The organism is Kroppenstedtia sanguinis (genome assembly GCF_050433445.1).
In the GTDB taxonomy this organism is placed as follows: domain Bacteria; phylum Bacillota; class Bacilli; order Thermoactinomycetales; family DSM-45169; genus Kroppenstedtia; species Kroppenstedtia sanguinis.
On sequence record NZ_JBNPXF010000026.1, the window covers coordinates 1 to 51,150 of the forward strand.

At 51.9% G+C, this 51,150-nt stretch carries 46 protein-coding genes, 2 riboswitches and 1 other annotated feature; of the genes, 14 read left to right on the forward strand and 32 right to left on the reverse strand.

The features are described 5' to 3' along the window. Positions 1–264 precede the first annotated feature (264 nt). Positions 265–744, reverse strand: coding sequence for a hypothetical protein (locus JOD24_RS13710; protein ID WP_380163441.1), 480 nt, complete (start codon positions 742–744; stop codon positions 265–267). A 134-nt stretch (positions 745–878) separates the two neighbouring features. Here JOD24_RS13710 and JOD24_RS13715 point away from each other — a divergent pair, with 134 nt between their 5' ends. The 5 genes from JOD24_RS13715 to JOD24_RS13735 all read left to right on the forward strand — a co-directional run bounded on the left by JOD24_RS13715 (position 879) and on the right by JOD24_RS13735 (position 7,236). Beyond that, positions 879–1,751: a hypothetical protein gene (locus JOD24_RS13715; RefSeq protein WP_380163439.1), complete on the forward strand. Its 873-nt coding sequence runs from the start codon at positions 879–881 to the stop codon at positions 1,749–1,751. 106 nt (positions 1,752–1,857) lie between these two features. Further along, positions 1,858–2,112 carry a DNA alkylation repair protein gene (locus JOD24_RS13720; protein ID WP_380163437.1) on the forward strand — a complete coding sequence of 85 codons (255 nt, stop codon included), beginning with the start codon at positions 1,858–1,860 and terminating at the stop codon, positions 2,110–2,112. A 364-nt stretch (positions 2,113–2,476) separates the two neighbouring features. After that, positions 2,477–4,027 carry a fumarate hydratase gene (locus JOD24_RS13725; RefSeq protein ID WP_380163435.1) on the forward strand — a complete coding sequence of 517 codons (1,551 nt, stop codon included), beginning with the start codon at positions 2,477–2,479 and terminating at the stop codon, positions 4,025–4,027. Positions 4,028–4,198: 171 nt separating this feature from the next. Beyond that, positions 4,199–6,253, forward strand: coding sequence for a penicillin-binding transpeptidase domain-containing protein (locus JOD24_RS13730; RefSeq protein WP_380163433.1), 2,055 nt, complete (start codon positions 4,199–4,201; stop codon positions 6,251–6,253). Positions 6,254–6,345: 92 nt separating this feature from the next. Continuing rightward, complete coding sequence (locus JOD24_RS13735; protein WP_380163431.1) at positions 6,346–7,236, forward strand: DUF1002 domain-containing protein; 891 nt, start codon at positions 6,346–6,348, stop codon at positions 7,234–7,236. Between the two features lie 60 nt (positions 7,237–7,296). Here the strand turns inward: JOD24_RS13735 and sdhB are convergent, their stop codons facing one another. The 10 genes from sdhB to JOD24_RS13785 all read right to left on the reverse strand — a co-directional run bounded on the left by sdhB (position 7,297) and on the right by JOD24_RS13785 (position 19,199). Then, positions 7,297–8,070 carry a succinate dehydrogenase iron-sulfur subunit gene (gene sdhB / locus JOD24_RS13740; RefSeq protein ID WP_380163429.1) on the reverse strand — a complete coding sequence of 258 codons (774 nt, stop codon included), beginning with the start codon at positions 8,068–8,070 and terminating at the stop codon, positions 7,297–7,299. Further along, positions 8,067–9,839, reverse strand: a complete 1,773-nt coding sequence (gene sdhA / locus JOD24_RS13745) for a succinate dehydrogenase flavoprotein subunit (protein WP_429247098.1) — start codon at positions 9,837–9,839, stop codon at positions 8,067–8,069. The genes sdhB and sdhA overlap by 4 nt, the downstream gene beginning before the upstream one ends. Positions 9,840–9,856: 17 nt before the next feature. After that, positions 9,857–10,507: a succinate dehydrogenase cytochrome b558 subunit gene (locus tag JOD24_RS13750; RefSeq protein WP_380163425.1), complete on the reverse strand. Its 651-nt coding sequence runs from the start codon at positions 10,505–10,507 to the stop codon at positions 9,857–9,859. A gap of 318 nt (positions 10,508–10,825) precedes the next feature. Continuing rightward, entirely contained in the window at positions 10,826–11,956 is a 1,131-nt protein-coding gene (gene metX / locus JOD24_RS13755) for a homoserine O-acetyltransferase MetX (RefSeq protein ID WP_380163423.1), read from the reverse strand. Positions 11,957–12,064: 108 nt separating this feature from the next. Continuing rightward, positions 12,065–12,170: riboswitch (SAM riboswitch) on the reverse strand. A gap of 76 nt (positions 12,171–12,246) precedes the next feature. Further along, the gene (locus JOD24_RS13760) at positions 12,247–13,272 is read right to left on the reverse strand and encodes an ABC transporter ATP-binding protein (protein WP_380163421.1); all 1,026 of its coding nucleotides are present in this window, start codon (positions 13,270–13,272) and stop codon (positions 12,247–12,249) included. 11 nt (positions 13,273–13,283) lie between these two features. After that, positions 13,284–14,204, reverse strand: a complete 921-nt coding sequence (locus JOD24_RS13765) for an ABC transporter permease (RefSeq protein WP_380163419.1) — start codon at positions 14,202–14,204, stop codon at positions 13,284–13,286. A gap of 3 nt (positions 14,205–14,207) precedes the next feature. Continuing rightward, entirely contained in the window at positions 14,208–15,140 is a 933-nt protein-coding gene (locus JOD24_RS13770; RefSeq protein ID WP_429247099.1) for an ABC transporter permease, read from the reverse strand. An 81-nt stretch (positions 15,141–15,221) separates the two neighbouring features. Then, the gene (locus JOD24_RS13775; protein WP_429247100.1) at positions 15,222–16,868 is read right to left on the reverse strand and encodes a peptide ABC transporter substrate-binding protein; all 1,647 of its coding nucleotides are present in this window, start codon (positions 16,866–16,868) and stop codon (positions 15,222–15,224) included. A 255-nt stretch (positions 16,869–17,123) separates the two neighbouring features. Next, positions 17,124–18,368, reverse strand: coding sequence for an aspartate kinase (locus JOD24_RS13780; RefSeq protein WP_380163413.1), 1,245 nt, complete (start codon positions 18,366–18,368; stop codon positions 17,124–17,126). A gap of 105 nt (positions 18,369–18,473) precedes the next feature. Continuing rightward, a riboswitch (Lysine riboswitch) is annotated at positions 18,474–18,658 on the reverse strand. 217 nt (positions 18,659–18,875) lie between these two features. Then, positions 18,876–19,199, reverse strand: a complete 324-nt coding sequence (locus JOD24_RS13785; RefSeq protein ID WP_380163411.1) for an SCP2 sterol-binding domain-containing protein — start codon at positions 19,197–19,199, stop codon at positions 18,876–18,878. 299 nt (positions 19,200–19,498) lie between these two features. On the opposite strand from JOD24_RS13785, the gene tatA reads away from it, so the two are divergent. After that, complete coding sequence (gene tatA / locus JOD24_RS13790; RefSeq protein WP_380163409.1) at positions 19,499–19,702, forward strand: twin-arginine translocase TatA/TatE family subunit; 204 nt, start codon at positions 19,499–19,501, stop codon at positions 19,700–19,702. A gap of 52 nt (positions 19,703–19,754) precedes the next feature. On the opposite strand, the gene mobA is transcribed toward tatA, so the two are convergent. Together mobA and uvrC are read right to left on the reverse strand one after the other, a co-directional pair. After that, positions 19,755–20,357 carry a molybdenum cofactor guanylyltransferase gene (gene mobA / locus JOD24_RS13795; protein ID WP_429247101.1) on the reverse strand — a complete coding sequence of 201 codons (603 nt, stop codon included), beginning with the start codon at positions 20,355–20,357 and terminating at the stop codon, positions 19,755–19,757. Then, positions 20,350–22,152: an excinuclease ABC subunit UvrC gene (gene uvrC / locus JOD24_RS13800; RefSeq protein WP_429247102.1), complete on the reverse strand. Its 1,803-nt coding sequence runs from the start codon at positions 22,150–22,152 to the stop codon at positions 20,350–20,352. The genes mobA and uvrC overlap by 8 nt, the downstream gene beginning before the upstream one ends. Positions 22,153–22,391: 239 nt before the next feature. Between uvrC and JOD24_RS13805 the strand changes: the two genes are divergently transcribed. Together JOD24_RS13805 and JOD24_RS13810 are read left to right on the forward strand one after the other, a co-directional pair. After that, complete coding sequence (locus JOD24_RS13805; protein ID WP_429247103.1) at positions 22,392–23,342, forward strand: hypothetical protein; 951 nt, start codon at positions 22,392–22,394, stop codon at positions 23,340–23,342. A 418-nt stretch (positions 23,343–23,760) separates the two neighbouring features. Next, positions 23,761–24,858, forward strand: coding sequence for a hypothetical protein (locus JOD24_RS13810; RefSeq protein ID WP_380163401.1), 1,098 nt, complete (start codon positions 23,761–23,763; stop codon positions 24,856–24,858). A 69-nt stretch (positions 24,859–24,927) separates the two neighbouring features. Here JOD24_RS13810 and trxA read toward each other — a convergent pair whose 3' ends face one another. The 5 genes from trxA to JOD24_RS13835 form a co-directional block, all read right to left on the reverse strand. After that, positions 24,928–25,242, reverse strand: coding sequence for a thioredoxin (trxA, locus tag JOD24_RS13815; protein ID WP_380163399.1), 315 nt, complete (start codon positions 25,240–25,242; stop codon positions 24,928–24,930). Positions 25,243–25,393: 151 nt separating this feature from the next. Beyond that, positions 25,394–26,377 carry an electron transfer flavoprotein subunit alpha/FixB family protein gene (locus tag JOD24_RS13820; RefSeq protein ID WP_380163397.1) on the reverse strand — a complete coding sequence of 328 codons (984 nt, stop codon included), beginning with the start codon at positions 26,375–26,377 and terminating at the stop codon, positions 25,394–25,396. 23 nt (positions 26,378–26,400) lie between these two features. Further along, a complete protein-coding gene (locus JOD24_RS13825) occupies positions 26,401–27,171 on the reverse strand; it encodes an electron transfer flavoprotein subunit beta/FixA family protein (protein WP_380163395.1) in 771 nt (256 codons plus the stop codon). 73 nt (positions 27,172–27,244) lie between these two features. Further along, positions 27,245–27,829, reverse strand: coding sequence for a fatty acid metabolism transcriptional regulator FadR (gene fadR, locus JOD24_RS13830; RefSeq protein WP_380163393.1), 585 nt, complete (start codon positions 27,827–27,829; stop codon positions 27,245–27,247). 506 nt (positions 27,830–28,335) lie between these two features. Continuing rightward, on the reverse strand, positions 28,336–30,036 hold the full coding sequence (locus JOD24_RS13835) for a long-chain-fatty-acid--CoA ligase (protein ID WP_429247104.1): 1,701 nt from the start codon (positions 30,034–30,036) through the stop codon (positions 28,336–28,338). Positions 30,037–30,297: 261 nt separating this feature from the next. On the opposite strand from JOD24_RS13835, the gene JOD24_RS13840 reads away from it, so the two are divergent. Beyond that, a complete protein-coding gene (locus tag JOD24_RS13840; RefSeq protein ID WP_429247105.1) occupies positions 30,298–31,572 on the forward strand; it encodes a BaiN/RdsA family NAD(P)/FAD-dependent oxidoreductase in 1,275 nt (424 codons plus the stop codon). Positions 31,573–31,599: 27 nt separating this feature from the next. Here JOD24_RS13840 and JOD24_RS13845 read toward each other — a convergent pair whose 3' ends face one another. Beyond that, positions 31,600–31,854: a SelT/SelW/SelH family (seleno)protein gene (locus tag JOD24_RS13845; RefSeq protein ID WP_488168472.1), complete on the reverse strand. Its 255-nt coding sequence runs from the start codon at positions 31,852–31,854 to the stop codon at positions 31,600–31,602. A gap of 723 nt (positions 31,855–32,577) precedes the next feature. On the opposite strand from JOD24_RS13845, the gene JOD24_RS13850 reads away from it, so the two are divergent. Further along, a complete protein-coding gene (locus tag JOD24_RS13850; RefSeq protein WP_429247106.1) occupies positions 32,578–33,957 on the forward strand; it encodes an RsmF rRNA methyltransferase first C-terminal domain-containing protein in 1,380 nt (459 codons plus the stop codon). A 48-nt stretch (positions 33,958–34,005) separates the two neighbouring features. Here JOD24_RS13850 and ytaF read toward each other — a convergent pair whose 3' ends face one another. Then, positions 34,006–34,641 carry a sporulation membrane protein YtaF gene (ytaF, locus tag JOD24_RS13855; protein ID WP_429247114.1) on the reverse strand — a complete coding sequence of 212 codons (636 nt, stop codon included), beginning with the start codon at positions 34,639–34,641 and terminating at the stop codon, positions 34,006–34,008. A 432-nt stretch (positions 34,642–35,073) separates the two neighbouring features. Between ytaF and JOD24_RS13860 the strand changes: the two genes are divergently transcribed. Beyond that, positions 35,074–35,277, forward strand: a complete 204-nt coding sequence (locus JOD24_RS13860) for a hypothetical protein (protein ID WP_429247107.1) — start codon at positions 35,074–35,076, stop codon at positions 35,275–35,277. An 81-nt stretch (positions 35,278–35,358) separates the two neighbouring features. Here the strand turns inward: JOD24_RS13860 and JOD24_RS13865 are convergent, their stop codons facing one another. From JOD24_RS13865 to JOD24_RS13905, 9 genes are all read right to left on the reverse strand, one after another. After that, a complete protein-coding gene (locus JOD24_RS13865; protein ID WP_429247108.1) occupies positions 35,359–36,000 on the reverse strand; it encodes an NfeD family protein in 642 nt (213 codons plus the stop codon). Between the two features lie 211 nt (positions 36,001–36,211). Then, positions 36,212–38,569 (reverse strand): endonuclease MutS2, encoded by a 2,358-nt coding sequence (locus JOD24_RS13870; protein ID WP_429247109.1) that lies wholly within the window; start codon positions 38,567–38,569, stop codon positions 36,212–36,214. Between the two features lie 110 nt (positions 38,570–38,679). After that, a complete protein-coding gene (gene sleB, locus JOD24_RS13875) occupies positions 38,680–39,669 on the reverse strand; it encodes a spore cortex-lytic enzyme (protein ID WP_429247110.1) in 990 nt (329 codons plus the stop codon). 138 nt (positions 39,670–39,807) lie between these two features. Continuing rightward, entirely contained in the window at positions 39,808–40,332 is a 525-nt protein-coding gene (locus JOD24_RS13880; RefSeq protein ID WP_380163373.1) for a CvpA family protein, read from the reverse strand. 47 nt (positions 40,333–40,379) lie between these two features. Beyond that, a complete protein-coding gene (gene zapA, locus JOD24_RS13885; RefSeq protein WP_380163371.1) occupies positions 40,380–40,631 on the reverse strand; it encodes a cell division protein ZapA in 252 nt (83 codons plus the stop codon). A gap of 82 nt (positions 40,632–40,713) precedes the next feature. Then, the gene (gene pheT, locus JOD24_RS13890; RefSeq protein ID WP_429247111.1) at positions 40,714–43,140 is read right to left on the reverse strand and encodes a phenylalanine--tRNA ligase subunit beta; all 2,427 of its coding nucleotides are present in this window, start codon (positions 43,138–43,140) and stop codon (positions 40,714–40,716) included. A gap of 22 nt (positions 43,141–43,162) precedes the next feature. After that, positions 43,163–44,197 carry a phenylalanine--tRNA ligase subunit alpha gene (gene pheS / locus JOD24_RS13895; RefSeq protein ID WP_429247112.1) on the reverse strand — a complete coding sequence of 345 codons (1,035 nt, stop codon included), beginning with the start codon at positions 44,195–44,197 and terminating at the stop codon, positions 43,163–43,165. Positions 44,198–44,241: 44 nt separating this feature from the next. After that, positions 44,242–44,483, reverse strand: a binding site (T-box leader). Positions 44,484–44,577: 94 nt separating this feature from the next. Then, positions 44,578–45,372 carry a TrmH family RNA methyltransferase gene (locus JOD24_RS13900; protein WP_380163365.1) on the reverse strand — a complete coding sequence of 265 codons (795 nt, stop codon included), beginning with the start codon at positions 45,370–45,372 and terminating at the stop codon, positions 44,578–44,580. 3 nt (positions 45,373–45,375) lie between these two features. Further along, on the reverse strand, positions 45,376–46,056 hold the full coding sequence (locus JOD24_RS13905; RefSeq protein WP_380163363.1) for a potassium channel family protein: 681 nt from the start codon (positions 46,054–46,056) through the stop codon (positions 45,376–45,378). Positions 46,057–46,146: 90 nt separating this feature from the next. Between JOD24_RS13905 and sspI the strand changes: the two genes are divergently transcribed. Continuing rightward, the gene (sspI, locus tag JOD24_RS13910) at positions 46,147–46,383 is read left to right on the forward strand and encodes a small acid-soluble spore protein SspI (RefSeq protein WP_380163361.1); all 237 of its coding nucleotides are present in this window, start codon (positions 46,147–46,149) and stop codon (positions 46,381–46,383) included. Positions 46,384–46,486: 103 nt separating this feature from the next. Here the strand turns inward: sspI and JOD24_RS13915 are convergent, their stop codons facing one another. The 3 genes from JOD24_RS13915 to JOD24_RS13925 all read right to left on the reverse strand — a co-directional run bounded on the left by JOD24_RS13915 (position 46,487) and on the right by JOD24_RS13925 (position 48,348). Further along, positions 46,487–47,575, reverse strand: coding sequence for a M42 family metallopeptidase (locus JOD24_RS13915; protein WP_429247113.1), 1,089 nt, complete (start codon positions 47,573–47,575; stop codon positions 46,487–46,489). A 124-nt stretch (positions 47,576–47,699) separates the two neighbouring features. Continuing rightward, positions 47,700–48,083: an Hsp20/alpha crystallin family protein gene (locus JOD24_RS13920; protein ID WP_380163357.1), complete on the reverse strand. Its 384-nt coding sequence runs from the start codon at positions 48,081–48,083 to the stop codon at positions 47,700–47,702. A gap of 109 nt (positions 48,084–48,192) precedes the next feature. Further along, the gene (locus JOD24_RS13925; RefSeq protein ID WP_380163355.1) at positions 48,193–48,348 is read right to left on the reverse strand and encodes a hypothetical protein; all 156 of its coding nucleotides are present in this window, start codon (positions 48,346–48,348) and stop codon (positions 48,193–48,195) included. A gap of 690 nt (positions 48,349–49,038) precedes the next feature. Between JOD24_RS13925 and thiD the strand changes: the two genes are divergently transcribed. Beyond that, positions 49,039–49,878, forward strand: coding sequence for a bifunctional hydroxymethylpyrimidine kinase/phosphomethylpyrimidine kinase (thiD, locus tag JOD24_RS13930; RefSeq protein ID WP_380163077.1), 840 nt, complete (start codon positions 49,039–49,041; stop codon positions 49,876–49,878). A gap of 62 nt (positions 49,879–49,940) precedes the next feature. Continuing rightward, positions 49,941–50,609: a thiamine phosphate synthase gene (gene thiE / locus JOD24_RS13935; protein WP_380163076.1), complete on the forward strand. Its 669-nt coding sequence runs from the start codon at positions 49,941–49,943 to the stop codon at positions 50,607–50,609. Positions 50,610–51,150 lie beyond the last annotated feature (541 nt).

The following is a 51,150-nucleotide window of genomic DNA, read 5'->3' on the forward strand; positions in this document are numbered from 1 at the left end:
CTGGAGGGAGGGCGTTTAGGGGCAACCTCTTCCCTGTGTTGCTTCCGTAAGGCTTTGCCCCTGCCCGATGGTCAGATTTGGAGCGGCCAGTTTTTACTTCCTTGCCGGATGGCAACGGTCGCGTGGGTGAACACGATCTCCCCACCCAAAATATGGCTAATCAACACGCCTGTTTCAGCTGATATATCGTTCCTGCACAGTCAAATGGGAGTCCTAAATAAATCAGACACCGCCACAGTATGCGGTGTCTTCCCTGTGATCGGATCACGGGCCAATACGAACTTCAGGTTCTCCGGAATGAACTCCAGTCGGCTTTCCACGGAAGATCTTTCTCTGATCCAAAGCCCTTGGGACATCAGGTCGCCAAACCCATACGGGGACCTCCGGCAGCCGCTGCTGAATCCACTCCCGAGCATGCTCCCGGGTGGTTAGAATCCAGGCGACATGATGGGTAATATTCAGCTGAGGAACCCCCCATTCCCGGCGGCTGAGCTGAATCCGGGGATAAGGAATCCCCGGGAAGGCGAGGATGGTGTCCCCATACCCCAGACACTCCTCGATGCATCGGCTCAAGGGATATTCCCGGGATGAGCGAAGCAGATGCACCGGTTCATACCCCAGATGTCGAACCAGACGGCGGGCATCCGCTTTTTGTACTGGGGACTTACGTTGTTTCCCTCTTTCAGGGGATAAAACCGGAAATTGCATGACCAAATGAACAAAGGGTATACCATGAAGAAACACGGATCACCGCCCCTTTCTCTCATAATCTCTCCGGATTAGACAAGATCATACCCCCGCGCAAATGATAGCGCATCCTTCCTTGCCTGTCCTATGATACAGACAACTCCCGCTGGAAATCGAGACAGGATTTTTCAGTGATAGGTCAAGCCGCCGAGCTCATAGCAATCAAAAAACGGGAGAAGTGGAGATGGACATGGATCTCCGGCCTTCGACCGCATTCGCCACAGAGGGGGGATGGAAAAACGGTTCGAATCGAGTCCCGCGGACCGGGCCCATCCGAGAGGCACCGGCAGAGGGAAGACAGGTTACATCAAATTCCGCTGGAAAACAACTGGCCGACCCTGTCACCTACTGTTCTTGCCCTGACTGAGTTGGAACAGGATGAGACGTATCCCCTGCTCCCTGAAGACAGGGTGACTCACTATCTGGAGGAAGCGATCTCCTTTGGAAAAAATGCCGCCAGGGGAGAACAGTATGAGGGAGACTTGGCCCCTTTGATCAACCGGGTAATCCAATCCGGTGTCCGAATCCGCTTTATGGAGCAGAAAGGGCAGAACTCTTCCAGTTGGATCCGTGCTCAATATCGCCGGAAACCACCCACCATTGAAATTTACAAACCCTCTCTGAAGCAATTGAAACAGTTTTTCCGCCAATCAGGATACCTGATCCATCCAGATGACCTGATCGCCCTGCACCTGTATCATGAATGGTTTCATCACTTGGAGTCCTCCAGCCTCGGCCGCACCGATCACCGTCTGCCCAAAGTGGAAAAAAAGCGATGGGGTCCCTTGGTTTTTCGCAGTCGAATCCATCGATTGAGGGAGATCGCTGCCCACGCTTTCACCCAATCCGCACTCAATTTATCCTGGTCTCCCTTGTGGCTGGATCATTTGCTCCTGCTCACGGATCGAGGCTGGTCCAAATCCCAAATCCGAGACCATTTTCTTCAACTCCAAGAGAAATACCGCTCCCTGACGGAATCGACTTCAAAACCTCCGGAAGCATAGGTACTAGAAAGAAAGTGAGGGGGTCTCTTCTCCCCCGACCTTCACCCCTGCTCGTATATAGGAACCGGCCCGGGAAACAATAATCCCGGGAGGTGGACGGTCAAAAATGGAAAATCCCTATCTTTGCCCTGCATGCGGTACCAATCGCACCCGGTTTAATCTGATCCTGCAACAGGTACGCCCCGTGAAAAAAGATCCGCAAACCGGGGAAATCGTTGTAGAGGTGGACGCTTCCGACCCGTTACAAGCTCCGTACCGGGGAGAAGAGTTACGGGTTCAGTGCGGAGTTTGTGGAGTCGTAGAAGCAGAACAGCGATTTGTCAAAACCGCCCGGCGGGGAACGGGAGAGCCAAGTATTTAGGAGCGTTGTGATTTACTGCGTTTGAAGAGGGGCGGAATGGGGGGAGTGGCACCACCCAAGTCACTCCATGCGAAACCCCACACTCCCTCCCCCTTGATTTCACCCCACTTCCAGGTCAGAGCTGTGATGCAAATTGGGTGGTAGTCTTTCTTAGACAACTTAAATGCATGCGCCCTGAAGGGAAAATCACCCGAGGGGGCGCTTTTTCCTTTTTCGGGTGTGTTATGATGATTTAAGCAGGAGGCCTCAGGATTCCGACTTAAAAAAGAATTCGTCCCTCCTCCGTCCGACCTTGTTTTGGTAAAGGGATTATGAGATCAATCCTTCGGACAAAAAACCGATTTCTCACAAAGGAGTTTGTCTGATGCGTGAACTTAAAGAATCTCTTCTTCAACTGATCACGGAAACCTCTACCAACCTACCCCCGGATGCACGTCATGCCATCGCTCGAGCCAAGGAAAAAGAGAACGCCGGCACCCGGGCTGCACTGGCTCTGACCACTATCACCGACAACATCCAGATGGCAGAGGATAAGGTTTCTCCGATCTGTCAGGATACCGGGATGCCCACCTTCTATATCCATGTTCCTGTCGGCGTCAATCAGATGGAACTGACGCGAGCCATCCAGGAAGCGATCGTGGAAGCGACTCAAACCGGGAAGCTTCGCCCCAATTCCGTCGATTCCCTCAGTGGGGAAAACAGCGGTGATAATCTGGGGGAAGGGGTCCCTGTAATCCACTACGAACAATGGGAAAAAGATGAAATTGAAATCCGCCTGATTTTGAAGGGCGGCGGCTGCGAAAACAAAAACATCCAATACAGTCTCCCTTGTGAACTGGAGGGATTGGGTCGCGCCAGTCGGGACTTGGATGGGATTCGCAAGTGCATCCTGCACAGCGTCTACCAAGCCCAAGGGCAAGGATGTAGCGCCGGATTTATCGGAGTGGGCATCGGCGGGGACCGCACCACCGGCTACGAGCTGGCTAAAAAACAGTTGTTCCGAAAAATCGATGACACCAACCCTCATCCAGATCTGGCCCGCTTGGAAGACTATATCCTGGATAAGGCCAACCAACTGAGCATCGGAACCATGGGCTTCGGTGGCGATACCACCTTGCTCGGATGCAAAATCGGCAGTATGCACCGGATCCCGGCCAGCTTCTATGTTTCCGTCGCCTACAATTGTTGGGCTTTCCGACGGCAGGGAGTCACTTTGGATCCCACCAGCGGAAAAATCACCTCTTGGCTTTACAAGGATGAACCTAAAGCTGAAACCGTCACTGTCACCGAACCGACTGAAGCGCCGGCTTCCTTGGAAACGACCTCTTCCTCCCAGGAAGTGCATCTGACGCCTCCTATCACTGAAGAGGATATCCGTTCCCTGCGCGTGGGAGATGTGGTTATCCTGGACGGAATTATCCATACCGGTCGCGACGCACTCCACAAATATTTGATCGACCATGAGGCGCCTGTGGATCTCAGCGGTGGGGTGATCTACCATTGTGGTCCGGTCATGTTGAACCATCCGGAAAGAGGCTGGGAAGTCAAAGCAGCCGGCCCCACCACCAGTATCCGGGAAGAGCCCTATCAAGCTGACATTATCAAGAAATTCGGGATCCGAGCTGTGATCGGTAAAGGCGGAATGGGAGCCCGCACTCTGGAAGGGCTCAAAGAGCACGGCGCCGTCTATTTGAATGCGATCGGGGGAGCTGCCCAATATTATGCTGATTGCATCACCGGCGTGGAAGGGGTAGACTTTATGAACTTCGGCGTACCAGAGGCGATGTGGCATCTGCGGGTGAAAAACTTCGCTGCCATCGTCACCATGGACGCCCACGGTAACAGTCTGCACCAAGACATTGAAATGGATTCTTTGGATAAGTTGGCGCAATTTAAAGAGCCTGTCTTTTCTTGATCCCATTTCATCGACGAGAAGCGGGGACAAACCCCGTTTCTTTTTTTCTCTTTTCTCTCACAATCAACCCACAAACAACAAATTTATACAAAAGATAGATTCACAGCCGCCCTGAGAAAGGGTAGAATGTTGGGGTACTTATCCATCCTTCAAAGAGGTGATTCATTTAGTATGGACAATAGCAAATTTCCCATATCCAAAAAGATCACCCTGTTGATCGTCGTGGTCTTGATCGCCTCGATTGCAGGACTGGTCTATGTCTTTCAAGGAAATTCCGGACCTGGACCTCAGGCGGTTCTGGAAAAATACATGAACCATTGGGAACAAGGCGATTATGCCTCGATGTACGAATTGCTCAGTAAGGATGCACAACAAAAGGTGACGCAAAAGGAATTCGTCAAAAAGCACGAATCCATCGCCAAGGGCATCAAACAAAAAGAGATTCAGCTAAAGTTGGGGAAAACCTCGGAAGAAGAAGTGGAAACCATCCCCTTCTCTTCCAGGATAGAAACAGACACCGTGGGAGTGCTCTCCTTCAAAAACCAAGCTAAAATGGTGGAAGATGATGAAGGGTGGCGCGTGGCTTGGACTCCCTCTCTGATTTTCCCGCAAATGAAAGAGGGAGACCGGGTCGGTGTTCTCCGAACCCCACCGGGAACCCGGGGGAAAATCACTGCCCGAAATGGAGAACCTCTAGCTACAAACGCCCAGAAAACAGCCGTGGGTATGGTACCCAATGAAGTATTGGAACCCAAAAAAACTTCCCAGGAACTGGCCAAAGCATTGAACCGGGATCCAGAAACTATCCAGAAACAATTAAAACAAGGAGAAAAGAAGGATCCCAGCCGCTTCATTCCGATCCAAGTCTTTGATGGGAAAGGCGGCAAACAGGTGGACCGGCTGCAGAAAATTACCGGTGTTACCGTACAGGATGCATCGGACCGGGTCTATCCGCAAAAAGATCTGACTGCTCACGTCACCGGCTATATTCGCCCCATCACCAAGGAACAGTTAAAGAAATACAAAGAGAAGGGTGGCTATCAACCCGGGGATTGGATCGGACATCGCGGCCTGGAATCGGATTTGGAAGAGCAACTGCGGGGTACCCCCGGATGGAAAGTGGTGATCAGCCGGGGAGATGGAAAACAAAAAGCAGTCCTTGGTGAAACGCCTGCCAAAAAAGGGAAAGATGTACAAACCACCATCGACCTAAAAACACAGCGCCAACTCTACCAGGGCATCCAAAAGGACAAGGGAGCCAGTGTGGCACTCCAGCCCCGGACCGGGGAAATCTTAGCGATGGTAAGTGCCCCCTCCTATGATCCCAACCAATTTATTCAGGGTCTGTCTCAGGATGAGTGGTCCCGAGTCAGCGGATCGGATCAGCCCTTGGCCAACCGGGCCAAACTTGCCTATGCTCCCGGCTCCACCATGAAACCAATCACTGCTGCGATCGCCCTAAACACCAAGTCAATCACTCTTGATACCACCTATAACACGGATAAAGGGAAATGGCAGAAAGACTCCTCCTGGGGCGGTTACTATGTGACCCGAGTGGATAATCCAGGGGGCGGTGTCGATCTCGCTAAGGCCCTCGCCTGGTCAGACAATATTTACTTTGCCCGTGTCGGTCTAAAAATCGGAGAAGCGAAGACGATCGAGTACTACAAAAAATTCGGTTTCAATGCGAAGCTGGATGACCTGGGGATGACTCCATCCCAGTTTTCCAACTCCAACAAGTTGGATAATGAAATCCTGCTGGCAGATACCTCCTACGGACAGGGACAACTCCTGGTCAGTCCTCTCCATCTGGCGGCAATGTACACCACCTTCGCCAACAAAGGGGACATGATCCAGCCCTATCTGATCGTAGATCCCGATCAAAAGGGAAAGCGGGTGATCTGGAAGAAAAACGTGATCACTCCTGACAACGCCAACCAAGTGAGGAAATTACTCCGCGGAGTTGTGGAACTGCCCAAAGGCTCCGCCCGGGATCTGAAGACGGATGGAGTAGAACTAGGAGCCAAGACGGGAACTGCAGAACTGAAAGCGAGCAAAGATGATAAAGACGAGCGTCAACTGGGATGGCTGGCTTGGATGGCTGGTAAAAAGGGCGAAAAACCGGATATCGTGGTCGCCTCCATGGTGGATGAAGTTCAGGATCGCGGGGGTAGCCACTATCTCTTCCCATCCGTTAAAAAGATGCTGGAAGAACGCTATCGCTGATCTTCCTCCCGGCTCCAAGGATCCGACCTTCCCACTGAAACATCCGGATAACCATTTTCGTCTATATTAGTAACGGAGGGGGTTTTCTAAAGATGAACAGACACAGATGGAATTCAGGGTTGCTGTATCTGACCGTGATCACCCTGCTTTTCTCATGGGCCTTGCCCACACCGGCATCCGCAGATGCGGTTGCCGGAGAAACCGTGGTCACTTTGGGACATGATCTCAACCCGCAACAAAAAGAGCAGATCCTTCAAGAAATGAACGTAGCTTCCGATGTAGAAACCATCACCATCACCAACCAGGAAGAACACCGCTATCTCGGCAAATACCTAAACCGGGCCACCATCGGTAACCGAGCCCTTTCCTCCGCCAAGATCACCTTGGCAAAACAGGGCTCCGGCATCAAAGTGAAGACGAACAACATCACCACCATCACGGAACAAATGTATGCCAACGCTCTGACCACCGCCGGCGTCACTGATGCGGAAGTCTATGTCACCGCTCCGATGCAGGTCTCCGGCACCGCCGGCCTGACCGGAATCCTGAAGGCATTTGAAACCGCTGCTGACCAAAACATCAGCGAAGAACAGAAGCAAGTGGCTAATGAAGAGATGGTTCGCACCTCCGAATTGGGCGAGAAATTGGGAGACAATGAAAAGGCATCCCAGTTTATGACCGAGGTCAAAGAAAAGATTGCCGATAAAAAACCCGAATCCAAAGAACAAGTTCGGGATATTATCGTCAATGTCGCCGGAGATCTCAACATCAATCTGAACAACCAAGAGATCGATAACGTCACCAATGTGATGTATAAGTTCTCTCAATTAGATATCGACTGGGATCAATTCAGCAATCAACTGGAGAAGTTGAAGGGCAATCTCGACCAAATCGTCGACTCCAAAGAAGCCCAAGGCTTTTTTGATAAGCTGTGGGCCTGGATCTCCGATCTGTTCAACTCCCTGAAAAACATCTTTTCTTAAAGCCAATCCAAAGGAAAACACCCTCCGAGTTGTCGGAGGGTGTTTTCTCATTCCTTTAGATTAATGGGAGAGCCATTTGCGAAACATATGCTTGGTTCCTTCCCGGTTCATACGGGCAATGGCTGTGGTCAACGGTACCCCTTTCGGACAAGCCTGGACACAGTTCTGGGAGTTCCCGCACTCCTGCAACCCACCTTCACCGATTAGGGCCTCTGTCCGTTCCTCTTTGTTCATCTCCCCTGTGGGGTGGGAGTTAAAGAGGTCCACCTGACCGATGATAAAGGGCCCCATGAAATCGGAACGGGAGTTCACATTGGGGCAAGCCTGGAGACAGACTCCGCAGGTCATACACTTGGACAATTCATACCGCCATTGACGATCCACTTCCGGCATCCGGGGCCCTGCACCCAGATCATAAGTACCATCAATTGGGATCCAAGCTTTCACCCGTTTCATGGCATCAAACATCCGGTTCCGGTCGATCACCATATCCCGCACCACTGGGAAGGTGTCCATCGGCTGAACCCGGATCGGTTGCTCCAGCGAATCCACCAGCGTGGAGCAAGCCTGACGGGGAGTTCCATTAATCACCATGGAGCAAGCCCCACAAACCTCCTCCAAACAGTTGGACTCCCAGGAGACCGGAGATACCTTTTCCCCTTTGGCATTGTAAGGAGTGCGTTGAATCTCCATCAGAGAAGAGTTGATCGTCATATTGGGGCGATATTCCAGCTCAAACTCCTCTTCATAGGGTTCACTATCGGGGGTATCCTGACGTGTGATGATAAAACGAACGGTCTTTTTTTCTACTGCTGTCGCCGTCTGTTCGCTCATTTGCTTTCCGCCCCCTTCTCACTTTGTTTAGCCACATCATAGCGTCGCGGCCGCGGCTTGATGAGGGAGACATCCACATCTTCATACTCGAAGGCGGGACCGTTTTCCGTATACTTAGCCTTGGTCGTCTTCAGCCAGTCCTCGTCATTCCGGTCCGGGAAATCCGGTTTGTAGTGAGCTCCCCGGCTTTCATTCCGATTGTAAGCACCCTGGGTGATCACCCGGGACAGCTCCAGCATGTTCCACAGTTGCCGGACAAAGGAGGCAGGCTGGTTGCTCCAGGTGCTGGTGTCAGTCACATTGATTCGCTGGTAGCGCTCCATCAGCTCTTGGATTTTTTCATCGGTTTGCTTCAGCTTATCGTTGTAACGAACCACGGTCACATTATCCGTCATCCACTGACCCAGTTCCTTGTGCAACTGGTAGGGATTTTCATCCCCGTCCATTTTAAGGATGTTGTCGTACTTCTCTTGCTCCTGCTTCTGATGCCCCTCAAATAGCGAAGAAGGCATATCTTCAGCGGACCGATCCAGCCCCCGGATATACTCCAGCGCAGCGGGGCCGGTGATAATTCCGTCAAAGATACAGGAAACCAGGGAGTTGGCGCCAAGACGGTTACCACCGTGGTACTGGTAGTTGGCTTCTCCGGCGGCAAACAGACCGGGGATATTGGTCATCCCGTTGTAATCCACCCACAGACCACCCATGGAGTAATGAACCGCCGGGAAGATCTTCATCGGAACCTTACGCGGATCTTCACCCATGAATTTCTCATAGATCTCGATGATCCCGCCCAGTTTGACATCCAACTCTTTCGGGTCTTTGTGGGAGAGATCCAGATAAACCATGTTCTCCCCGTTGATACCCAGTTTCATGTCAACACAAACCTTGAAGATCGCTCGGGTGGCGATATCCCGCGGAACCAGGTTGCCATAGGCAGGATACATTTCTTCGAGAAAATACCAGGGTTTCCCGTCTTTATAGGTCCAGATGCGTCCCCCTTCTCCACGTGCGGACTCGGACATCAACCGCAGCTTATCGTCTCCGGGAATGGCCGTCGGGTGCACCTGAACGAATTCGCCGTTGGCATAATAGGCGCCTTGTTGGTAAGCCGCACTGGCAGCCGTGCCCGTATTAATCATGGAGTTGGTCGATTTGCCGAAGATGATTCCAGAACCTCCCGTGGCCAAGATAACCGCATCGGCACGGAATGCTTTGATCTCCATGCTCCGCCGGTCCTGAGCCACGATCCCCCGGCAACGGCCCTCATCATCGAGGATCAGAGAAGTGAACTCCCATTGCTCATACTTGGTGACATTCCCCGCCACTTCCCAGCGCCGCACCTGCTCGTCCAGAGCATACAACAACTGTTGTCCGGTAGTGGCACCGGCAAAGGCTGTCCGGTGGTGTTTGGTTCCCCCGAACCGGCGGAAGTCGAGTAGCCCCTCCGGAGTCCGGTTGAAAGGAACCCCCATCCGGTCCATCAGATAGATGATTCCCGGCGCCGCCTCACACATCGCTTTCACTGGAGGCTGGTTGGCTAGGAAGTCACCGCCATAAACGGTGTCATCAAAATGCTCCCACGGGGAGTCCCCTTCCCCTTTGGTGTTTACCGCTCCATTGATGCCCCCCTGGGCGCAAACCGAGTGGGAACGACGAACCGGCACAATCGAAAACAGGTCGATGTCGGCACCGGCTTCGGCCGCTTGGATCGTGGCCATTAGGCCCGCCAGGCCTCCGCCGACGATGATAACTTTATCTTTTCTCATTTTGGCAGTGCCCCCTTCTACCACTGTGCCAGCTGGTTAGTAAATTCCGGATCCGCAAATGCATACAGGGCGCTCAGTCCAATATAACTGACCAACACGAACACCACGGCCCAGACATAAGAGGAAATCCGTTGAGCCCGGGGACCCACGGTGATCCCCCACGTGACCAGGAAAGACCACATGCCATTGGAAAAATGGAACACGGCTGCTAAGACACCGATCGTGTACCAGACCTGGGTGACTGGATTAGACAGGATATCCGCGGTCAGCTGGGTCACCTGATCCGCACTGTAATCGTTCAAGGCCACTTGCAACCGGGTCTCCCACACATGCATGGTGACAAAGATCAAGGTGATTACCCCGGTCAAGCGTTGCAACATAAACATGATATTGCGAAACAGGCCGAAACTACCGACATTGTTCTTCGCCGTAAAGGCGATGTACAGACCGTAAACGCCGTGGTACAGGAGAGGAAGAAAGATAAAAAAGATCTCCAGAATCGGCAGGAACGGAATGCCCCAGATCCATTCCACCTGTTCGGTAAAGGCTTGCGCCCCTTCGGTTGCATAATGGTTTGTAATCAGGTGTTCAACCAAAAAAAAGCCGACTGGAATCACACCCAGCAGGGAATGCAACCGTCTGCTAAAAAAACTGCGGTGCGTACTCATTTTTGCCCCCCCAATAATCCCCTGATAGTAACACGGTATGTTTGCAAGGAACCCTCTCTCCAAAACTGGACCGGCTATGCCAAAGGGTATACATCCCTACTATTGTAGCCGGTGGAAATATGAAACACATTTCTCTTCAGGGAAAGAAAGGTTTCACATCTTAGACGATATCATTGTACTCTCACTTTCGATATAGCGTCAAGTCAGGCCCTCCTGCTTATGTGGTAAATTGCCCCAACCTGATGTCTTATAAACCTGTCCTCTATCGGAAATAAAAACCTGCCCGATGCATCGGACAGGCACGCTACCTTGGATCTATCAACTGATCCAACGTTCAGTCACTCCTTGATTCAGACCCTGGTCGAGGAACTTCCGGATCCGGGGACCCGTCTCCTCATATTCCACCAGGAAGGCATCATGACCGTATTCCGAAGAGATCTCCAGCAACTCACATTTGACTCCCTGGCTTTTCAGTAGAGTGAACAGTTCCCGCTGCTGCTGGATGGGAAACAGTTGATCTTCCCGGATACCCACGATCAACACTTCTGCCTCGACGGTGGACAGGGCGCTCTTCACTCCGCCTCTGTCTCGGCCCAGATCATGGGTGTCCATCGCCTTCAACAGATAGAGATAGCTGTTCGCATCAAAGCGTTGCACCAACTTTTTTCCCTGGTGACGCAGATAACTTTCCACTTGAAACAGGGAGTCGGCTTGAATCGGAGACCCTCCAGCTTGCAGGTTGCGACTAAACCGTTTTTCAAACAATTGCGGAGTCCGGTAGGTGACCATCGCTATCATCCGGGCCACCGCCAAGCCTTGCACCGGTCCGGGACCCGGATAATAATGGCCTTCTCGGTAACCGGGATCAGCCACAATCGCCTGACGCCCGATATCATTGAAGGCGATGGCTGTCGGAGTAAGAGCAGCGGCAGTAGCGAGGGGGACCAGTTTTCGTGCAAAGCCAGGGTGGAGGATTCCCCACTCCAAGACCAACATGCCCCCCATAGAGCCGCCGATCACCATTTCCACCCGCCGAATCCCTAGTTTTTCCAAACAACGCTTTTGTACAGACACCATATCCCGGATACTGACTCGAGGAAAGCGAGTGCCGTAAGGTTGATTCGTCGTGGGATCCATGGAAGAGGGACCCGTCGTCCCTCCACATCCCCCCAATACATTAAGGGTCAACACATGGTAGCGGTTGGTATCGATCCATTTGTCTGGACCGATCAGACCGTCCCACCATCCGGGGGACTCTTCATCCCCTACCGCGTGGGCATCCCCGGTCAGCGCATGGCAAACCAGCACAATGTTGCTCCCGTCCACCTTGGGTTCGCTTCCGACCGCTTCCACTGCCACTTCCACTTGCGAAAGAGTTTCTCCGCTCTCCAATCGGACCGCGCCGACGGATACTTTTTTCTTTTCAAAAATCCGGGTAGAGATTGGCATCATCCATCCCCCTGTCTCGCCAAATCATCGACCGAACTTCGCCACATGTAAAACACCCTCTTCCAAAGAAGAGGGTGGGTAAATTCCGGACATGGTCTTCCACGCCTCTTCTCATCTTCCAGGCAAACGCCCGACAGGAGTTGGCACCATTCCCTTTGTAAGGGGGGTTGCCGCGGTTTCATCGGGCCAGTCCCTCAACCGCTCTGGATAAGAAGAATTGATCGATCTATGGAATTTTGTTCATCATATGATGATTCTGGCGGATTGTCAAGCAGACGGACAGGGTTCGATTATCTGGAACCGATATTCACCTTCAACTCGCCTTTTGGATCCACTGCTGGAGCATCGGGATGCTCCAACCAGCAGTGAACCTGATGGGAGCCGGCAACCTCGGTCCCCTCCGGCATCTCCTCATGACAAATCTGCATGGCGTAGGGACAACGATCGGCAAAGGGACAGCCCTGGGGCGGATCCAACAGATCCGGCGGTGATCCAGGGACAGGGACCAAATCCTCTTCCCGTTTCTGATCCAATCTGGGCATGGAACCCATCAAGCCCCAAGTGTAGGGATGACGGGAGCGGTAAAAAATATCTTCCACAGTTCCGGTCTCCACCAGGATCCCTCCATACATCACCGCCACCCGCCGAGCCATTTCTGCCACCACCCCCAGATCGTGGGTGATCAATATAATGGCTGTCTCCGTCTTGCTTTGCAGTTCTTTCATCAACTCCAGGATCTGCGCCTGAATAGTAACGTCCAGAGCCGTGGTCGGTTCATCGGCGATCAGAATCTTGGGGTTGCAAGCTAGAGCGATGGCGATCATCGCCCGTTGACGCATGCCTCCGCTGAATTGGTGGGGGTATTGATTCGCCCGACTTTCCGGGTTGGGGATTCCCACTAAGCGAAGCATCTCCACCGCTTTCTCCCGGGCTTGATCCTTTCCGTGGTTCTGGTGCCACATCAACCCTTCCATGATTTGTTTGCCTACCGTCATGGTCGGGTTGAGGGAGGTCATCGGATCCTGGAAGATCATCCCGATCTCTGCCCCCCGGATCTTGAACATCTCCCGATCCGGTACCTGAGTCAGATCTCTTCCTTCGAAGAGGATCTCTCCCTGTTTAATCCTTCCCGGGGGAGATGGGATCAAGCGAACGATGGACTGAGCCGTCACACTTTTACCACTCCCCGATTCGCCCACAATCGCTAGGGTCTCCCCTTTTTCCAGTTGGAGATTCACCCCCCGCACCGCTTGAACTTCCCCGTTGTAGGTACTGAATGATACATGAAGATCGTTGATTTCCAGTATGGTTTTCATCTGATCCCACCTCACTTTCTCATTTTCGGATCCAGGGCATCCCGCAGTCCGTCGCCGAAAGCATTAAAAGCCAACAGAGTCAAGCTGAGGAAAAGAGCCGGGAAGAAGAGCCGCCACCATTCATCAGATAAAACCACCACCAGGGCATCGTTGATCATCGTTCCCCAACTGGCGATGGGAGCTTGAACCCCCAGACCCAGAAAACTGAGAAAGGCCTCCGAAAAGATGGCGTTGGGCACGGAGAAAGTGATCATCACCAGAATTGGCCCCATGGTGTTGGGGATCAGATGCTTTATCATCAACCGTTTCGTGGAGGCTCCCAGGGTTTTGGAAGCCAACACAAATTCTTGTTCCTTCAATTGTAAGATCTGACCCCGGACCAAGCGAGCCATATTCAACCAGCCCGTGACGGACAAGGCGATGATAATCGTCAATAGGCCTGGCCCCATCACCACCAGCAACAGAATCACCACCAGCAGGTAGGGAAGGCCCCACAGCACATCGACGATCCGCATCATGATCTCGTCGGTGCGCCCCCCCTTATAGCCGGAAATGCCTCCGTATAACACCCCGACCGCCAGGTCGATCAGGGCAGCCACCACCCCAATCGTCAGTGAAATCCGCGCTCCATACCAAGTTCGGACAAACATATCCCGCCCCAGGTCATCGGTTCCAAACCAATGTTCACCGGAAGGCTCCAGATTTTTCCCATCCGTGAGATCGATCTCATAGTATTCATAAGGAAGCATATACGGACCCACCAGCGCCATCAACACGAGCAACAGAATGACAACGAGTCCACCCATGGCCAGCCAGTTTTTCCGCAAACGGATCCATGCATCCTTCCAGTAAGAAACCCTGGGACGCCGGATCGCCTCTGCTTCTTTTTGCCTTCTCTCCACCCGTTGAAATTTCTCCGCTGGAATCGCCACGGATTAACTCGCCTCCTTCCCGCTCAGTTTGATGCGGGGATCAATCCAGCCGTACAACAGATCTACCAAGAAATTCATTAGAATCAAGAATGCCGAGTAAAAAATGGTAACCCCCATAATCACCGGATAATCCCGGTTTGTAATGCTCTCCACAAAATACTTACCCAACCCCGGAATCGCAAATATTTGCTCCACCACAAAGCTTCCGGTCAAGATCGCCGCCGTCAATGGGCCCATGATGGTCACCACCGGAATGATCGCATTACGCAAAGTGTGGCGGCTCATCACCCGGATCGGCGGAAGGCCTTTGGCCCGAGCTGTCCGGATGTAATCCTGACCGATCACTTCCAACATGCTGGACCGTGTCAGGCGGGTGACCAAGGCCAGAGGGGAAAAGGCCAGGACGATGGAAGGCAGGATGGTTTTATCGAATTCTCCCCATCCCCATACCGGCAACAGATCCCATTTCATACCGAAGTATTTCTGAAACAGTGGTGCCAGCACAAAAGCAGGCACCGATAATCCGATCACCGCCAACACCATCAGAATGTAGTCAGGTAGTCGATTTTGCCGGACAGCCGCGACCATTCCCATCACAATTCCCGCCACTAAGGCCACCAAAATCGATTGTAGCCCCAACTGAGCGGAGACAGGAAATCCCTCTTCCAAAATGTCGTTCACCGTTCGCGTCGTGCTTTTGATGGAGATTCCCAGATCAAATTTCGCAAGATTACCTATATATTGGACATATTGCGCCGGTAGCGGCTTGTCCAAGCCATATTTCGCCTTCATGTTCTCCATGGTTTGCTTGGGCAACTTTTTCTCCGAAGTGAACGGATCCCCCGGAATCGAATGCATCAGAACAAAAGTGAGGGAAGCGATCAACCATAAGGAGATCAGCATCAACACCAGACGTTTTCCCACATATCGGAGCAAGTTCTCCACCTCCCACCATCCATGGGACAGACCAAGTCACCCGCCCGAGGTGGGTGACTTGGCTCCCCAACAAAGTCCAATTTACTTCTCGAGCAGATAGGCATCTTCATAAAATACACTGCCGTCAAGCGCCCGGTACACGTTCTTCACGTAATCTTTATCCATGTAAACCCGGGTATACCAGTACAAAGGTGCCACCGGCATCTCATCCATCAAGATGTCCTCAGCCTCGTGTAGCGCCTGCATCCGCACCTTCTGATCTGCTGTCGATTTCGCTTTCTCGATCAGCCCATCAAATTTCTTGTTGCTGTACTTGGGATCATTGTTACCGGAATCGGTCATATACACATCCATGAAGGTCATTGGATCGATGTAATCGGGCAACCAGCCAAAGCGGGCAAAATCATAATCGCCGGCGGTCTTCCGCTCGATGAAGACCTTCCACTCCACATTGCCCAGTTTGACATTGACACCCAGGTTTTTCTTCCACATCTGCTGCAAGGCTTCCGCAATCTTCTTGTGACCTTCATCGGTGTTGTAAAGATAGGTCATCTCGGGCATCTTTTTCAGGCCTTCCTCTTTCAGCCCTTCTTCCAGTAGCTTCTTGGCTTCGTCAGCTTGGGCGGTAGGCTCGATATACTTGCCATGTACTTCAGCAAAATCTTTATTTGCAGCAAAGTCCGGCATTCCCCAGGGCACCCAACCGTTGGCAGGCTCTTGTCCCCCCTCTAGCACATTCTCCACAATTTGTTTTCGGTCGATGGCCATAGAGAAGGCTTTTCGCACCTTTTTGTTGTTGAAGGGTTTCTTTTTAGTGTTGAATTCCACCGTATACGTGGCGATCTGCGGTTCTCCTTTCGCTTCTCCGCTATCCAACAGTTTCTTGGTCAGATCCGCTGGCACGATATTGCTGTTGGAGGAATCTACATCCCCTGTCTGGAACATCTGATAGCCGGTTTTTTGCTCCGCGATAAAGGGCATGTTGATCTGGGTCAGTTTCACCTTGTCCGCATCATAATACTTATCATTTTTCTCCAGTACAATCTTAGAATCGTGCTTCCAACTCTTCACCTTGAAAGGACCATTACATACATAACTGTCCGCTTCACTGGCCCAGTCCTTGTTTTTCTCAACCACCTTTTTCGGCACCGGCTTCAATGAATAGAAAGTGGTCAGGCCGAGAAAGTAGGGAGTCGGTTGTTCCAGTTGAACCTCCAAGGTTTTGTCATCTACCGCTTTGACGCCTACCTCTTCAGATTTAGCTTCGCCTTTGTTATACTTTTCCCCATTTTTCAAATAAAAGAGTTGATAAGCATAAACCGCCCCGTTTTTCGGGTCCAGCATCCGTTTCCACGCATATTCAAAATCCTCTGCGGTGACAGGATCCCCGTTGGACCATTGGGCATCCCGGAGATGAAAGGTGATTTGGGTCATATCCTCGTTGGCATCCCACTTTTCCGCGAGTCCCGGAACCGGTTTCCCTTTTTTGTCCATTTTGGTGAGGCCCACCATCGTCTGGGATAAAACATCCCCTGAAACGCTGTCCTTCGCCTCCATGGGATCCAGCCCCGGCGGTTCACTGGGGATATTGCCCAATGTGATCTCCTGATCCTCCGCCAGTTTTCCTTTTCCCCCTTTGCCCGCGCTGCTGCCTCCCCCGCAAGCGGCCAGAAAGGCCATGCTGCAGACGACCAACAGTGCGATTCCCCTGGAAATCCCTTTGCCCATGACTAATTCAACCCCCTTGAAATCAGTGTCCGGATCGAAATCGTCCCGGTCTCCATCCGATAAGACTAAACGATGATGACCCATTCCATCGGACGACTCCACCCAAATCCATATAACTATATTCTCAGTTCGCCGGAAAAATCCTTCCCAATAATCCAACCTTTCCCCCATTGCTCATTATTTTTTTAAATAAAAATCGTCTGAAAGGGGATAACTCCCTTCCAGACGATTGTAAAGTCGACAGCAGCGATTCCTTTATAAATTCGCAGTCGCCAGCACTGACTCCTTCACATCCAGTTCAAAGACGGTGTGGAGCTCTCGTACCGCCTGGCCCGCCTGTTCTCTGGGGATGACGCAGGAGATTTTGATTTCCGAGGTGGAGACCATCTTAATCCGAATACCGGCATCTGACAAAGAGGTGAACATCTTGGCCGCCACCCCCGGATGAGTGACCATTCCAGCACCCACAGCAGACACTTTGGCCAACCCTGTTTCCGATAAAAGTTTCAGGTGACCTAACTCTTTCTGATGCTTTTCAATCACTTGACCCGCGGGCTCCCACTCCTGCTCCTGTACACTAAAAGCTACGTCGATCCGCTCATCATCATGTTCACTGGTAACAATCATATCCACATTGATCTGAGCCTCCGCCAGCTTCTGAAACAGCTGGGTCAGAGTCTCTGTGCGGTTGGGAAGTCCCAGCACTTTGATGCGGGCCACATCCAGATCATGGGCTACACCCCTGACATTCAATTCTTCTTCCATGCTGTCCGCCTCCTTCACCCAGGTTCCTTCCTCTTCCACAAAACTGGACCGAACTACCAGCGGCACCTGGTGGGTCATCGCACATTCAACGGATCGAGGGTGGAGCACCCCTGCCCCCAGATTGGCTAATTCCAACATTTCCTCAAAACTGATTTCGGAAAGTTTGCCCGCTCTCGGTGCGATCCGTGGATCTGCCGTGAACACTCCTGTCACATCTGTATAGATCTCACATCGATCCGCCTGCAGTGCCGCCGCCAATGCGACTGCCGTGGTATCAGAGCCCCCCCTGCCTAGGGTGGTGATCTCCCCAGTCTCCGAAATCCCCTGGAAGCCAGCCACAATTACGATTTTCCCCTGATCCAGACCGTTTTGGATCGGAGTCGGATCAATCCGTTCAATCCTCGCGCTTCCGTGAGCCCCATTGGTATGAATCCCCGCTTGCCAACCGGTCATCGGACAGGCTTCCACCCCTGACTCCCACAGAGCCATGGACAAAAGGGCGATACTGACCTGCTCCCCGGTGGTCAGCAGGACATCCATCTCCCGTCGTGGTGGATGGTCACTGATCTCTTCCGCCAGGGCGACCAACTGGTCGGTGGTCTTACCCATAGCCGAGACCGTCACCACCACCTGATCGCCTCCCTCTCGAGTACGGAGGATCCGTTCCGCCACTTTCTTGATTCGTTCCACACTTCCGACGGAGGTCCCGCCAAACTTCTGAACCACAAGTCCCATGTAGGTTCGCCCTCTCCTCTCCTCAATTCACGTTAAAAATAAAAAGACGACAGCTGGAAGATCCAGCTGTCGTCTCATCGACGAAAACAGCCTCGACCGCTCCCAGTGATACACAGTGCTCCACGCCCCGAACAGGGGTCGTGACAGTCCCGCCTTTATTCAAGGACGGGCCCAGTTCCCCGGCTCTGCGGCGGGCGGGAAACTTCGGCGGAGGTCCCTTTCCCCGCCGCTCCAAGGCTACCGCAACCTCCCGACGGGTACTGATGACGATCCGCTCCTCTAGTTCACACCGAACGTGAGGATACTATTCAATTTCTGCTGGAGAAGCCCTGAAATTCAGATCCCCGCCTGTCATCTAATTGTAATTGATCCTATCACAGGGACTCCTTCTCCACAAGCGAAGATTTTGGTATCTTCCCACCGCTATACCGTGGCTGTGGAAGGATAGAAAGGCTCCATGCCCCTGAGGACTGACAGAGCCAAAATTAGTCAGAGCGGTCGAGCCATTCATCTATATTTTGCAAATAAGGACTGCAAACGAACAGCCAGGGACAAATTCCCTTTTACCTTCAACTTTCCTGTGATGAATGCCGTAGTGGGATCCAAGTCACCGGCAGACAATTTTGTAAAGTTCGCCTCCTTCATAGTTAAAATGCAGTCAGCCGTCCACTCTTCCCCTGTTCGATATTCTGCGGATCCCTCTGTTAATCGGACCTGATGAATGCCGGAGTCTTCGACGTCAAATTGGTAGACTGCTTCGATCCCCTGGATGCCCTCCGGTTCCTGGTTCATCTTGTCTGTCAGCTGGGTGATGGTCTCTTGGATGGACATGCTGGAACCTCCTGAAAATGAATGATTATTCATAATGAATTGGAATTATTTTATTACGGAGAACCATCCTTTGTCAATGACGCTACGCCTAAATAGACATAAAACCAAGGCTAGGCGAAGCAACATTCTCCCTTGAGATCTACCCATGCAAAATATAGTTACCTAACACAACTGACATAAAACGTTAACTTGGCTTTCCTGCAGTCGGGCAGTATAATACCAAGTAGGAAAAAACGTACACTTGATCAGTGATCTGATCATCACCGATCACCGGACCGGAGTCAAAGGAGTGAGTCCTCGTGAGCAACATTGGAGTTCCTGGATTGATCTTGATTATCCTGGCTGCCCTCATTCTGTTCGGTCCCAAAAAACTGCCTGAATTGGGACGGGCCGCTGGTCGCACCCTGAGGGAATTTAAGGACAGTGTCTCCGGAATCACTGATGAGAAAGAAGAGAAAAAAGAAGGTTCCGATACGACCCGGGAAATCGAGCGAAAGTCCTAACCAGCAACTTCCGGCCCTAGCCGGGGGTTGTTTTTTTGCCTGCTACCATCCGTTACTCCAAGTCTCCCTCTTCACGGGCGATCGCCTCGCGGTAGTCTTCAGGTCGGTTCATATTGAAAAAGACCCCCTCAGGAAATGGGCCAGATACATAACGGGTTTCCACTTCTTTTAGAAAATCGCCCACCCGGCGGCCACCCCCTTTTAAAAATACTTCCAACTGCTTGTGGCATCGACGATGGTATACCGCAAACAAGGGGTGCATTCGCTCCCCCTCCATAGGAACGACTGCATCCCAGGTACCAGTGTCTGCCCAGGCCAGGAGTTGCCGGGCTATCTTTGCAGAGACAAATGGAAGGTCACAGGCTGTCACCAGATTCAGCTCACAGGGAGACCTTTGCAGACAGGCATGAATCCCCGCCAAAGGCCCGGCTCCCCCCAGTTGATCTGGCACCACCAGCGCCTGGAATCCCGCAAATTTCTCTGGCTGGTTGCTACTGATCAAGACGACCCACTCCCCTTGAGGAGACAAGCGCCGGATCGTCCGCATCACCATCTTCTCCCCTGCCAGCGGGAGAAGAGCCTTATCCCAGCCCATTCGGCGAGATTGCCCCCCCGCCAGGATAATCAATCCCGCAGTCTGCATCCCATCAGTCATTTTTCTCTCCGAAGTCTGTACTCTTTTGCCGTAGGTAATCCAAGATCTCCCGGGCCAATTTGTCACCGATTCCCGCCTCCCGGTACTCCTCCACACTTCCTCGCCGCATCCGCTCCAGAGAGCCAAAGTGCTTGTACAGGATCTGTTTTCGCTTCTTCCCCACCCCAGGGATCTCGTCCAGAAGGGAGCGGGTCATGGTTTTCCCCCGGGTCTGACGATGAAAGGAAATCGCAAACCGATGCACTTCCTCTTGAATCCGCTGTAACAGATAAAACTCCCGGCTACCACGGCGAAGCTCCACCTCTGTTGGGGGATCGCCAAAGAGGAGGCTGGCGGTTTTATGACGTTCATCCTTGACCAAACCGGCGACGGGAATAAACAAACCCAGCTCATTTTCCAGAACATCGATCGCCGCCGACATCTGGCCCCGCCCCCCGTCTACCAACACCAGATCCGGCAAAGGAAGGTTCTCTTTCAGCACCCGAGTGTAGCGCCGGCGGATCACTTCCCGCATGGTTTCGTAATCATCGGGCCCCTGAACCGAACGGATCTTGAATTTCCGGTACTCCTTCTTATCAGGGACCCCATCGGTAAACACCACCATAGCCGAAACGGGATCCGTCCCCTGGATATTAGAATTGTCGAAGGCCTCGATCCGTTGGGGGGAACCGATTCCCATCGCTTCTCCCAAGCGATGAATCGCTTCCACGGTCCGACCTTGGTCCCGTTCCAGAAGCTTAAAGCGTTCTGTCAGAGCAATTCGCGCGTTTTCATTGGCCATTTCCACCAAGCGTTTCTTCATCCCTCGCTGCGGAATATGCACATGAACCCCGGTCAACCAATCTCCCAGCAACCCAGCATCCACCGCCTCTGGAAGATTGATCTCTTTGGGCAATGTCGGTTTTTCATGATAAAACTGAGTCACATAGGAAAGGAAATCCTCTGTCTCCTCCCCGTAGTAAGGGAAGATGGAAACATCCCGCTCAATCAGCTTTCCCTGGCGGACAAAGAAGATCTGAACGCACATCATCCCCTTGTCCGCCGCATACCCAAATACATCCCGATCGAGATTGTCTTTCATGATGATGTTTTGTTTCACCATCACCGCTTCGATATGTTGGATCAAGTCCCGCAGTTCCCGGGCTCGTTCAAAGTTCAACTCTTCTGCTGCCCGATGCATCTTCTGCTCCAGTTCCTTTTGCACATCCTGAAAACCACCATTGAGAAAACGACTGATCTCCCGAATCATCTCCTCATATTGGGAAGGATCCACGTCAAACTCGCAGGGAGCCAGGCACTGTCCTAAATGGTAGTAGAGACAGACCCGCTTGGGAAGGGTCCGACATTTTCGCAATGGGTAAAGTTTATCTAACAGCTTCTTGGTTTGTTGAGCCGCCTGGGCATTAGGGTAGGGGCCGAAATAACGAGATCCGTCCTTTTTTACCTTCCGGGTCACTTCCAACCGAGGATGAGTTTCCCGTGTCAGTCGGATGTAGGGATAAGACTTGTCATCCTTCATCAGCACATTGTAGTGAGGGCGGTGCTGCTTGATCAGGACGGCTTCCAGAATCAGTGCTTCAGTGGCACTCTCCGTCACGATATATTCAAAGTCCTCAATTTCCGAGACCAAGAGTTGGGTCTTTCCGTCATGGCTTCCTGTAAAATAAGAGCGAACCCGATTTTTAAGGATCTTCGCCTTCCCGATGTAAATAATCTCATTGCGCAGATTTTTCATCAGATAACAACCGGGTTTCTCTGGAAGGAGAGAGAGCTTCTCGCGGATTTTTTCCTTCATCATGCTTACCTCCTAAGGCTCATCTTACCATACCCTCCATGCCGGATGCGCCGGTTTCATCTCGGGTTAGGGGGAGAGCCTGTGTGGCAGCTTGTCGATCCTGGAAAAATTGAACCACCCCGAGGGCAAATCCCGTTTTACAGGTATGAAAGTATATTTTTAGAGCAACTACTTCTTGTCCGACCGTTACCGTCAGGATAAGATGGTTTTATGTCAAATTGTCTGGGGAGGGGATTGGTTTGATCGAGTCGTTCCGGTTGCTGAATCAACACGGTGCGAAACTCTGGCTCGGGTCTCTGCTAACAGCGATGACTGTCTTCGTGTTGCTGGCAGTGCCCCTATTTTTCCTGGGAATCATGCTTAGTGATGAGCTCGTTTCCCTAAAGGATCTTTTCCAAAGCAGGATCACTTCCCCGGAGTCTGTCGGGGCAGTAGTCACCGACCTGGGTATGAATGTTTTGGAAAAGGGAGGTTGGATCCTCGGTTACGCTGTAGGGGGCATCCTATTGATGTGGCTGGCTTCCGCATTTTACACCGCTGCCCTCACCGGCGCGGTACGGGAAGCAGCGCTGGAAGACCGGGTCAGCTTGGGGTGTTTTTTCTCCTACGGTTTTCGTAATCTGTTTCGCCTCTTCGTTCTGGAGATCTTGTGGGCCCTTATCTTTTTTGTCTTTTCTGCTGGTTGGGGAGCATTGTACCTCTGGCTCCATGATCAGACCCCATTACTGATCACTTGGGGGATCGTGGGACTCCTCTTGGGGTTGATATTCATCTCATCAGCGATCCACTCTGTCGTCGTCCTATTCTCAGAAGGAACCGGAGTTTTTCGTTCTTTCGGATACGGATTTCGTATCAGTCTGGTTCAGTCAGGCACCTCCCTCGTCTCCCTGCTCAGCTCCATCATTGTCGGAGCTTTGGCCTGGAGCATCATCTTATTGGTGGCCGCCTTTCCTTGGCTCGTCCTTCAATTCTTCGAGGACAGCACCATCGCCGACATCGTTGCAATCGCTTTAGCACCTGTCGTGATCGCCCTGTTGGGTGTCTTTCCAACCATCCTTTCCTTGGGTGTCTTTTTCCGACGCTATCTTCTGCATATCCAGGAGAGAATTTTTCCGGAAGACCGCATGAAACCCGTTCAGGTGAATGCATCCGATCCGGAAGAAGAAAAGAGTCCGTTGTTCACCGGGTAAGATTCAACAGCATAGGGGAAACCCTGTGCTGTTTTTATTTCACCCCCTTCCGAATTATTTTCTGAAACCTTAGCCCCTCCCAATCGTATATGATAGATAAGAACAGGTGTGTTGATTATCCATAAAATGGATGATAGGAACGAAACGACCCTTTCGCTTTTCCCACTGCCCCCATCGTAAAATATGGCTTGAGGGGACGGGGAGGGTGGGAGTGCTACGATCTCTTGCAAAGAACGCATAGCCGAGACCCGGGAGCGGAAAGCGACCCCGGCGAGACTTGTGCCCTATGGGTGCAAAGGCTCTTCACCGTCCCACCATCCCGACCTTATTCCCTACCAAAACTGGGATAATCAACAGCCCTCGGATATTCAACAGCCCTGAAATAAAAGATGATTTCAAGAAATAGGAGAGATAGTAGATGGGAACGTTTTTTGGCTTACTCCGAAAACACGGATTCAAAATGTGGGGAATCCACCTGCTGGGTCTCTTAATCATGTTCGCCGCCGGGATGGTGGTGCAATTCGTCTTTTATATTATAGGTATGCTCGTTTTCCTCGGAATGGGAATCGGCATGTCCACCGTCAGTGCGGACAGCCTAGACCAAGCCATGGATTCAGCCACAGTAGGGTTTATCTTGCTGGGTGCCCTATTTATGCTTTTGATCTACCTGGCTGTTTTACTCATTCAATCCTTTCATTCTGCCGGGAGCATTGGGTTGGCCACCGAAGTAGTGTTAGACGATAGCAGCTCCCTAAACAGCTATTTCCGTTCAGCCACACGCTATCTGTGGAAGATGTTTCTCCTGACTATTTTGATAGCTGTTATCAGTCTGCCGATTCTGATCCCATGGGGGATCGCCGATGCCGGAATGGCGATGTTCCAGGATTCGAACCATCTGCTCTTTATCCTGTGTACGATCCTTTGGTTCCTGCTGTTGGCAGTCATGATGTTCTTTGGTAGCTTGCTCCTTTACGCTCCATACATCATGATCGCTGAAAATATAGGACCTTGGCAATCGATTCGCCATTCGATCCGAGCCGCCCGAAAGTCCTACGGAAAAACTTTGGTGACCCTGCTATTACTGATCGCTGCGGTCATCCCTTTTATCATCGTTTACAGTGTGATTGCAGGGGCTTCTTTTATCCCCCTGATCCTGGATCCAGACAATGCTGGAGTTGGAGTTTTCTTAGGCATCATCCTGCTCTTCTTGGTCATCATCCCGACCGCTCCTTTCATGCAGGTGATCATCCATCTGATTCTCTCTCTTCGCTACAAACAACACATGCGCCAGTGGGTGGTCCCAGAAGATTTGGAACCTGCTCCGGTAGGTCCCTACAACCACAGCCAAGAAGACACAAACCCAGAGCCGTATAGTAATCAGGAACCGCTCTCTCACCCGATGCAGGGGCCGGATCCCTTCCTACCACCTGAGGAGAACCTACAACAAGACTCGGATTCTGATGACTCCCGAGAGTCCACAGATCCGAATCAACCCAAAGATCCGAACCCACGCTAAAATGGGCCTGAATAGAAACAAAAGCCTGCATCCCTGGTTGGGTGCAGGCTTTTTCTTGATTGATTCGCCTCAGAGATGAGGATTGACCCATTCCAACAACTGTGCCTTCGGTTGGAAACCGGTCATTTTGTCTACCATTTGACCATCTTTGAAAACCATCAAGGTCGGAATGCTCATCACGCCGAATTCACCGGCAGTATCCGGGTTTTCATCCACGTTGAGTTTCGCGATGGTGAGCTTGTCGCCCACTTCTTGATCTATTTCCTCCAGAACCGGCGCAATCATTTTACAAGGACCGCACCAAGGGGCCCAGAAGTCCACCAGAACCGTTCCCGACGCTATATCGTCGCGAAAGGTTTGATCTGTTACCTGTTTCATCGCCATCATACTTCCTCCTTCACAAGATTCTCTGTTTCACTCACACAGTATACCACTGAGGTTAAGAAAGTTCCATGCTTTTCATGGGATACCCCGTATAAGTATTTTTTAAACCTAAAAGAGGGTGGCGAAAAATTTTCCACCACCCGCCATCTTTTCAACTCGTGACTAGAACCTTCTTAAATTCTTCCGTCAACATGGGTACCACTTCGAACAAATCACCCACAATTCCGTAATCCGCCACGCTGAAAATGTTGGCTTCCGGATCTTTGTTGATGGCAACGATCACCTTGGAGTTGGACATTCCTGCTAAGTGTTGGATCGCACCGGAAATTCCACAGGCAATATACAGATCTGGGGTGACCACTTTTCCTGTCTGTCCGATCTGAAGTGCATAATCACAGTAGTCGGCATCGCAGGCTCCCCGGGAAGCACCGACAGCACCTCCCAGCAGATCTGCCAGCTCTTGCAATGGTTGAAATCCTTCCGCACTCTTGACACCCCGACCTCCGGAGACCACGACGCGGGCTTCGGACAGGTCGACGCCTTCAGAGGCTTTCCGGACCACCTCTTTGATCAATGTCCGCAGGGAATCCGGAGCAAATTGAACATCCAGCTCTTCCGTTTCTGCAGAACGACCGGTGTCCGCCTCCGATGCAGGGATATTGTTGGGACGCAATGTCGCAAATACGATTCCGTCACGAAATGCTTTTTTGACAAAGGCTTTTCCCGCATAGATGGGGCGGGTGAGCACAATCTTTCCGTCCTTCACTTCTACGCCGGTGCAGTCCGACACCAATCCCATGTGGAAGTGGGCGGCGATTCGCGGGCTCACATCCCGCCCCACAGCGGTGTGGCCGGTAAAGATCACATCGGGTTCCACTTTTTCGATCACTTGCTTAAATGCCTGGAAGTAAGCATCGGTGGTGTATGTGTCCAGCTGTTCATTCGGCACTCGAATGACGCGGTCCGCCCCATGATGAGCCAGTTTCTCCACCAGCTCTTGTCCCTTGCTTCCGAAAACAGCGGCGGTCACCGTTCCACCTTCCGCTACTGCCGTCGCTGCAGCCAGGCTTTCCAGAGAAACATTTCTCAGTTCACCCTCGCGAACATCCGTCAGCACAAGTACATTTTTGCTCATCGGCTCCATTTCCTCCTCTTCCTTCAGATGACCTTGGCTTCTTTATGCAACAACTGGACCAGTTCCTTTACCTGAGCATCCAGTTCGCCATCCAATATTTTGCCTGCTTCCTTTTCCGGGGGCAGGAAGATTTCCAAGGTTTCCGTTTTCCCTTCCAGGTCGTCCTCATCCACATCCAGATCATCGAGATCCATACGTTCCAGCGGCTTTTTCTTCGCTTTCATGATCCCAGGCAGAGAAGGATAACGAGGATCATTCAATCCTTGTTGTGCCGTAACCAGAATCGGGAGTTTGGACTGAATATTCTCTGTGTCCCCTTCCACATCCTTCTCCACTTCCACCGTCTCCCCATCCACAGTCAGTTTGGTGATGGTGGAGATATGGGGAATCCCTAGCAATTCGGCCAACCGGGGACCTACTTGGGCAGATCCGTCATCAACTGCCATGTAGCCGCCCAGGATAATATCATATTCTAGATCTTCGATCACAGCTGCCAGCACACGGGCGATGGAATATTCGTCAGCGGATTCCAGATCTTCATCCTCCACGATGATCCCTTTGTCCGCACCCATGGCCATCGCCGTACGTAAGGCTTGTTCCGCCCGCTCCGGTCCGACCGTGATCACAGTCACTTCCCCGCCGTGTTCGTCACGGAGACGGATCGCTTCTTCCACGGCATATTCATCGTAGGGGTTGATGATAAACTCTACACCATCTTCACTGATTTGTCCGTCTTCGATTACAATTCGCTCTTCGGTGTCAAAGGTTTGTTTCAAGCACACCAGAATGTTCATTCTCTGTTCCTCCTTCGCCATTCCAGTCTCTATACAGATGGATGGTCTCCCTTCTCACAGAAACCCGCCATCTTCAGGAGCTCATCCCTTGCAAAAATAATTGATGAAGCGGATCCACCTGGTCCATCAAATCATATTTAAAGTCATCCATGATCCAAGAAGAGACCGTTTCATCAATAGTTCCGAAAATCATCTTGCGGGCGATCCGGACATCGAAGTTTTCCCGAAACAACCCTTGCTCCACTCCGGATTTCAACACCCGATCGATCACGGCCAGATAGCGCTTTAAGATCAATCCAATCTCTTTGCGGATCACCGGATTGGATTGACGCAGTTCGATCTGGGTGACGATCGCAAGTTGTTTGTCACTGCCGAGGTATGAAAAATGGAGGTAAATCAATTGCCGCAATTGGTCTACTGGCGACGGGACTTTGGATAACGCCTGCTCCATATCTGAGATAAAAGCCCCCATTTTCTCATTGAAAAGGGAAATGAGGACATCGTCCTTATTGTCAAAATACAGATAGATCGTCCCGTCCGCCACTTTGGCCTCACGGGCAATTCTGGACACCTGTGCCTGATGATAGCCGAATTCGGCGATCACGCGCACGGCGGCATTGATAATCGCTTCATATTTTTCTCCGGTACGCTTAGCCATCTGTGCTTCCTTTCCCTAGTTCCCCATGGTGAATGATCATTCATTCAATATCGAGTATATGGCAACTCTCCCGGTTTTGTCAACTTTCCCACGAGGGGCTGATTGGTAAATACCTATGCTAGGCCGAGCCGGTCGGGAGGGGATTCACATGGCGGCAACCCAGTCTTGCGAGCCAAAGTCGCTCCATATGAACCCTATCCCCTCTGTGATTTTTTCACAATGCTTCTAGTGCTCCTCCTCAGGGAAAGAGGGTGAGGATTTGATCCCTTTTTTGCAGAACCCGGAGCCGTCTCCCCCTTTCGCCCCGCCAGGCTGAAAAATGAGATCCAAGTTGCTTGAAGGGACACTAGGAAAGCCGGGCGGGTGAAAGCGCAACCAATCGTATTATACCAGTTCCGTCGAAGATTCGACAAGCACAGACAGAGCCGGAAGTCGTATCCTTATGAATACCCGTAAATTTTGACTGAGATTTCATCTTCCCTCGTCTCTAGCGAAGAAGCCACCTTTCATTCACCGCCAGGGTTTTCCACTGACGCTTTTCTTTTTTCCTCTTCCACCAATTCTCGTCTCAATACCTTACCCACCGTGGTTTTCGGCAATTGATCACGAAATTCATACAGGCGAGGCACCTTGAAGTTGGCCAATTTGCTCCTGCAGTAAGTATTCAATTCCTTTTCGGTCACTTGGGCATCCGGTTTCAACACGAGATATGCCTTTACCGTCTCCCCCCGATAAGGATCCGGAACACCGATGACAGCCACTTCTTGCACCGCCGGGTGATCATAGAGAACTTCCTCCACTTCCCGGGGGTAAATATTGAAACCACCGGCAATAATCATATCTTTCTGGCGATCCATGATGTAAAAATATCCATCTTCGTCCATCATGGCGATATCCCCCGTATTGAGCCACCCCTCACGTAATACTTTATCTGTTTCCTCTGGCTGGTTCCAATATCCTTTCATCACTTGGGGACCTTTCACATGAAGCAATCCCGCCATCCCGGCCTCCACCTCCTCCCCGCGATCTGGGTCGACCACTCGACACTCTGTATCCGGCCAGGGAAGACCGATGCTTCCGTTTTTACGCTTGTCCCATATCGGATTGGCATGTGTCACTGGAGAGCACTCCGTCAAACCGTATCCTTCCACTAACCGTCCTCCGGTTAGCTTTTCAAACTTCTCCTGGATTGCCAAGGGTAATGGTGCCGATCCGCTGATACAAGCCTGGATTGAGGAAAGATCGTATTTGGTAACTTCGGGATGATTGATCAAAGCCACATACATCGTCGGAGCACCAGGAAAAAAGGAAGGGCGCTCTCTGTCGATCACCTTCAGCACATCTTTTACATCAAACCGGGGTACCAACACCATGGAGGCCGCCATATAAATGGAAAAATTCATCACAACCGTCATTCCGTAGACATGAAAGAAGGGAACCAGTCCCAGCACTTTCTCCTGTCCCCGCTCGCCCTTATACATCCAATAGCTACATTGAATTACATTCACCACCAGATTGCGATGAGTCAGCATCGCCCCTTTGGCCAGGCCTGTGGTACCGCCGGTGTATTGAAGCAGGGCCACCTCATCCATGGAAGCGATTTCATTTTTGACCGGATCCGACGCCGCCTGCTTCATCACTTCCGAAAAAGCAAAAACCTCGTCTCCATAGGGAATTTTCGGCTTAGCTCCGTCCATCTTCAGTTTTAGAGAGTACAGCCAGTTCTTCGGGAAAGGAAGGTAATCTTGGATACTGGTGACAAGGACTCTTTTCAGACATGTACGCGGTTTCACTTTTTCCACCTGTGGATAGACCAGATCCATACAGATAATCGTCTCCGCACCGGAATCAGCCAACAAATGCTCCAATTCCCGCTCTTTGTACATCGGATTGGTCTGAACCACCACACCGCCAATCTTCAACACCGCATAATAGGAGATCACTGCCTGAGGGGTGTTCGCCAGCATGAGGGAGACCCGGTCTCCTTTTTTCACACCCAACTCTTTCAACGCTCGGGCCATGCGATAAACATCCTCTGTCAGTTCCCGGTAGCTGATTCGCTTGCCCATAAAATAGATCGCTTCCCGTTCCGGGAATTCCTGGGCGGATTTTTCGAGTAGTTCGGGCAAGGGTTGATCCGGATACTCCAGTGACTGCGGTACAGCTTCCGGATAGTTTTTAAACCAGATCCTTTCCTTGACTGCCATAGGTACATCTCCTCCCACTTCCTGAATGAATGGTCATTCATTATCAGGCAAAAAATAAATACCTATTTGTATCTCTTTTTTTCATTTTAACGAACTTTTCTCGTTTTTGAAAGTATGTGATGAAAAATTGATCCTGGTTTTGGATTTGATCTGGATTTATGTACAATCGGAATGTGGATCTTTCTCCCCATGGAGAGGATCTCTTTTGGCGGAAAACTTCCATGAATTTCATTTCTTATTGATAGAAAGGGAGTCAGATCAGTGACTTGGGATGTCATCGTAATCGGAGGCGGTCCTGCAGGCTTGATGGCTTCAGTGGCCGCAGCGGAACAAGGGGCGCAGGTTCTCCTCCTGGACAAAGGGGACAAGCCAGGCCGCAAGCTGGCCATATCTGGCGGTGGGCGATGCAATGTGACCAACAACGGGGAGAGCGGAGATATCATTCGTCATATCCCTGGGAATGGTAAATTCCTGTATAGTCCCTTCGCCACTTTTAACAATCAGGATATCATCCATTTTTTTGAGAAGTTGGGGGTGAAACTGAAAGAAGAGGATCACGGACGCATGTTTCCCGTCTCCGACAGTGCGCAAAGTGTAGTGGAAGCTCTGTTGCGTCGCATCCGGGAACTGGGGACAACCATCTCCCTTCGTACCCCGGTGTCAGAACTTCTGTTTTCATCGGATCGAGTGACAGGACTCCGGCTAGAAAATGGGGAAACTCTGCAAGCTTCCTGCGTGGTGGTCGCTGTCGGCGGAAAATCCGTCCCCCACACTGGATCCACCGGCGATGGTTATCCTTGGGCAAAAGCGGCGGGGCATCACATTACGGAGTTGTTTCCCACGGAAGTTCCCCTCACTTCCGAAGAAATTTTTATCCGTGAGCGGACCTGGCAAGGCCTCTCCCTGCGAGGGGTCCGACTCTCTGTGATCCATCCGAAGGGGAAAAAATTGACGGAACACACCGGCGATCTGCTCTTCACTCACTTCGGCCTCTCCGGACCCATCGCTCTCCGTTGCAGTCAATTTGTGGTGAAAACGTTAAAACAAGAAGCAGTGGATCACGTTAAATTAGAATTGGACTGGTTCCCAAATGAACAGCGAGAAAAACTGCAGACCCGAATTCAGGAGGAGTGGAAAAAGAACCCTAAAAAAGCGGTAAAAACGATCCTGAAACCTCATCTTCCTGATCGGGCCATCCCCTTGCTTCTCCAGCGATCGGGACTTCATCCGGAAGTGACTTGGAACCATGTCTCCAAAGCCGATTGGGAAAAGCTCTTTCAATTGCTGAAGTCTTTTCCTCTTCAGATTCATGGAACCCTTCCCATTGAGAAAGCTTTTGTCACCGGCGGAGGGGTTCATCTGAAAGAGATCCATCCGAAAACGATGGAATCGAAATTGAAACAGGGACTTTATTTTGCCGGTGAAATTCTGGATATCCACGGCTATACCGGGGGCTACAACATTACCGCTGCTTTCAGTACAGGATTTACTGCAGGAAAGCATGCAGCTCTGCAAAGTCTGGAGCGTGTCAAATAATGCAAAGGACCGGGAATTCATTCCCGGTCACCTGATCTTTTCTTTCATCAAACGAAGGACTTCCCCTTCTTCTGCATGCCGTCCCGTCTCTTTTTTGGAATAAATCTTCTCACCATCGACGGTCACTTCAAAAACCCCGCCGCTGGAAGGAATTAAAGTCATGTCCGTGATGCGGTGACGAAACTCGCTGAACAGTTCTTCTGCCACCCGGGCAGCATATGGGGCATAATTTCAAGCCATGCAAAAATGGATGGAGACGCGGTGATTCTCGTCCAAGATCATCCCTCCCGCAATTTTTGTCCCTTCCTATAGTTTCCCTGAAAGGAAGGCTATGAAACCGAAAGCGGAGTGAAAAACATCCGAGGGAGAAGATTTTACATATGATCCCATACATGTTGGTTATCCATATTTTGGGTGGGAGGGATCCTGTTCACCCACGCGACCGTTGCCATCCGGCAGAGAAGTGAAAACTGGCCGCTCCCAATCTGACCATCGGGCAGGGGCAAAGCCTTACGGAAGCAACACAGAGAAGAGGTTGCCCCTAAACGCCCTCTCGTAAGACTTCTCCGCTGGGTAGGATGGCTTCTTTAATCTAGAGCTTCAGCTCCTTTGGATTGTAGTGCCTATGGTGCTACCTTTACTCCAAGGTTTCAGCCCATCGAGATTGTAGTGCCCGTGGTACAACCTTGAGTTCAGATTGTAGTGCCCGTGGTACAACCTTGAGTTCAGATTGTAGTGCCCGTGGTACAACCTTAAGTTCAGATTGTAGTGCCTGTGGTACAACCTTAAGTTCAGATTGTAGTGCCTGTGGTACAAAAGTCGCTTTGGCAGCACACGACTTCCTTCCGCCACTCATTTTCTGGTTAATCAACAGCCCTGATATTATCCAAAACTGATGTAAACCATAGGCTCCGAATCGCGGAAAGGAAACGACTTTCCTGGATGAATCACCGCTTCTGTTACAATGAGGAGATTGGATGTAAAACTTGAGGAGGAAACAATCCTGTGAACCGACTTCCCGAAGATTATCAGAAACAGATGCGAAAGTTACTGAAGGAGGAATACCCGGCCTTTATCCAAACATATGACAACCCTCCTTACCGGGGGCTTCGGATCAACACATTGAAACTGTCTGTGGCAGAAGGAAGGCAACGTCTTCCCTTCCAGCTGGAGCCTGTCCCTTGGTGCGATGCCGGTTTTTTATATGACCATGACCGGGATCGCCCCGGCAAGCATGTCGATCATGCCGCCGGCCTTTACTATATTCAAGACCCCAGTGCCATGGCCCCAGTAGAGGCACTCCAACCCCAACCGGGGGAAAAAATCCTCGATCTATGTGCCGCCCCTGGAGGCAAGACGACCCAGATTGCCGCCCACATGAAGGGAGAAGGCATTTTGGTCGCCAATGAGATCAGCAAAGAACGACGCAAAGCCTTGGTGGAAAATCTGGAACGGTGTGGTGTAACCAACGCCCTCATTCTAGGGGAAGACCCCCGTCACCTCTCTACCCGCTTTACCGGCTGGTTTGACCGAATCCTGATCGATGCCCCCTGTTCCGGGGAAGGTATGTTCCGGAAGGATCCTGACACACGGGAGCGCTGGAGTCTCCGTTCCACAGAGACCGCCGCCGAACTGCAACTCTCTATCCTGGAAGCAGCGGCGCCAATGCTTCGTCCAGGAGGTAAACTGGTCTATTCCACTTGCACCTTCAATCCACGAGAAAATGAGGGGGTCCTTCACCAGTTTCTCCAGCAACACCCCCATTTCACTCCGGGACAGGTGCCTCAGGCCGCCCACTACCAGCCTGCTCGGCCCGATTGGATCGATGCTTCCCCCGCCCTGGCCCAAGCAGGCCGACTCTGGCCCCATCACTTGAAAGGAGAGGGGCACTTTGTGGCGGTGCTGGAGAAAAGGGAGGGGGACGAAGGAACCCGCCAAAAACCGGGTAAACTTCCTCCTGTACATGGCGATGCCCAAAGAGTTTTCAAAGATTTCCTGCGGGAGACGCTGACCGAGGACAGATTTCCCGGTCCCTTCACCTTGTTTGGTGACCATCTCTATCAAATCCCTGGGGATTTGCCTTCTCTGAAGGGATGGGTGGTGGAGCGGCCGGGACTTTATCTGGGACAAGCCAAGCGAAAACACTTCGCCCCTTCCCATGCCCTCGCCTTAGCCCTCACCTCTGATTCTGTGCGACGAAAGGTCTCTTTTGCGCCGGAAGAGGAACATTTGCATCAATATCTGCGCGGGGAGACCCTCCCCACCGCTGGAGACCCAGGATGGACCCTGGTCACAGTGGAGGGGTTCCCCCTTGGCTGGGGCAAGGTCTCCAACGGTCTGCTGAAAAATCACTACCCCAAGTGGCTGCGTCGGGATCTCATCTGACGGTGAAAATCCCCCAAAAAAATCCTTGCGGGAAGGAGAAAATCTCTCTCATACCTCCAGCAAGGCATGAATCCCGATCCATAGGATGATGACACCACTTAATACGGTACTGAATTGACCGATGGTGAAAGGGCCGATACGGATTTGGCTCAGCTTGCCCCCGATCGCCACCCCCAGCCAAACCATAAGGAAGCTACCGATCGCAGCCGTAAGTGAAATTACCACAGGCGACAGACCGATCAGTCCCGCACTCAAACCATTGGTCAGGGCATTGGCCGAAAGGGCCATGCCCAACAGTGCCGCCTCTCCCAGCCCAATTTCTCCGGATTGGTCCCGATCCGCCCGTTCTGGATGTTTGAGAATCCCTTCTATCTTTCCGAATTTTTCTTTTCCCTTCCGGGAAGGTTCATTCTGATTTTTGCGGGGGTGAGTCAATAAAATGATGCGAATGCCAATAAAAAACAACACAAAGGTTGCCAGCAAAGTGGGGAGAATCCCCGGTAGGAGGCTAGCAACCCATTGTCCGGATAAAATGCCACCCATACTAAACAGAAAACAGATCACGGCGATAAACAGATTGGAAAGCATTCCGATCCGGATCTTGCGAAGGCCGTAAGACATACCGACGCCCAAGTTATCAATACTGGATGAAAGAGCAAATCCCAAGATGAGCAGCCAATTCATCATTCAACCTCTCCTCTGGCATCTTCAGATGTTTGATTCACTGCGGCCGCCTCAGCTGCTTTATCTTATGGACTTGTTGAGATCATGGTTCCAGATTGCATCTTATTTTTGAAACCGGGTCAACAGACTCACTGTTCCTCCTTCTGCTGTCCATTTCCCACGGGAAGGGGGAAAGCGCCCGGTGGCAATCCGCCTCCCTTCGGGAAAGGGTGTGGAGGATTTTTGATGTAAGACCTGTTACACTTTGTTACTCGGTGAGACCCGATCTGCAACACTTTGAAAAAAGATCCGTCTGCAGACGGATCCATGGGTACATGATTTATATGAAGGGCGAAAATCCCGTATGCTGAAAGCCGTCGCCTATTGGGTATGGGTCAACCCTCCCAGCCCATATACTGGTTGCAACAACAGATTCCTCAGGGGGTGCATCCGATGTTATTTGGATTGAGAGATCCTCGGCTTTCCATTTACCCGGCTCTGGCGACAGGCATGATTCAACCTGAATGGCTGTTTATGTACCATAATCATCGCGAAGAAAGGGAAAAGGAATTGGAAAAAGAAGAGATCCCCGCTTCCCCGCTCCCCACTCCCTCGGTTCACAAAGTCCGGATCCATATTCGGCCCCGCAGGGGGTGAGCCATCACTTCACCTGAAGACGACACTAGCAACGCAGAAAAAGCAAGGCACCGCATAAGCGGTGCCTTGCTTTCGAGAAGATTAACCAGCGTGATCTTCTGGCAAAGGTTCCACCAAAATCCGGGTCCCGTCTACGGAAACCACCCGCACCGGTGTTCCTTTCTTGACCCATGCACCTCCGCTGGTGCAACTGAAACGCTCTCCGTCCACTGAGACGGTTCCGGAAGGCCTGAGGTCCGTCAGAGTCTCGCCTTCACGGCCAATCAACTCCAGAAATTTGGCATTGACCGATCGGTAGCCCTGTTCACGTGTCAGAGAATCCTTCAGCACGATCTTGTCCCACACCTCCCGCCGGGGCAACACCTTCAGTGAAAGAAATCCGGCCAGCAGACCCAGAATCCACAGGATCGCCACCAAACTCCCAGTCAAAAAATCCCCCGTTGGCAGAACCAAACCGACCAGCATCAACAACATCCCGATCCCCGCGATGGTCCCATCCTGAATCAATTTTCCATCCAGGATCATCAAAGCAAGTCCGACCAACAGTAGACCCAGTGACCAACTATGAAACGACGGAGATTGAGTCCAGGCATACAAACACAGTAAGGCGGCTCCGGACACCCCGGCCAACCCTCGCGCTTTCACCAGAAACTCCGTCACCAGTAACATCCCTGCCAAAAAAACGATCAGTCCAGCTATCCAAGGCTCCTGTAACCCATTCATTTGATCTCCTCCGTCCCGCTATCCCTCCAGTTGTATACAGGAATGGAGTGCGAGATTACATCGCATTCAAATAAAACCAAATCCCACCGACAATGAAAAAGATTAATGCAATCGATCCCAAGATCTTAGCTAAACGGACCAGCATCTACATCGCCTCCAATCACCGGCATCCCGGTTTTTAAAAAGACCTCACTTGCAGATCCGCACCCGTTTACGAGAGTTCAACCACCGTCACACCAAGGCCCCCTTCTCCCTGGCCCCCGGAACGATAGGATTTCACCCGGGAATGTTGATCCAGGAACTTGCGAACCCCGGTCCGGAGTGCACCGGTTCCTTTCCCGTGAATCAAAGAGACATGGTCAAAACCGGCCAACAGGGCATCATCCAGATACTTGTCGATTTCCGGAATCGCTTCTTCCACCATCTGCCCTCGCAGATCCAGCTCCGGTCGAACAATGTTGGACTGTCTGCGGTAGGAAGTGCCCCCTTGGGTGGGAGCCTCTTGAGTAGGGGATCCTTTCCATTCCAGTTGCTCTCGGTCCACCTTCATCTTCATGATTCCCACCTGTACCTGAAACTCCCGCTCTCCAAGCTGATCGATCACCTGTCCTTTTTGTCCAAGAGTTCGTACGAGCACTTCATCACCCACCCGAATCTGCCGCGTGGGTTCCCTGTTGACACTCCGGTGGATCGGAAGCTCGGGTTCAGCGTCATCCAGCCGCTTCTTGGCTTCAATCAACCGGTGTTCTTTCAATTCCTGCGGTTGTTCCTGAGCCCAGCGATGGAGTTGATCCAGCACCTCATTCGCTTCCCGTTTGGCCCGGGAAACCACGGCCTTGGCCTCTCGGCGAGCGGCTTCTCGAATTCGTTCTTTTTCCCGATCCCAGGATTCCATTTTCAGTTTCAGATCCTGTAGCAGTCCCTCTGCCTGCTTCCGCAGCGCCTCCGCCTCCGCTCTCTCCTTTTCCGCTCGGCGGCGGTCATCTGAGAGAGCTCCGATCATCTCTTCCAAACGATTTTCCTCGGATGAGAGTTGTGATTTCGCCGCTTCAATGATCTTCTCCGGCAGACCCAACCGCCGGGAGATCTCAAAGGCGTTGCTCCGCCCCGGAACCCCTGTCTGCAATCGGTAGGTGGGACTTAAGCTTTCCACATCAAATTCCACACTGGCATTGGTTACACCTTTGCGAGCGTGGGCATACAGCTTCAACTCATTGTAGTGAGTCGTTGCCACCACGCGACATCCTTGTTCCAAAACACGTTCCAGAACAGAGATGGCCAGTGCTGCTCCTTCTGTGGGATCCGTCCCTGCACCTAATTCATCCAGCAACACCAGACTGTTTGCATCGATGGAATCCAGGATGTCGACAATGTGGGTCATGTGGGAAGAGAAGGTGCTCAGATTTTGCTCGATGCTTTGCTCATCCCCGATATCAGCATAAACTCCGCTGAAGATGGGCAATTCGCTTTCTTCTTCCGCCGGGATCGGCAACCCCGACTGAGCCATCAATGCCAGCAGACCCACTGTTTTTAAGGTGACCGTCTTCCCCCCTGTATTGGGTCCGGTAATCACAATCGCTTGGTACTCCCGACCCAGTTCCACATCGTTGGGAACCGCCTCCTCGATGGGGATCAGAGGATGTCTGGCTCTCTTCAGCCGGATATAACCGTCCCTGTTCACCCCTGGGACAATTCCTTTCATCTGATTTCCGAGACGAGCCTTGGCCAAAATCAAATCCAATTGAGTGAGGAGGGTGAGGTTCATCTCCAAGTCATCCGCTTGGTCCGCAACCTCCCCAGTCAACTCCCCGAGAATCCGTTCCACTTCCCGCTCCTCTGCCAGCTCCAATTCCCTTAATCGGTTGTTTTGATCGACCACTGCCTGGGGCTCAATAAACAAGGTTTGTCCCGATGCCGACTGATCGTGAACGATCCCCCGGAGGGCTCCCCGGTACTCTTGTTTGACCGGAATCACATAGCGATCGTTCCGCTGGGTGATGATCGGGTCCTGAAGCATTTTTTGGTATGAAGAATGACGTAAAAATTCATCCAGAGTGGTGCGGATCGATTCCTGAAGCTGCTGGATGTTGCGCCGAATCCGACTCAGCTCCGAGCTGGCATCATCATTGACGACTCCATCTTCATCGATGGCTCGCCGAATCCTTCGAGCCAGCATCCGAGTCTCCCTCAATTGTGCGGATAGCTCCCGCAGCAGGAACAAGGAGGCTTCTTCCGGATCCACCCCTTCCAGCACGGAACGAACCGTCTTTTCCGCTCCGGCCGTCCCTGCCACCCGAAGCAGCTCCATCGCTGTCAGTAAACCACCGATCCGCGCTCTTCGCAGTGCGGGATGGATGTCTGAGACCGCCTCCAAGGACAGGCTCCCCTTCAATCGGAGTAAGTCCATAGCTTCAGCTGTCGATTGGAGCCTCCGTTGTACTTCATCTCCCTGAAGAGACGGTTGCAAACCGGCAGCAGCTTTTTTCCCTGTTTCCGATGTGGCTTGTTGAATCAACTGATCGATGATCCGATCATATTCCAAAGCATGAAGCATTTTTTGCGGGTCCATTTTGCACCCTCCTGTTCCGACAACAATCATTCAATATTATAGCATGAAAGGCTTTCCACACCGGTAAAAAAAGTCGGCATCTCCCAGAGAGGGGATGCCGAAGAGATATTTCATCTGGTAAAGATATGCTCGCCGATCCGTTTGATCTGGGGTCTTCCCCATATCCATCGGGAGGTGGCTTTGGCGGGGTTGAAATAGTAGAGGGCGCCTCCACTGGGATCCCAACCGTTGATCGCGTCATATACCGCTTTTCTCGCCTTCAGATTCGCCTCCATATTGATCTGACCATCCACCACCGCTTCAAAGGCGAGGGGTTGATATACAATAGACGAAGGGGAATCCGGGAATTGTTCGCTTTCCAAGCGATTCAGTATGACTGACGCCACCGCCACTTTGCCGGTATAGTTTTCCCCTCTGGCTTCTGCGTGAACCGCTTTTGCGATCATGTTGATATCGTGTTTCGACAGTCCTGACGTAGTTTTCGGCACCCGATCCATGGGTTTCATCTGGGTCAACCCTGTGACCGGGGCCTTCTTGGTGGGAGCTTTACCTGCTTGGGGACTCCAGCGGCGGGTGGCCTTCCATAGTTTTAATTTCGTTTTTGTACCTACCCGGCCATCCACTCTCAAGCCAAATCGATACTGGAAGTCCCGCACCGCCCGGTCCGTTTGTTTGCCGAACTTCCCGTCAACCTTTCCTGAATAATACCCGATAAACTGAAGTCTCCGTTGCAGTTCCCACACATAGCCTCCCCGGTCCCCTTTCTTGAAGATCCGATTGGAAACTCCAGGTGCCCACTCCTTTGACGCCTCCACCAGTTTCCGTTTGCTTTGGGAACCAACCCGGCCATCCACTTCCAGTCCAAATTGGTACTGAAACAGACGGACGGCACGATGGGTTCGCCAACCTAGGCGTCCATCGATCTTCCCAGTATAAAAGCCGAGATACTTCAACCGACCCTGTAACTCATACACATCATCACCTGCCGCCCCCATCTTCAACTCATGCTTACCAAAGGCTGCTTCCGCCTGAGTGGCAGTGGAGGCCAAGCTGGTCACGATGAGCATACAGGCACATAGTAACAGCAGTGTTTTTTTCATAGCTAGTCAACCTCTCTTAGGTTGTTTCTGCTGTTAGTATCTCGACATTTGCCCTCCCTATACTTCCCGAAGATGATGAGGCAGTGAAAAAAAAGCCCCCATCCAGGGGGGCGGATCCCGATCATCCCATGACTTTATTTATGACTGAGTCGCACGGACAGATTCCCCAGAGAAATCAGAAGTCAATTGCAAGATCCCCTGACTGATCGAAGATCCGGTAACCGCTTCTTGCCCCGTGTCCCAAGGAAGAATTTGCAGCAGATGAACCACCACAAAAATAAGCAACAGAGCTTTAAGAAATCCCACCAGGGCGCCACCTAATCCATTGATCTGCGCCAGCACAGGTAAACCCGCCAACGCAGTCAAGATGTTGGACACAATGGAGAGTAGCAGTCGGGTAACCAGAAACAACAACACAAAGGCTAAAGCTGTGTAAATCGGTTTTTCCAAAAAAAACAGGGGCAGACCGCTGTCGCTCATCGAGTCCGGCAAGGGGATGATGTCCATGAGAACAGGTCCCAAGTCCGGGCTAAATTTCCAAGCGACAACTACGGCAATCAGCATTCCGAGCAGAGAAACGGTCTCTTTGATCAACCCCTTCTTATAACCGGAAAAAAGTCCTCCGATCAACAACAGGAGGATCAGTCCATCCAACAGATTCATCCAAAATTACCCTCCAATAGGGGGAAGCGCTTGGCTCACAATCACACTTACGGTTGATCATCCTCGATCAAATGTAAGATCTCTTCATGTTCCTGTTTTAATTTCATATAGGTGTCAGTGATATTCACGGCAGACAGCACCGCCAGTCGGGTGGTATCCAGACGGGGATTGCTGTCGGCGATATCTCTCATCTTCTCATCCACATGGCGGGCTACTTCCCGAACGTATCCGGAGCTCGCCTTACCCACGATATGGTACATCTGACCGAAGATCTCGACACTGTATCTCTGCTTGCTCATCACTTACTCCCTCCCCATTCAGCCTCCCATCGCTTCCCCATTTTATTTCATCTTGTAAATTCCTGAATCCTGCCCCATCCTGTTATTGGCGCAAGACGGCACCCAGTTCCTGCTCCAATTTCGAGACCACCGTTTGGTGTACCTCATTCACTTCCTCATCGGTCAAGGTCCGATCTTTCGCTTGATAAGTGAGGGAATAAGCGACACTCTTCTTTCCATTCCCGATTCTCCCACCCGTAAACACATCAAACAGCATCACCGACCGCAGCCATTCCCCACCTGTGGCGTAAATCAAGTCTTGCAGGCGATCCACTGGCACGTCCGTATCCACCACCAACGCCAGATCCCGAGTCGTGGACGGATATTTGGGCAGGGGATGATACTCCAAGGTCCCTCCAAGAACTGCTTCCATCACCGGAACCAAGTCCAGTTCAAAGACAAACACATCCTCCAGATCATAGGCCTGGGCTGTTTGCGGATGGATTTGGCCGATCAGTCCAATCACCTGATCCTCCAGGATCAGTCGGGCAGTGCGCCCTGGGTGATACCCTTGTGGTTGGATGGCCTCATAACGGACTCCTACTAAGCCCAGTCGTTGGAACAATCTTTCCAAAGATCCCTTAAGGGAGAAGAAATCCGGAATTTCCGCTCCCCCCTGCCAATGTTTGGAATCGATTGCCCCTGTGGTCAATCCAGCCAACATCCAGGGCTCCTCAGGCTGCTGAGTCAATTTTTTTTCTTCCGTTAGATACACCCGCCCCATTTCGAAAAAGGATACCCCTTCTTCCCGGCGATGAATATTGTATTCCGCTGTCTCCAACAGTTGCGGCACCAGGGAGGTCCGAAGCAGTTTCCGTTCATCACTGATCGGCATGCTGATCCGAATCGGCCGGGCCTTTGGGTGGATCACCTGCTCCAATGAACGAAGGGCATCCGGTGATGTCAAGCTGTAATTGACCACCTCATAAAAGCCGATATCCCGCAACGTATGGCGAATCGTCCGGTGTAACCGCTGCTCCGGGGTCAGGGATCCCGGAGACTGCTGGCCCCAGGGGAGTGTGGTGGGAATCCGGTCATATCCGTACAGGCGGGCCACTTCTTCGATCAGATCCACTTCGATCGAGATATCCGGACGTCGGGATGGAACCTGAACCCGATAGACTCCCTCTTTTACTTCCGCAGGGAAACGAAGGCGACGGAAACTGTCCATGACCGCCTGTTCATCTATCTGCACTCCCAAAACTCCTGTCAAGCGGCTGTGGCGTAATTCGACGGTCACATCGTCAATTTCCCCGATCTGTTCCGCCGTGATGGCAGAGGCCACTTTCCCTGAGGCAAGTTCTCCCATCAACTCCACCGCTCGTTGCAAGGCAGGCAAAATCCGTTCCGGATCGACTCCCTTTTCAAAACGTGTGCTCGCTTCGGAGCGGAGTCCCAATCTGCGGGTGGTCCGACGTACCGTTTCCGGAGCGAAATAAGCGGATTCAATCAGAATCGTGGTTGTCTTTTCCGTCACTTCAGAGTTTGCCCCCCCCATCACACCGGCAATGCCGATCGGTTTGGTCCCGTCGGTGATGAGCAAGGTCCCATGATCACAAGCTCGGGTCACCCCGTCCAAAGTGGTCACTGTTTCCCCGGCAGTCCCCTGGCGAACCACGATCTCCCCATGATCTACCTGGTGGTAGTCAAAGGCATGCAAGGGTTGACCGTATTCCAACATCACGCAATTGGTAATATCCACCACGTTGTTGATGGGGCGCACACCCGCTGCCAACAGCCGGTTCTGCATCCACTGGGGAGAAGGACCCAGCCGGATTCCTTCCACCACTTGGGCGGCGTATAAGGGACATTCCTCCTCTGCATCCAATACGATGGCGACTGATTTCCCCTTCCCTTCCAAACGGCCTTCAGCTGTTTGGGGAAGACGCACTTCCCGGTCTAACAAAGCCCCCACTTCATAAGCGATTCCCCACATGCTGAGACAATCCGAGCGATTGGGCGTCAGGTCCAACTCCAGCACCACATCATCCAAACCGAGGAGTTTTTTCGCATCTTCCCCGACCTTTACCCCTGGGGAGAGAACCAAAATTCCATCCTGTTGCTCCTTAGGCAGAAGTTTCTCCGGCAGACCTAACTCCTGAGCGGAACAGATCATCCCTTGAGAGGGTACCCCCCGCAGCTTAGATCTTTTAATCTTGATTCCCCCTGGGAGTCTGGCTCCAGGCAGAGCGACCGGCACTTTTTGCCCGGTCGCCACATTGGGGGCACCGCAAACAATATTCAAAAGCTCCTCTTCACCAACATCGACCGTGCAAACACGCAACCGGTCCGCATTCGGATGGGGGTCAGCACTTTGTACGTGACCGACCACCACCTTAGTTACGCCGTGATCCCGAAGTTCCACCCCATCTACTTCAATCCCGCCACGAGTTAACTGTTCAGCCAACTCCTCCGGTGAGACTCCCTCCAGATTCACGTATTCATTCAACCACTGATAGGAAACACGCATCGGCTCTCTCTCTCCTTTCCTGTTATACATTTTGAAATTGACGTAGAAACCGAAGATCATTGGTATAGAAATGACGAATATCGTCGATCCCATATTTCAGAAGGGCAATCCGTTCCGGTCCCATCCCGAAGGCAAACCCAGTGTAACGCTCCGAATCGTAACCCCCACGCTCCAACACCCGAGGATGAACCATCCCAGCACCCAGAATTTCGATCCATCCGGTCTGTTTGCACATTCGACAGCCATCGCCGCCACACTGTACACAGGAGATGTCCATTTCGACACTAGGTTCGGTAAAAGGAAAATAGCTGGGGCGCAGCCGGCTTTCCAATTTCCTCCCAAACATCTGCTCGGCAAAGGAGAGCAAAGTGCCATGCAGCTCACTCATAGCGATCCCGCGGTCTACCACCAGTCCTTCCACCTGAGTGAACTGATGGGAATGGGTGGCATCATCATCGTCCCGTCGATATACTTTCCCAGGACAGATGATTTTGACCGGGACTTTTCCCTCCTTGGACTCCATGGAGCGCACCTGAACTGGGGAGGTCTGGGTCCGCAACAGAATCTCAGGTGTGATGTAGAAAGAATCCTGCATATCCCGGGCCGGATGGTCCTTATGGAGGTTGAGAGCCTCAAAATTATAATAATCCGTCTCCACTTCCGGCCCTTCTGCAACTTCAAAACCCATTCCGACAAAAATATCTTCGATGCGCTCAATCACCGCGTTCAGCGGATGCACACCCCCCAAGGGCTTCGCCTTTCCCGGCAGAGTCACATCGATCGTCTCCGAGGCCAGCCGGTGTTTTAGCCTCTCTTGATCCAGCTTCTGCTCTTTGTCCCGGATCCACTCTTCCAAAGAAGCGCGAATCTCGTTAGCCAAACTGCCGATCACTGGCCGCTCGGCAGGCGAAAGATCTTTCATTCCCCGCAGGACAGAGGTGATCTCCCCCTTTTTCCCCAGATACTTCACGCGAATCTCTTTCAAAACATCCAAGTCGGATGCGGAGCGGATCGCCGCTTCCGCCTCCTCTTTCATGGATTTCAGCTGTTCACGCACATGGATTCCCTCCTGAATTCCCATAAAATAAAAAAATCCCGCGTCCGAGGGACGAGAGATTCGTGGTACCACCCTTGGTTGAACAGTCCCCACAAGACGGCGGAAACTGCTCCACTCAAAAAAGATAACGGTTAGATCCGGTACCCCTTACTGCTCCCACAGGAGGTTCAGGGGGACGGCTCAGGAGTGAACTTCCCCATGCCGTGTTCCTGGGGGTGCTTCCAGTCATGGCAACCCCTCCCTGGTCAGGTCGTACATCGGTACTCTTCTCCGTCACAGCCGATGATGGCAATCGATTTTGTTCTCCAGTATAGCCAAAAACTTGACGCGATGCAATGACACACACGAAAACATGTCTCTGAGTAAAGTTGGATTGAAAATCAGCCGGTTTCCATCCACTGTTGGCGGAGGAGTTCAAATAGAAGAATCCCTGCCGTCACCGACACATTGAGGGATTCCACTTGTCCGGGCATGGGAATTTTCACCCGGTCATCCACCAGGGAATCGATTTCCGCGGAAACGCCCTTGCCTTCATTTCCAAGCAAAATCGCCGTCTGTTTCGGATAATGGCAATCAAAATGAGCCTTCTCTCCTCGGGGGCTCGTCCCCGCCACCCAATATCCCTGTTTTTTCAACTCAGGAATGGCCTCTCTCAGATCCACACGTCGGATACGGGAGCGAAACAAGGAGCCCATTGCAGAACGGACCACCTTGGGGTTGAAAGGATCTACCGTCCCCGCTCCCAACCAGACATCCCGAACTCCTGCCGCTTCAGCCGTCCGCAGGATCGTCCCCAGATTGCCCGGGTCCCGGATGGCATCCAGCAACAGTACTGGCTCTTCACCACGGATCCGATAACCATCCTTATTTTCCGGGACCACCACCTCAGCGGCGACTCCCTGAGGAGTCTGGGTATCCACTAATTGCGAGAAGGTAGAAGGATACAAGGCATAAACCGAAACTTCATCCAGATAGGAGAGACTCTCCAACCGCTCGATCCCCTCATCAGACACAATCACTGAACGCACTTTCCATCCTGCCACAGTGGCTTCCTTCAGCAATTTTTCTCCTTCAATCAGGATGCTACCGAATTCCTCCCGTCCCTTCCGGGTACTCAGTTTCCGCCAACGCTTCACTTTCTCGTTGCGGGCAGAGGTGATTTGATGGATCTCCATGGTTTATGCACGTTCCTCCAGTTTTTTTAAGTCATCGTTATGACCGATCACGACCAAGACATCACCCCGGCGGATCCGGTCCCCAGCCAAGGGGGCGATGTTGATTTTATTTTTACTCTTGATAGCCATTACGTTACAACCGAACATGGCGCGGATATCTAACTCCTCCAGAGTTTTTCCAGCAAAGAATTCCCCCGCATGCACTTCAATGATACTGTATTCATCCGCCAACTCGATATAATCCAAGATATTGGGAGAGATCAGATTATGTACGACCCGCACTCCCATATCCCGTTCGGGATAAACCACCTTGTAGGCTCCGATCTTATACAACACTTTGCCATGAAGGTCGTTCCTCGCCTTGACCACCACCTTTTCTACCCCCATCTCCCGCAGAATCAGTGTGGTCATAATACTGGACTGAATATCTTCGCCGATGGAGATAACCACCACATCAAAGTTTCGAATCCCCAGTGCCTTAAGAGCATTTTCATCGGTGGAGTCCGCCTCCACAGCATGGGTGACAATCTGAGCAAAATCCTGAACCCGCTGCGGGTCGCGATCGATGGCCAGCACATCATACCCCATCTCGTGCAGGGTTTTAGCCACACTTCCGCCAAAACGGCCCAAGCCGATGACTGCAAACTCTTTCTTCATCGAGATCCTCCCTTTTTCGGTGCCCATACATGGTGTGTATTATATCACAATGTTTCCCACCAGACGGATAAGCTGTCTCTTCCGGGTCAAACTACACATGAAAGGAGGGAGCGCGAAGTGAGCTTTCCCATTCGTGGGGCTATCTATTACAACATCAAGGAGATGGATCCCCAACAGCTGAAATCGATGGTGGAAGATTCGATTCAGGGTGAGGAAAAACTGCTTCCCGGATTGGGCGTCCTCTTTGAAGTGATCTGGAAGAACAGCACGCCCCAGGATCAGGAACATATGATTGAAACATTGCACGAGCATATGCCCAGGAAAGAGGCGCAACCCCCCGTCGCACCGTCTTAAACCATCCGGTTCAAGTTTTCTCTCTTATACCCGATTTCTTTCCGTACAAAAAAAGGCTGATGACGGATCCGGTCATCAGCCTTGGTCTATTTGTATTCGTTATTCACAACCCCTGACAGAGCTGATCCACTGTCTTCTGATCCAGCCGGCGAATCACTGCCACCAACAACTGAACCAAATGTTCCACATCCTCCTCATGGATAATGGAAGTGTGGCTGTGGATATAGCGAGCAGGCACTCCCAGACTAAGGCTGGGAACCCCTTGATCAAACAGATGAATATGGCTCGCATCTGTGGCTCCCCGGGCAATCCATTCATATTGCAGAGGAATCTCTTCTTCTTTTGCCACATCCTGCACCAGTCGGACCAGGCCCCGATGGGGCAGATGTCCTGCATCATACAGTACCAGTTGGGGACCGCTACCTAATCGGCAAGGGACTTGATCCTTGTGAATCCCCGGCGTATCCCCAGCAATCCCCACATCCACCGCGATCCCGATATCAGGTCGGACAGCAGCGGTGGCAGTATGGGCTCCCCGGCGTCCCACTTCCTCCATCACGGTCCCTACACCGTAAACCGTGTTGGAATGATCGGTCTGACTCAGCCGTCTCAACACTTCCACAGCGACAGCGCACCCCATCCGATTGTCCATCGCTTTAGCCAACCAATGTTTGGAGTTGGCCATCACTGTAAAGGGAGACCAGGGAACCACCACATCACCGGGATGAATCCCAAGCGCTTCGGCTTCTTCTTTGTCAGATACCCCCACATCGATGAAGAGTTCCTCCAGAGAAACCGCTTTTTTCCGCTGATCCATGGGAAGAAGATGGGGGGGTTTGGAACCGATCACCCCCAACACGTTTCCCTGATCCGTGATCACTTCCACCCGTTGGGCAGACACGACTTGACTCCACCATCCACCCAGTGGCTGAAAACGCAAAAATCCTTCTTCGGTGATTCGGGTCACCATGAAACCGATCTCATCCAGGTGGCCCGCCACCATGATCCGGGGCCCTGTCGTCCCTTGTCGTGCGATCAGCGCCCCCAGATGATCTGAAGTGACCTCATCGGCAACGGGAGCCGCCCATCGAGCCATCCGTTTCCGGACAGGCCCCTCATGTCCTGGGGGACCGGGTACTTCTGTCAGCTCCTTGAGCAATTGTTTAAAATCTCCGCGTTTTACGTCTGACATAGTATGTAGTAGCACCTCTTTCTAGATGAAGACCCTGTTTATTTTAACATAATCCCTTGGTTTCATCTTGTCGGCCCCCGGAAAAAACAGTCCCGCGGACCCAAGCGTCAGCCCGCGAGACCCTTTATTTATTTTCCATCCTTCCTTTAGGCAGACGGACTGTCAGGCGTTTTGCCTCTGGATCCATCTCGGTGATCATACCGGAGGGTTCCACCGGTATCGGCAGGTACACATGGAGAGTGAACTGGAATTGCCTCCGTTCCCTCACTTCATCCCTGCCTGTGGATCCTGAAATAAACAGAACGTTGTCCTCCACCCGGACATCCATTTCGTGACGGGGATTCAGGGAAGGGATATCCACCTGGACCACCACTTCGGTCGGTGTCTGCTCACATCGAACCGAAGTCCGGTTTGGATCCAACTCATGGGAGAGCCTTTCCATCTCCAGCCACATCTCTCCCATCTCCTCGTACAACATGGACTCAAACCACGGTCGAAGCCACCCCAACCGCATCACCTCCCGGGAGCATCCTTACTCCTTGTCAGACTATGAAAGCGAGCCGGTTTAAGTGACATCTGTCACGGGGGGGTTTGCGGAAGAGTATCCGGAAAGCGGATCAATAATAAGGTCCGAAATATCCTCCTCCCCACCACCAGAAGAAGGCAAAAAACAGGAAAATAATCACAATGACCGCGATAGCGATCCACCAACCCCAGCCCCATCCGAATCCGAATCCGAATTCTCCATAACCTTTGGTCTTCGCTTTACTCAATTGCCAGACCTCCTTCCTTCGCAATAACTCCCTACAGGGTATTCTCAAACTATTTCATCGGTATAGACAAGGGCCCACTCCCCATACTTTTCAGGCAAAATCACGTCTGACCAAGCGTGTTGATTCGCCATATTTTAGGTAGGAAATAAGATCGGGATGGTGGGAGGGTGAAGAGCCTTTGCGCTCTTTGCAAGAGATCGTAGCCCTCCCACCATCCCCGTCCCCTCAAACAATATTTTGCGATGGGGCAATGGAAAGAGCGAAAGGTCGTTTCCTTCCCATCCTCCAATTGATGGTCTTCATCAACAAACGTCTGACGAGTCAAGTGTTTAAGGAAATCTGGATTTACCAGACAACCGATATAAATCACAGCATTCTTAAAAAAATCCTTCCTCTCGCAAAGAGAGGGATCCTTTGATACAATGAGGAATAGTGTACATCAACCCCTGGAAAGCTCCCTTACAGGGAGCTGGCGAGGCAATCTAAAAAACTAAATGAAGTGTACAACCCCTGTAAGACGGGAGTCCGAGGAACCGGGCTGAGAGGGTAGCTGAGTAGTCCGCTGCCGACCGTATACCTGATCTGGATCATGCCAGCGGAGGTACAGAGACGGGGCGAGATTTTTTACCCAGGCTCCTGACCCTCGCCGCCGGCATCCCGGCGGCATTATTTTTTTAGGGAGTGAGCAAATTGATATCAACATCGAGCAGGATTCCACGGGCACTGACCATCGCCGGCTCTGACAGCGGTGGAGGAGCAGGAATTCAGGCGGATCTCAAAACATTTCAGGAATTAGATGTCTTTGGAATGTCTGCGGTCACTGCCATCACCATCCAAAATACCCTGGGAGTTCATGGAATCTATGAACTGGATCCAGAGGCTGTCGCTGGCCAAATCGATGCCGTGGTGGAAGATCTGGGTGTAAATGCTTTGAAAACCGGAATGATCGCCAACATCTCCATTATGGAGATCATCGCGGATAGGGTGAAACGACACCGCTTATTCCCTCTGGTAGTCGATCCGGTGATGGTGGCCAAAGGCGGAGCCTTTCTGTTGGAAAAATCCGCCCAAAACACACTGGTCGACACCCTGATCCCCCTGGCCCAATTGGTGACACCCAACCTGCCAGAGGCCGAAGTCCTGACCGGGATGAAATTGAACACCGACGAATCTTGCAAGGAAGCCGCCCGACAGATCCACGACATGGGGGCCGCGGCTGTAGTGATCAAAGGCGGGCATCTGGAAGGAGAATTCTCCACAGATCTCCTGTTTGACGGAGAATCCTTCCACACTTTTACCGCTCCCCGAGTCTCCACCCGCCACACCCACGGAACCGGTTGTACGTTTTCCGCTGCGGTCACAGCGGAATTGGCAAAGGGACGTCAGTTAACGAAGGCCGTGTCCACCGCCAAAGAGTTTGTCACCCAGGCAATCGCTCATCCCCTGGAGCTAGGGGCAGGACACGGTCCCACCAATCATTGGGCCTTCCGCCAATCTCGCACACAAACTGTCATTTCCGACTCTCCCTGAACATAGAATGATCATTGGTGCTTCGAATCCACGACCATCAAATATAAAGGGAGCGTGATGATATGCCGGTTTCACCTGCAAGCCTCCGGCTCTATTTTGTCATGGGGAGCGAGGACTGCAAGGGGCGGGATCCGGTTTGGGTATTGCGAGAAGCCATTCATGGTGGCATCACCATGTTTCAATTCCGAGAAAAAAAATCATCCCTTACCCTTTCCCAAAAGGTGTTCCTCGGTAAAAAATTGCGGGATATCTGTACCCGGCAAGGGATTCCCTTCATCGTCAATGACCGCACCGACCTGGCCATGGTACTGAACGCCGACGGGGTGCATGTGGGACAGGAGGATCTGCCTGCCGTGCAAGTCCGCCGTCTGTTGGGGCCTCAGCCGGTACTCGGTGTTTCCTGTGGCAATCCAGAAGAGGCAGATAAGGCCACTCAAGCCGGTGCCGATTATATTGGCGTCGGGGCCATGTATGCCACCCGTTCCAAACCGGATGCCGGTGAACCCATCGGACCCTCCGCCATCCGGCAAATTGCCCGCATGGACAACTCTCCTCTTCCCATCGTCGGAATCGGTGGCATCCATCATCACAATGCCAAAGCTGTGATCCAGGCGGGAGCTGAGGGAGTCGCTGTCATCTCCGCCATCGCCGGAGCCACTTCTCCCCGTCAGGCGGCAGCGGAGCTGAGGGAAACCGTGGAGCAGACTTTGGAGGAACAACAGGCTATCTAGAAGCGTGATGAAATGGGAAAAACCCATCCCAACCGGCTGAGTCCCAAAATATAGATTCACCAGACATACCTTAATTGTAGATAAAGCCGTGCAAGACCGTCGATGAACCCTATTTGCATAGCCACTTAGGCCAGGGGGTAACGAGGTATACCCACTTCAACCCCCCCTTTGTTAATCTCGCAAAGAACCCCCGTCACGATCGTCGAGGGTTCTTTTCACCTCTTAGTGGACATAAGGTCATTTTGGGCGGCCAAATTCCTCACCAAACAGGATCAACCGACACAATAGCTCCTTCTAAAACTGGAGGGATTGGAGAAGGTACCTCCGGAGGGGGATATGAAGCCAATGAAAGGGTACCGGACCATTACGGTTTTGGTACATATCGAGCAACTTCCGGGAGGATATTTATAGAGGATGAGTCAGGGCTGTTGATGTACCAGAAAATAGGCAGCGGAAGGGAGTCGTGTGCTGCCATAGCGAGACCTGGGAGCGGAAGCGACCTTGGCGAGACTTGTACCCTATGGGTGCAAAGCGACCTTTG

Coding starts and splice junctions, on each gene's coding strand:
- JOD24_RS13720 (WP_380163437.1), top strand. CDS start 1,858: ATGGAAAATCCCTATCTTTGCCCTGCATGCGGTACCAATCGCACCCGG.
- JOD24_RS13725 (WP_380163435.1), top strand. CDS start 2,477: ATGCGTGAACTTAAAGAATCTCTTCTTCAACTGATCACGGAAACCTCT.
- JOD24_RS13730 (WP_380163433.1), top strand. CDS start 4,199: ATGGACAATAGCAAATTTCCCATATCCAAAAAGATCACCCTGTTGATC.
- JOD24_RS13735 (WP_380163431.1), top strand. CDS start 6,346: ATGAACAGACACAGATGGAATTCAGGGTTGCTGTATCTGACCGTGATC.
- sdhB (WP_380163429.1), bottom strand. CDS start 8,070: ATGAGCGAACAGACGGCGACAGCAGTAGAAAAAAAGACCGTTCGTTTT.
- sdhA (WP_429247098.1), bottom strand. CDS start 9,839: ATGAGAAAAGATAAAGTTATCATCGTCGGCGGAGGCCTGGCGGGCCTA.
- JOD24_RS13750 (WP_380163425.1), bottom strand. CDS start 10,507: ATGAGTACGCACCGCAGTTTTTTTAGCAGACGGTTGCATTCCCTGCTG.
- metX (WP_380163423.1), bottom strand. CDS start 11,956: ATGCCAATCTCTACCCGGATTTTTGAAAAGAAAAAAGTATCCGTCGGC.
- JOD24_RS13760 (WP_380163421.1), bottom strand. CDS start 13,272: ATGAAAACCATACTGGAAATCAACGATCTTCATGTATCATTCAGTACC.
- JOD24_RS13775 (WP_429247100.1), bottom strand. CDS start 16,868: ATGGGCAAAGGGATTTCCAGGGGAATCGCACTGTTGGTCGTCTGCAGC.
- JOD24_RS13780 (WP_380163413.1), bottom strand. CDS start 18,368: ATGGGACTTGTGGTTCAGAAGTTTGGCGGGACCTCCGTCGGAAGTGTG.
- JOD24_RS13785 (WP_380163411.1), bottom strand. CDS start 19,199: ATGTCCATCCAAGAGACCATCACCCAGCTGACAGACAAGATGAACCAG.
- mobA (WP_429247101.1), bottom strand. CDS start 20,357: ATGACTGATGGGATGCAGACTGCGGGATTGATTATCCTGGCGGGGGGG.
- uvrC (WP_429247102.1), bottom strand. CDS start 22,152: ATGAAGGAAAAAATCCGCGAGAAGCTCTCTCTCCTTCCAGAGAAACCC.
- JOD24_RS13810 (WP_380163401.1), top strand. CDS start 23,761: ATGGGAACGTTTTTTGGCTTACTCCGAAAACACGGATTCAAAATGTGG.
- trxA (WP_380163399.1), bottom strand. CDS start 25,242: ATGGCGATGAAACAGGTAACAGATCAAACCTTTCGCGACGATATAGCG.
- JOD24_RS13820 (WP_380163397.1), bottom strand. CDS start 26,377: ATGAGCAAAAATGTACTTGTGCTGACGGATGTTCGCGAGGGTGAACTG.
- JOD24_RS13825 (WP_380163395.1), bottom strand. CDS start 27,171: ATGAACATTCTGGTGTGCTTGAAACAAACCTTTGACACCGAAGAGCGA.
- fadR (WP_380163393.1), bottom strand. CDS start 27,829: ATGGCTAAGCGTACCGGAGAAAAATATGAAGCGATTATCAATGCCGCC.
- JOD24_RS13835 (WP_429247104.1), bottom strand. CDS start 30,036: ATGGCAGTCAAGGAAAGGATCTGGTTTAAAAACTATCCGGAAGCTGTA.
- ytaF (WP_429247114.1), bottom strand. CDS start 34,641: ATGAATTGGCTGCTCATCTTGGGATTTGCTCTTTCATCCAGTATTGAT.
- JOD24_RS13860 (WP_429247107.1), top strand. CDS start 35,074: ATGTTATTTGGATTGAGAGATCCTCGGCTTTCCATTTACCCGGCTCTG.
- JOD24_RS13865 (WP_429247108.1), bottom strand. CDS start 36,000: ATGAATGGGTTACAGGAGCCTTGGATAGCTGGACTGATCGTTTTTTTG.
- JOD24_RS13870 (WP_429247109.1), bottom strand. CDS start 38,569: ATGGACCCGCAAAAAATGCTTCATGCTTTGGAATATGATCGGATCATC.
- sleB (WP_429247110.1), bottom strand. CDS start 39,669: ATGAAAAAAACACTGCTGTTACTATGTGCCTGTATGCTCATCGTGACC.
- JOD24_RS13880 (WP_380163373.1), bottom strand. CDS start 40,332: ATGAATCTGTTGGATGGACTGATCCTCCTGTTGTTGATCGGAGGACTT.
- zapA (WP_380163371.1), bottom strand. CDS start 40,631: ATGAGCAAGCAGAGATACAGTGTCGAGATCTTCGGTCAGATGTACCAT.
- pheT (WP_429247111.1), bottom strand. CDS start 43,140: ATGCGTGTTTCCTATCAGTGGTTGAATGAATACGTGAATCTGGAGGGA.
- JOD24_RS13900 (WP_380163365.1), bottom strand. CDS start 45,372: ATGGAGATCCATCAAATCACCTCTGCCCGCAACGAGAAAGTGAAGCGT.
- JOD24_RS13905 (WP_380163363.1), bottom strand. CDS start 46,056: ATGGGCACCGAAAAAGGGAGGATCTCGATGAAGAAAGAGTTTGCAGTC.
- JOD24_RS13915 (WP_429247113.1), bottom strand. CDS start 47,575: ATGTCAGACGTAAAACGCGGAGATTTTAAACAATTGCTCAAGGAGCTG.
- thiE (WP_380163076.1), top strand. CDS start 49,941: ATGCCGGTTTCACCTGCAAGCCTCCGGCTCTATTTTGTCATGGGGAGC.